This window comes from Zooshikella harenae (genome assembly GCF_018837975.1).
GTDB classification, from domain to species: Bacteria; Pseudomonadota; Gammaproteobacteria; order Pseudomonadales; family Zooshikellaceae; genus Zooshikella; species Zooshikella harenae.
The window spans coordinates 1-57,671 of the sequence record NZ_JAGSOY010000028.1; the positions used below are offsets into that span (position 1 = coordinate 1).

Genomic DNA, 57,671 nt, shown 5'->3' on the forward strand with positions numbered 1-57,671 from the left:
TTTCTTGATGAAATATTCGGGCTAGAGGTATAAAAACCTTCGTTATGGATATATCTACACCTTGTTGTCAAAATCCTAATGGTTATTTTTTGTTACTGAATTCTCAATTTAATTTTTCTCTTAGTGACTCCCTACTTTTATTAGGGATAATGTTGCCTGTAATTTGAAATGTTAGATTTCAAATAGGTGAAAGTATGAATCAGTACAATAATTCTAGTATCTGGTATATTCACGATTACAAAATTGCCTTCTTCTTTCCTTGTAAGTAATCCCTCCTGACCTTACATATATTGTTTTTAATTCCTTCATTAACTAATTTTCCTCTTTATTTCTGAGAGGCAGATTGGCTGATAATTTTATATTCAACAAAGTTATTAAAAACAATATTTATATAAATTTAATCGCAATTAAATCCAGAAATAGTTTTGGATAGGATTTTTTTGACTTTTAAAAATTAGTTTGGTGGTAACGATTACTAATCCGAATGCTATATACCCAAAACGAAGGATTTTTAGGGGCGGCCGTCAAATGATGAAGCCCCCGGAGCTTATATTAATAAGTGACTGGGGTGAAGAGTGCTGACAACAAACCCTAAAAATGATTCGTGAAGGGTATAGAAAAGATAATTTAGTTACTGCTTAACTCTTTTATACTAGGAATAACTTCGTGGATAATTTTAAACACCTCCCTGAGCCCTTTCGTATTCGTGTTATTGAACCCGTAAAACGTACTACTAAAGAATATCGTGAACAGGCTATTTTACAGGCTGGTATGAATCCCTTTCTGTTAGATAGCAAAGATGTTTTCATCGATTTACTGACTGACAGTGGTACGGGTGCAATAACTCAGGAAATGCAGGCCGCTATGTTTTTAGGTGATGAAGCCTATAGTGGTAGTCGCAGTTACTATGCGCTCGCTGATGCAGTAAAAAATATTTTTGGTTACGAGTACACAATTCCTACACATCAGGGCCGTGGTGCAGAGCAAATTTATATCCCTGTATTAATTAAGAAACGAGAAAAAGAAAAAGGTTTAGATCGCTCTAAAATGGTGGCGATATCAAACTATTTTTTCGATACTACTCAGGGTCATACCCAGTTAAATTCTTGTGTTGCCAGAAACGTTTTTATTAAAGAGGCATTTGATACTTCAGTCAATGCTGATTTTAAAGGTAATTTTGATCTGGAAAAACTCGAACATGCAATTATTGAAGCAGGTCCTGAGAATGTGCCATACATTGTTAGCACCATCACTTGCAACTCTGCTGGAGGACAACCTGTTTCGATTGCTAATCTCAAAGCGGTATATGAAATAGCACAACGTTACGATATTCCCGTTGTTATGGACTCAGCCCGTTTTGCTGAAAACGCTTATTTTATCCAACAACGCGAACCCGGTTATCAAGACTGGACTATTGAAGCAATCACTTTTGAAAGCTACAAATACGCTGATGCGTTAGCCATGTCCGCTAAAAAAGATGCCATGGTACAAATGGGTGGTTTGCTTTGCTTTAAAGATAATTCTCTGCTGGATGTGTATAACGAGTGCCGTACTTTATGTGTTGTTCAAGAAGGCTTTCCGACTTACGGCGGGTTGGAAGGCGGCGCAATGGAACGTTTAGCGGTTGGTTTGTATGATGGTATGCGTCAAGAATGGCTTGCCTATCGAATCAGGCAAGTACAGTATCTTGTTAATGGCTTAGAAGCCATTGGGGTTATTTGTCAACAAGCAGGAGGCCATGCGGCCTTTGTCGATGCAGGTAAACTTTTACCTCATATCCCATCTGACCAGTTTCCAGCCCACGCATTAGCATGTGAGCTATATAAAGTGGCAGGCATTCGAGCCGTTGAAATTGGCTCATTATTACTTGGTCGCGATCCAGTGACAGGTAAGCAGCACCCATGCCCAGCTGAGTTACTTCGTTTAACCATTCCCCGCGCAACTTACACGCAAACGCATATGGATTTTATTATTGAGGCCTTTGAAAAGGTAAAAGAAAACGCAACAAAGGTTAAAGGTTTGGATTTTACCTATGAGCCAGAAGTACTACGTCATTTCACTGCGCGCCTGAAAGAAGTTGAGGATTAATTTCAATGATAAATACAGCCTATTTAGGCTGCATATTTTAAAGCCTCTCATACCTTAGAAAAATATCGACAAAAAATTAAATACTTAATTATAAAGATAAAGAGAATAAAATAATGAACACTAAGCCCTCCCTACTCGGCGGGTCCTGCATCATCGCTAGTGTCTGTGTAGGCGCTGGCATGTTAGGACTACCAAGTGCTGGCGCTGGTGCATGGACAATGTGGTCTTTGCTCGCCATCACTTTAACGATGATTGTCATGACTATCTCTGGCTGGATGTTACTTGAGGCATTCAAACATTTTGATTTAAAAGTCTCATTCAATACCGTAACAAAAAACATGCTGGGTGATAAAGTCAACATGTTAAATAATATAGCCGTATACTTTGTGGGCGGTATTTTGCTTTATGCCTACATCACCTCATCGGGCCTGATTTTGCAAGAAACACTCAATATTAATAGCAAAGTCGCCTCGATATTATTTGTTGCCATATTTTCGAGTTTTGTATGGCACTCTACACGCGCGGTCGACCGTATTTCAGTCGTTCTTATCGCTTTTATGGTACTCAGCTTTGTATTTGGTGTGTCTGGACTTACCTTAAGTGTAGATATGTCTGTTTTGTTTGACACAATTAATCAAGAAGCTGAATATGCGCCTTATGCGCTCGCCATGTTTCCCGTTGCACTCACTTCATTTGGATACCACCATTCCGTCGCTTCCATGCGTGCCTATTATGGTGAGGAGCGACGAGCAAAGTATGCCATCTTTGGAGGAACTACAATTGCCCTTGGACTTTATTTTCTTTGGATAATCTGTATTTTTGGTAATTTACCACGAAGTGATTTCAGTCCTATTATTGAACAAGGTGGAAATGTTGATGCTTTAGTTAGCGCATTAGGTTCTGTGATCGAATCAGAAAAGGTAGCTAAAGCAATTAACGCATTTTCCATGGCCGCTATTCTTTCATCATTTATAGGTGTGGGCTTAGGTGTATTCGACTTTTTAGCTGATTTATTTAAATTTGAAGATTGCAAACGCGGCAGGACAAAAACATGGTTTGTAACATTTATACCCCCTTTGGTTTTGTCACTGTTATTTCCTTTTGGTTTCGTAACAGCGATTGGTTATGCGGGAGGTATTGCAACCATTTGGACATGCATTATACCTGCACTGTTGGCGAGAAAATCACGCACCATGAAATCAGGTAATGAAGGACTTGTCGTCCCAGGTGGCTCTTTCATTCTCATATTAGTTTTTTTATTTGGTGTATTTATCGCAACATTCCACTTTTTAGCCATGTCAGGGATGTTACCCATTTTTACAGGGTAACCCTTCAATTAATTCGCGAATAATATAAATGAGGAACATTAAATGACAGCAATTAAAACATCTCAAGCTCCAGAAGCGATTGGCCCTTATGTACAAGGTGTCAGTTTTGCTAATATGGTTATTACTTCAGGACAACTTCCATTAGATCCAATGACAAAAAAAATGCCAGATGATGTGGCCGAGCAAACAACCCAATCGTTAAATAATGCATTAGCAATTATTAAAGAAGCTGGTTTGAATGCAGGTAATATCATAAAAACAACCGTCTTTGTGAAAGACTTAAATGAGTTTTCATTGATTAATGCAGCCTATGAAGCCTTCTTTCATGAGCATAATGCACCATTTCCTGCTCGATCATGTATAGAAGTAGCACGGTTACCAATGGATGCAAAAATCGAAATTGAGGTGATAGCCGTTCGTTAAATTTTACACTTTTTCTTATCAATTCTTCTTACTTAACAATTTAAGCAATGATTCGATCGTTATTAAAGACTGAATAACTCAGGCGAAATGTTGACCGCAAGGATGCGGCAACCAAGCATCCAAAGAAGAATTCACGGCGTGCTCGATAGGCTTATTTTTTTATTTTATATCCATGGTATTTTATATACATACTTCCTCTCCTCTACTGCCTGTATAACTATTACGTATATTCTACTTACTTTTTGTTTAACACTCATACTCTAACTACAGCGCATACATCAATATATCAAATAACGCTTATAATCTTGATAATCTAAACACAAACTTTACATTAGAGGAACCCTTTAGACTTTAGTATAATACCCATCTAATCAGCTATTGTATTATAATAAAAAACATGATTCTCATTAAACCCTGAAAACGCTATAGTACGATAATTATAAGCTGTCTTTAGAGTATTTATTTGTATAAATTGTATCCATTACATTTATAAATGGAGTTCTTATATTACTCGTTTATCGTTTTAGGCTATAAAAATACTAAATATTACGAAAAAACTAACATGTTAACAGAACTCTCTGTTGCTCTTGCTAACCTGATAAGTGTAGGTTAGTCCTATTAATAACCCTTAACATGGGGTATTAAGCCACAACAACTGTATAGTTATTAAGTTAAGACTATTCCTTTATATGAACAAGATACTTGAACAAGCAGAAAAACTTAAACACTTTAAGTCAATAGCGGCACTAACAGTGCATTGCAATGAAATTATGGATAGCCTTGATATTGACTACTATATCTTTCGCTATTATCCCCCACTACAGATAACAGAAGAGAACATGCTTTCTTTTGGTAACTATCCAGAACAGTGGGTTGATTATTACGATATTAATGAATTGGTTAAAATTGACCCAATCCATCTTCATTGTAAAAGTCATAGCACTCCTATATTTTGGCAAGAAGCTAAGAAGATTAAGCAATTCAATTCAAGTGAACACCGTCAAGTTATGACGTTAGCGGAAAATGCTGGCCTTAAAGATGGTATAACCATACCCGTTCATGGTCTGCGCAGGGGAGTTGCTTTTTTAAGCGCCGCTTTTCGTAGAACAATATCCATAGAGAAGGAACTTCGAAATATTGCAAATATTCAGTGGATTACCCCCTTTATCTATGAAGCTGTTAACCGAATAGAATTAAGTAATTCTCAAACTAAAACGATACTTTCAAAACGAGAAAAAGAATGTTTAGCATGGGCTAGTAGTGGTAAAACATCATGGGAAATATCACAAATATTAGGGGTTTCGGAAAGAACAGTTAACTTTCATTTGACGAATGCAACGCAGAAAACCAATTCATCAAACAGAATACAAGCCATTGCACGCTCAATCATACACGGAATCATAGAACCAATGTACTAACTGCAGCTTATTTTATACACAAAGTGTTGATCAATCATTTAACATCTGTATTAAACGCTTCTTAAGTACTTTATTTGCTCATTGCTGACCGTTTGTTACTCAGACCTTCATCACCTATATCAATACCTGACAACCTTACTCTATCACTGAGTTAACTCTCTATGATTCATTTTTGTCTAACAAGATAAGAATCATAAGCGATTAGAACTTAGCTTTATGTTAACAACATTTTCGCCAAAACCTGTCATTTTAGCTAGTTATATATCTCCTCATCTCTCCCTATAATTTAAACCACAAAATCACCATCCTAATAAAGAAACACGGTATAACAATAATGAGCACTTTACTTGAAAATAATAAATTATCTTCACTTTTTGATTACTTCGGAACCACTATTTTTAGTCATAATAACGAAGATATAAACCAACTCCCTTATCAATTACTCATAAAGTCATTGGCAACATCAGGCATTGTCTTACTTCGAAATTTTGATGTCAATGTTCATACTTTTAGCACTTTTATAGAAAATAATTCTGATTACGTTACTTTCGACCCAGCTCGAAAACCTACGACCAAAAGTACAGCAGAGATACAAGCAGGTGATGTTGAAATGGGTTTGCACATGGAAAATGGAAACCTCCCATTCTCACCAGAACTTCAGTGGTTTTATTGTGGAAAGGCCGCAAAAGAAGGTTCAGAAACTACATTTTGTGACGGTTTGACCGTATGGCAAAAACTATCACCCATGACTCAGAAGAAATTCTTAAATAAGAAAGTTAAATACTCCCGTGATATTCCTTGGGACAATGTCAAGCGTTATTTATCACTTGAGTTACAACAGCCTGTAGATAGAATTACCGATGAGCATCTTGAATATGTCAATGCGATTATTACTGGCCAAACTTACACACGAATAAATGATGAATCAATTCATTCGGAATATGTTGTTTCAGCAGTAATCGACAATGTATTTAATACAGGTCCTTGTTTTTGTAATTCATTAATGAGTCCTAGTGTGAATTATCGACCTCCTAAAATGACTTGGGAAGATGATACTGAAATCTCTGAGTTTGTATGGACTGAGATTAAAGATATCTGTGAAGAGTATACGCGTGATCATAAGTGGCAAGATAATGATGTCATTATCGTTGATAACACACGGGTTATGCATGGTCGTAGAAAAGTACTAGATCCTTTGCGCAAAATGTTTGGTGCACAAAGCTACCTGGTTGGAGGTAACTATGTTAAGTAAACGTATTCTACAGTATTTAAAAGAAACATCTGATCGTGTTTTTGCCAAAGAAATTAATGGTACTGAATATACCCTCGATCAATTACGGAATGATATCAACTTAGTTAAAAAGAATTTGGCTGCTCATAATTTATCATTAAGTGGAAAAATTGTGGGTATCGCAATGCGCTCAAGCTATGAGTGGGTAGTAACACATTTTGCGACCATGGAGCTTGGTACTATTTTGCTGCCAGTTCCTCTTGAATTTGCTGATGAGCAAATTGCCAGTTTAATGACCAAGGCCACAGCCGTTTTTGTGGCCGATGAACAGCAACATAAACGAATTAACACTATATTACCTGATAAACTGTGTATTAACGCAAAAGGTGAACCATTAAATAATAATGGATTAGGTAATACGGTTGAGATACCCGAGGGATTGCTCTCGATTATTCATACATCAGGCACAACCTCTAAACCCAAAGGGGTCATGATTCGAGATGAAGCTTTAAATATTCTTGTTAATAGCTTATTCAAACGTGTGCCTGCTCAGCCATTGCATTACCTTTCAATTGTGCCAATGAGTCTTTTAATTGAACAAGTGCTTGGTATTTACTTACCATTACTTTCTGGAGGCACCATTACCTTTATGCCAAAAGCCATGACTGAGTATGGCGCCGGTATAGGAGAACCGATTGATTACCTCCATTTAATAAAACAGGCTACACCAAACTTTATATATTTACCGCCTAAGTTACTTGAGGAAACGAATAGGGTTTTAGAAAGTACAGATAAAACAACATTGTTTGGATCAGCTATCGACTTTGACAATCTACATATTATCACTGGAGGTGCCAAGATAAGCCCAGAAATTATTCAGTCTCTTGATAAGCATAATATTAAAGTTTTTGAAGCCTATGGATTAAGCGAAAACAGTTCAGTCATATCAATCAATGGCCCTAACGAACGAAAAATTGGTTCAGTCGGAAAGCTATTAGATGGCATCGTACCAAAGTTTGTTGATGGTGAACTGCTTGTAAAAACACCTACACTCTGTGCAGGCTACTACAACGCTGATGACACTGCTTGCGATTTATCTGACGGTTATCTCCATACGGGTGATATTGCAGAAATACGAGATGGTTATCTCTATATTACTGGTCGTAAAAAGCATGTAATTATCTTGTCAAACTCACGGAATTTGTCACCTGAATGGGTTGAATCCATATACAAACAAAGCTTACTCATTGACGATATGATTGTTATTGGAGAAGCCCAAGCCTATCCAACAGCTATTATTTTATCAAAAGCAGATAAAGAAACTGTTCATATTGAGTTGCATAAGTATCATGATCAAATAGCTAAATTTGCACAAATCAATCACTTTGAGCTTATAAATGACTTTGATGAATTTAGAGGCCAGTATTATACCGTCTCAGGTAAGCCAAAACGCAGCGAAATTGATCAATCTTTCTCAACCAGTTTATACAGGAATTAGTCATGGGCTTTGATTTACTGATCGTAAAAAAAGAAACTGCTTTTTACGCTAATATTCAGGATATTGTCTCACAAAAATATCAACAAGCTTTTGATGCTAACGTTAACCCTAGTCCTGATGAGTTTATTGTTCTCAAATCAAAAAGTGAACAGCTTGCAGGTGGTATTTTTGGCTTCACTCAATCAAATAATGCTCTGTTCTCAGAGCATTATCTTGACAATCAACTTCAGTTTATTTGTGGTGCTAAACGTTCACAAATAGCCGAAATCGGATCATTCGCTTCTCACCAAGTCAGTAAAGCGGGTAAAACAGTGATGAGTTTAATGCCTTTACTGATGCATAAACGTAATATTAAATATGTGCTAATGACTGCTACCAATCGCGTACGAGGTATTTTAGACGAACTGGAAATTGCTTATGAAATTATCACCCAAGCTAAGCATTGCCGAGTAGCAGATCCAAATGTTAATTGGGGCAGTTACTACGAAAATGATCCCCAAGTATGTCTCATTGATATTAAACAAAGTATTTTAAACACGCTTAGTAATCACTACGCCAAAGAACTTAATATTAATTTTAATGTTGCAGCTTAGTAAAAATTATTTATAGCGATTCAATAAGATACATCAGCAGCTGATATCAATTTTTTGAAAAAAATTACTATAAACAAGGTCCCCCTCATGTCTAGCCAATATAAACTGGTATATATAGTGTGAGGTGTTTTTTAACTAATCCATATAAGGAAAAGATATGGACAAAAGGTATGAAAATTTTATCATTTTCTTAGCCCCTTTTATTAATAGTGTTGCAGGTATTGCAATTGATCTTTATGCACCCAGTTTACCGTCAATCGGGCGAGAGTTCTCGGTAAACAGTACCGTCATGCAGAACACCATCACTATTACATTATTAGGCTATGCAATCGGTCAACTGTTTTTTGGCTTTATGTCAGATTATTACGGGCGCCGTAAAGCAATTAACTTTGGCTTAGTGCTTTTTATTATTGGTAGTCTTATTTCAATGTTCTCTTCAGATATTACAACCCTTCTTATCGGAAGAGCTATCCAAGGTTTTGCAATTGGTGCTTGCCAAGTCGTTGCTCGGGCAATTCTTGTAGATAATATTAAAGGAGAACGATTTTATATTGCCATATTATATTTAAGCCTGGCATTTGGTTTAGGCCCTGTCATTGCCCCTTATATCGGTGGATATGTTGAAGAACTGGCTGGCTGGCGTTATAACTTCTTACTTTACAGTGCTTATAGTTTCACAATTTTGTTATTTGTCTATTTTGGCTTAAAAGAATCTTTAGACCCAGCACATAAAAAGCATCCGTTCGAATCAATGAAAGGTATCAAGCTAATGTTAGCGGATATTCGTTTCTCGTCAGGAATAATCGTACTGGGTACAAGTTTCTCTTCATTCTTAATCTGGAATGTGATTGGGCCGTTTATCGTTCAAGAACATCTATCATTAAGTTCCAGTTTCTTTGGACAAACAGCGCTAGGGGTTGGATTATGTTACCTGGTGGGTACTTTAGCAAACCGGGTTTTAGTAAAAAGTTTTAAACCCTTTAAACTTATGGGTCTAGGTCTTTTATTATATGGCTCTGGCCTGATTGTTATTATTTTTAACTTGAATGGTATTGATCTTTATACTGTATTAATGGGTACAATGCTGATCGCTTTTGGACAAGGCTTCCTATTCTCCAACGCTATGGCAAAATGCATGTCATTATTTATTGATCGCGCGGGAACATCGGCTAGTTTGCAGGGTTGTTTAATGCTGTTAATAGGTTCAACAGTCACGGCTTTAACAAGCCAGATTACTATTACCAGCAATCTGAATGTTGCAGAAATATTTATTTTGCTATTTTTGATTCAACTTGCCAGCGTCATCATTCTTATCAAATCCAGTTCAACGCGCTATGCAGTGCAAGCACAGGAGTCATAAATCTCTTCCTATAAAAAGTTATACTCTTGACGAAGAATTTTAGCGTTTACTGTCAAGCAATAAAGCCCCAGAAATCTTATATAGATAAGTTCATTTGGGGCTTTATTATGCCTCCATATCACACAGGTATGAATGTCTAAACGCATTTATCCCTATATACCAAAACCATCTAAATCCTTAATAAATCCAAAACACTGTTATATCTGTCAGTTTCGCAGCCATCACTTTCAAAATAACATACATATTAAATGATTTAGGAGGTCTGGAAACATGAGTGCAACAGCTATTTGTATGGTAAACAAACGAAGTCAATATCCTTCAAGTACATTATATTCAATGCATGATTTGCGTTATAGAATATTTTACCAACGCCTTGACTGGGAAGTTCCTACAAATGCAGCTCAAGAAAAAGATGAATATGATGATTTAGAACCTGCTTATATCATTGCCAAGTCCCCCACTGATCTGGTTGTCGGTTGTATGCGGCTTTTACCCACAATGGGTAGTTATATGCTAAAAGATACCTTCCCAGAACTATTAGGTGACTCACCAGCTCCCCAATGTAATTCTATTATTGAGATTAGTCGCTTTGCTGTGGATAAAGACTATAACTTCTTGAATAAGAATGGCATTAATTATGTGTCGTTAATGTTATTTAAAAACTTATATTTGTCTTCTACATCTCATGGCTATACATCAGCTGTAGCCGTTACTACACCAGCTATTGAAAAGTACTTAAAAAAAATAGGCATTGAGGTTAAACGCATAGGTACACAAAAAGCTATGCTTATTGGTAATAGTAAAGCAATTGCTATCCAGTTCAATTTGGACCTTAATTTTTACCTGACTATCAGATCTGCACTTAATCAATAATTATGAATACTTCTGACACACTTTATATGTCAAAAGCGTTAAATATCGCTGAACAACAAAAACTGATGAATCATAAACCACCTTATATCGGTTGTGTGATCGTCAGCCCCGATGAAAATATCATTGGTTCTGCCTGTTATGACCATACGTTACACTGGTCCATTTTAATGGATGAAATTTCATCATTAGCAGATGCTTGCCATCAGGCAACCCTCTATATTACACACTTTCCAGATAAAGGTTGCCACACTAATTTTGAAGAGTGTATCAGTGCTATACAAGACTATCAGATTAAACACGTTATTTTTGGAAGCTGCTTTAATGAAAATATTGAGCAAACATCTTTTATTAAAGCAATGAAAGTACAGGGTATACAGGTTTCGGTGGGCGTTCTCAAAGATGAATGTTTTGAAATAAATAAATTCTTTTTTAATGCTTATACAAAACGCTTACCTTGGTTATGTGGACAATATATCATTGACTTCAGCCAGCAAGATTACCCAGTATATCAAAATAGTATATCATCGCTTAAATTATTTGATATCTGCAAACAGTATGACGCCTGGATAATAGCTCCTGATTTTATTCCCTACTTAGTTAATAACTATGACTTTACCCGTATGCTGGCTCATACCTTTGGATCCATTATTGTTATAGACAACGATCTTAAAAAAAGTAAGCAATATTTAGAAATACTACCCTCCCATAAAACGACTGTTTATCATTCACCCCAAGATTCAGCTTTAGAAAAAACAGGTGATCAACCTAAATTTCTACCCATTCCTATTAAAAGTACTACGCAAGCAGGTTACTCTATTGACTGGAAGTATATTCTCAGGAGTTTAGTAAATTCTGATATTTACTCAGCTGTTATTAATATTGATAGTGCTCTTTTACATGAGTTATATACATGCAATGTATTAAATGAAGTGGATATTAGCTTTCATCCAAGTTTCAATGCTAACGACAAAATCGATTACAGCTCTGTTGACTACAACCCTATTCTTGGAGGACTTAATATTCAGTATACTTTATAAACTATGGCGCACTTTCTCATTGCAGTGCCAAACATACAAAAGCTAGCGTTTACTTATTACCGCTAAAATTTATTCGTTGTTTGGCTAATATATTACTGATCATTCACTTCCACCCAAGAAACGCTTGCATATCCAGCTATTCTCGATATGTATTCACAGCGAAGAGTATATAGTCAAATATTATTTACATCCTACCAAAAATATACTCTATATTTTTTAGAAGCCATTTCAAAATAACTATGTTTGCTGGCTTAGCACCATAAAGTGCTTTTTAAAAGCATCTGTTACATTGAAAATATCTTTTTAACTTATTTTTAACTTCTTAGTTATGATTTACACATTGTGAAGCCACCTCACTGTTTTTCGAAATTACTTTTTTCTCGAAACGAAATATACATAAATTCGCAATAAAAAAGTTAGTCGAGGTTGATTCCAGCTCACAACGCTAGCAACAAACTCAACTCATGTAAAACATGCGTCGCAGGTCTGTTAGGGAAGCGCAAAGGATAGTGCGCCTAAAAATAATTCGCGAAGGGTACACCAAATACAGGTTACTCTTTACTCCAACAAGGAAAGTAAAATGAAATATTCACATTCATACCCAAGCTATCATACGATTATCCTTTACCTCCTTTGGCTACCCATTACATCCTATGCTTATCAAAAAATTCCTTTATCTACTCATCAAGTGCTTTATAGCATTCCATTAACTGAGCTAAAAAAGAAAGAAAAAGAGTTAACGAATACTCCCCTTATGAATAAAGTGAAGGAGTCAATTGCAACGCTTGATAACGATTCTGTTAATGCAATAAAACCAGGCCGAGTACAAAACCCTGATAATGTTAAACGAGTAGAATCGCTAGTTTCTCACGATAATTGGAATTATCTCTTTAGTAAAAGAAACAGCGCTTATACTTATAAACATTTTTTACAAGCTATAGGGAAGTTCCCAGCGTTTTGTGGTGAAACCCACAATGCCTCAAATGCTGATAAAGTGTGCAAAAAGTCACTCACAACGATGTTCGCACACTTTACTCAAGAGACTGGAGCCCATGCACCTAATTGGGATCTTCCAGAATGGCGACAAGGTTTATATTACGTTAGAGAAGTTGGTTGGACTGAGGATATGCGAGGAGGTTATAACGCTGAGTGCAATCCTGACACTTGGCAAGGAAAAACATGGCCTTGTGGTAAATTTTCCGATGGTTACTTTAAAAGCTACTTTGGACGTGGCGCTAAGCAACTTAGTTATAATTACAACTATGGCCCCTTTTCTGATGCCATGTTTGGCAGTATCAGACCTCTTTTGGATCACCCTGAAAAAGTAGCAGATACTTGGCTAAACATCGCCAGTGCAGTGTTTTTCTTTATGTACCCCCAACCCCCTAAACCCAGCATGTACCATGTTATCAATGGCACTTGGCAGCCCAATCAACATGACCAAGATAACGGCCTAGTACCTGGTTTTGGCGTCACCACACATATTATTAATGGAGGAATTGAGTGTGGCGGCTCAAAAGAACACAAACAGTCACTGAATCGAATTTATTACTATCAAGCATTTACCAAGTACCTCGATCTTGCCGTTCCCGATAATGAAGTACTAGGTTGTGCGAATATGAAACGTTTTGATCAATATGGCAGTGGAGCACTTAACATCTACTGGGAACAGGACTGGCGATGGGACCCCTCAACCCCAACAGGAAAAAGCTATGCTTGTAAGCTTGTGAGTTACCAAACACCATTTACTGCTTTAAAAACAGGTGATTATATAAAATGTGTCCAACACCACTTCGATGACTTGGTGATTGATTCTGAAGGATAGATAAATCTATATAAAAAACCCCAGTCACTTATCAGTAACTGGGGTTCTGCTCAGTAAATACATTTGTCTCGAACAACTGTTATTCCGAAGCAAATGTTATTGACTAACTCAACTTAGACAAAGGTTATATAAGGTAAAATCGACTGACCTAGAATCCAAACAAAGTGAAAAATAGGTAACCCAGCTAAGCTTAACAGTATTAATCCAAAGAATAACATCGTGCCATAACGCTCATTAAGCACTTGATAGGCTATTCCTGCTTTTTTTGGCAGTAAGTAGGGAAGTATATAGTGGCCATCTAGAGGGCCTATAGGCAGCAAGTTAAATACCATGATGATTAAATTTAAAATCGCTAACCCTGTAAAAAAGACTCCAGGTCCTTCCCCTGCGAATATTTCAAGGCCATTATTAACGCCAAACATATAAAGATTGATAGCAATAACCGCTATCAACAAATTCATCATTGGCCCTGCCGCAGCAACCACTAAACTTGCATTTGGTGACGTAAAATTTCGTGGATTAGTTGGTACAGGTTTAGCGTAACCAAAGCCCACGCATAGTGCCATAAGAAAACCCATTACATCAATATGCGCTAATGGACTAAGAGAAACACGCCCTAATTGCTCTGCTGTGCGATCACCATAATATTTTGCCGCATAAGCGTGGCCAAATTCATGAAAAGTGAAAGCAATGATGAGTGAAATTGCAAATAAGATAAATGTGGCGATCTGACCATGAAAAAGCAACTGCAACATGTACTTCAATTCCTTAAGTCATACCTATGGACGTACTAACACATGATGTTAAGCCGTTAAGGTACGTAACAACACAGGCTGCTATTGTACTAAGCACAGGGCAAAAATCAATTCTTGACACGCGTTGCGCAGATAATAGTGCTTTTTAACCTGTCAGATTATGTCGACAGATTACTCAGGAATTACGTACTCAAAACTTTGAGACATTTTACAAGATTTTCATACTCTGAATGATCAGGTACAGATAAAAAGTGTGGCCTTTTAAGGCTATAGCTTGAAATAGACTAGGCAAATAATTCTAACTGATTCTTAATTTTATACTTTATCTTATGTATTTTCTATTTGTATCAAATCATATGATTTTTTTCACATATTTTATCTCACTGCCATGTAATTATTAACAACGTACTAACAGATATCTGTTGGATATATATTTTTGATTATGAAAAATATTATTTGCTCATTTAACTTCCTTGGTAAAAGGACTATCAATCAATAGGTACCCATTACAAATTAATTGGCACATATTACTGGACAGCTCCCTCTGCGAAAGCTCAAAGTAAACTCAGTTCTAAAAAATTGTACCAATATCCACATATATACCCATAGCAAAGGGTAGAAAATAATTTGTGTAAGGGAATAAAGTACAGGTGATGTACAATGAAGATTTATCGCTTAAATAACCCAGCTAGACCATACACGTCTTACGAGCAACGTCAAATAATAAAATCCAAGAAATCATTCGGGAAACAGATCATACCTCAAGCATTACTCACATTAAGTATTATCAGCGCAAGTACTATAATGTGTACCCTGAATGCCCAAGCAGATTCAAACCAAGCCAAGCAGCTTGAATATTTTCCTATTCAGCAGTTGATCTATTCACCTGATGAAATGGATCAGTTCGACTTAGCAAGCTATCTAGCACAACATGCCCCTCATCTTAGTCAATATGCCGAGGTTATCTCTCACTGGAGTGGATTTACCAGTATAAGTCCAAAAGTCTTACTTGCTTTAATGGAGCAACAGTCTGGCATCATTTCCAACCCATCGCCTTCAGCCGCGGACTTACAATCCCCCTTTGGTAAACTTTCAGTGAAGATAGGCTTTGAGTTACAAGTTGAAATTATTGCGAAGCGACTCGCCAAGCTGCATTATCACCCAAAAGATTCATCCACAAATTTAAGTACTCAAACAGCAGAACCTTTACAGCTCAACCAAGCCCAAACAGTCAATCAACTATTCACAACAGATGTTGCTAATGGAGAATTGACTGCTACAAATAACACATCAAATTTAAAGCGCTTTATTTCAACCTACAATCAATTATTTCCAAATGAGCTTAGTAACAATCAGTTATCATTGACTGCTCAAAGTTATGAGCAAACGCCTCCCGACACTATGTTTCAGCTGCCTTTCCCTGTTGGTGAATACTGGCACATAGGTGGTGCTCATACGAACACAGGTAGTGGCGATCGCCCTCTGTCATCGCTGGATTTTAGCAATGGTGGTTACTGGGGTAGTGATACGTCGAATCGATGGGTCTCAGCAGCAGCATCAGGGGTAGCTAAAGTCCACTCGTCTTGCTCACTTGAAATAACCCATAATAATGGTTGGTCAACTCATTATTATCATTTAGCAAATATTCAAGTGCAGACAGGTGATAAGGTCTCACTTAATCAGCCTATTGCTAATTATGCCAGCAATAAGTCGCAAGCGCTTTGTAATGGTGGACAGTCTACTGGCCCTCACGAACACTTTAGTTTGAAACTACAAGGCCGTTACGTGCACCTCAATGATGTTTCCCTCTCTGGTTATAAAATCCATACTGGACGTAGCAGTTATGACAATAATTGTAGTTTCTTTTGGCTGACAAAAGAGGGTGATAAACACTGCTCAGGTCGTATTTATAACCCTGGGGTTGATAGCAACAATGATCCTGATGGAGAAACACCTTTACCTCCAAACTCACCTCAACCCCCGACCTCTCCACAACCACCAAATAGTCCTGACTGGCCTCAGTTACCATTACCGCCAAACAACACAGGGCCAGACCTACGCGGACTACCAGGCATGATTTGTAATATTGTGTCAACTTCAATTTGTGCAGGAACGGGACAGGCCACTACAGCCCCACAAAACAACTTATTCCCGGCATCAGAACAGGAACTCACTAACCCAAATATAGATTTTTGCCAGCTTGCAAAAGCTATTTGTGGAATTATTGATAGCCAGTTTCCTTGATATCCTCAAAGATATAGTGACCACTGTTAAAAAAACTGCCGCAAATGCGGCAGTTTTTTTCATCTGGCAAACCTAGAAGTCAATTCATTTTAATCCAACATAAAATGTTTTACTGATGCCGCTGTAGGGTTTTATTTTGCCAGTAATAGGCTGTCGCAAAGCACCTACATGCCGAATACGGTAAAGCCCATCTGCTGTATCATCAGATATTTGCCAGTGAATGATGACATTAGATGATCCCCAAATAGGATCAACTCGGCGCCATTGCAAGCTTGTGCTCCAATCATTATCTGTGGCAACTGTCTTCCACTGACCTTGATAAAATTGTTCAACATACAGATAGCTTTTGCCTATTCTTAGATCATTACGTAAATGTCCAGACCAAAATGTGACAACAACTTCATCACCTGTCTTATAGTCATTTAACGCATCACGCTCAACCATACCTATTTGTTTATTTAATGGTGCTTGATCGTAGATAACAGGTAGATCAAAACTAATCTGGTGCTTGCTTAAATCACGAGGTATAGGCTCCTGTTTATAAACATCCTGTAATTTATTTATATCATGTAAACTTTGTGCTAATTCACTCACAGCCTGTCGATAAGCCGCCAATGTCCAAGGACCAAAATGAGTCGATCCTCCTTCATAATGTTGTGCGTTATATTCTTCAAAGGTTGTGATATAACCTGAGTACGCATTACTATACCCTGCCATCACAGCTACCCTGGCGTCAGGATAATACTTTGTTAATGTTTGCAAAATCCGCCGACCGGCCATCACTGTAAATTCCCCTGGTAAAGCCACCACAACAAACTGTCCTAATTGAATTAAGCTCACGGGAAGTACTTCAGGACTCCATGGAAATGGCTTCGCATTACCTTGTGCTAACAAAATAGGTTTAGGTGTATGACAGGTCTTTTGCTGCTCTGTTGGCTGAGTTAATAGCCCAGTTATCACCTGCCAAAAAGGATTTTCTTGTAATTGACCTTCATGAAAAAAATCCAATCCACGGCCATCCTCGGTACCAGCAGCAAATGCATAGCCTAATGCGGCAGTGCAGGTCTTCTCCATTTTTCCTGTGGTAAACTCTCTTCGTACACTCTGCTGACTCATATCAACATATAAGTGACGATATTGTAGGTTACCATTAATTTTTTGACCTGATTGTAATACAAGATCACGCGCTTTATTAAATTGTAACTCACCAATGAGTTTTGTACTTTCCTCTGCCGAGCTTCCAGGCCCTGTGCCATCTAAGTTAATATTTGGCGTCATATCGCCCGCATTTGATTGTGCAAAAGCCGAAACAATATTTATGCCCCATACGTCTTTGGCATACTTTTCAAATAAATAGGCCGCATATCCTTTATTATCAGAATTTATAAGCTTATTTTCTTTTGGCATAGAGACACCATGTGTTGGAAACCAACTCAATACACCAACCAGCTGTCCTTTTTGTTTAAAACTCAGCACAACCATTCTTGTATCTTCTGCAGAGTAGTTCCCTGCATCTTTATTCTGTAAGTAAGCCTGCAAAGAACGATTACGGTTAGCGCCTTCCAAATGCCCCTGATTTATGAATATTTCACCAGGCTGAAGGTTTTGATGTGCTTGAAAAATAGCATTGACAATACCCTTAACAATTACGTCAAAATTTTGTTTAATAAACCCTTTTGTCGTAATGTTATACAATGCGTAATGTGAAAAACCTCCTGGACCAGAATGAGTATGAGTAGCACTAATAACAACATTACGGTGATTATAATAGCCTGGTAATACTTTATTTAAACGAGCAATCACTGCTTGTTTAACGGCCTGAAAAGCCATTCCAGTATCGATAACAACATAAACCACCCTATCTTTCGTAACTTGATTTTTTATAATGAATACGCGAGCCCATAGTCGACTTTTAATTCCTTCTGCTACTTGATTTAAGTCAGCATATCCCATAAATAATACTTCAGCCGCTGGCCCAGTAATATCAGCCTTACCTACACCTATATCAAATCTTGCGTAAAGTGATACAGAAAACATATAAAGAAAAATCAATAACCCAATATTTATAATTTTTATTTTCATTTTACTTTGTCTATCCTTGGCATACTTGTTATTATTTTATCAGTGGCGCTATATATTCCCCACGCATAGGGTATACATATGACCATTCTTATAAACTACACCTCATTTGTTAACATACTTCTTTTCAGTCATCACAAAATTATTTACTGACACGTATCAAGTTGTATCGATATATAATGATTGCGACAATAGTTTTGTTACACCTAACGATCAAATATAGACAATGAAGCAAGTAATAAAAAACATAAACTATTTGTAACAAAATTCCATTTCCTGCACAAAACAACTAGACCTCATCATTTTAGGTTTTACATAGTTCACTATACAAAGCAAAACCCCCTAGTTTTACAGACTGACACCATAAGTATAAAAAGTCATTTTCAAGCATAAAAGTCAAAAAACAAACTTGTATTCTCGTTAATTACATTTTTTTACTTTGTTACAATTAACTTGAAGATAAAGTCTATGCTAATCAATTAGTGTACTTCTTTATTCTCAATAAAGTTCTATCTAAATTAATACTCAACCTAAATGCTGCAAATTAGCGCACCATGCACCAACAAATTGCTCTTTTTTTAATAGGCGTTATCTCACAAAAAAATATCCTCTTGTTTTTTAAAGATTTTTCACTAAGCTTATATGGCAAGACTTATGCATTTAATAATTTTGTATTGCCATGCAAAGCAAAAATATAATATATTTTTAGTGTGGGATAAAAAAGTAAACAAAAAGCCAGTAGTGGACTTGTAGTAAAGATATACACATTTTGTACTCACTATGTAGGACATAGAGGATGTATCTGGTGTATACTAAAGTACTGACATTATAAAAATACTGACATGAGTTTTTTATTTATATCAGCAACTTACAGCAGTAACAAATAAGCATTTTCAGGTGAAGCAGGATGTGCAAATTGCATGTTTATCACCTCTTATTCAGTCACTAAAACAACCCACACTACAACTTTAATAACAATTATTTTTATTAAGAATCCTTAAACAGGGAGTGTATCCATGCCATCGTCGAGACTGTTAAGTCTTTTTTCTGCAGCTACCATAGCTTTAAGCCTGACTAACACTTATGCTGCAACTAACTCTTCAATTACTCAAAAAACTGACCGTATAATCATCAAATTTAAAAAGAACCCATCTTCCTCTGTCAGCAGTAATAATACTAGTAGTGCTCATGCACAAATGCTAAGAATGGGCTTTAAACCACTTCATAAAACTGTTTCTGGTGCACAAGTTTATAACTTAGGAGAACTTATTGATGTATCCAAAGTAAACGAGTTTGCGGAGCAACTCTCTCATACGACAAGTGATGTTGAATATGCAGAACCAGACTACATAATGACGGCATTAAATACTCCAGATGATCCCATGTACAATCAACAGTGGGCTTATTTTGACACTAAAGGCGGTATAAATGCTGAAACAGCATGGGATATGACAACGGGTAAAATGCCTTCTGGTGAGTCAGTTGTTGTAGCAGTTATCGATACAGGTGTTCGTCCACATGGAGACTTAAAAGAAAATCTACTACAAGGCTATGATTTTATTTCTGATGCATGGGCTGCAAACGATGATAATGGCCGTGACAGCAATGCATATGATACTGGCGATGCCATTAAAGCAGGAGAATGCGGAACTGATGGTAACGGTAATCCGTACCCATCTTATGATCAAAGCAGCTCATGGCATGGAACTCACGTTGCGGGAACAATAGCCGCTGTTGGCAATAACTCATTAGGCGTTTCTGGTGTTGCCTGGAGTGCAAAAGTACTTCCGGTTCGGGTGTTAGGTAAGTGTGGAGGCTATACCTCCGATATTACAGATGGCATGATGTGGGCAGCAGGTATTGATGTTGATGACGTCCCTCGTAACACACATCCAGCACAGGTTATTAATTTAAGTCTTGGCGGTTATTCTAGCTGTAGCCGGACATATCAGAGCGCAATAAGTGCTATACGTGCCAGAGGAACCTCTATTGTTGTTGCTGCAGGTAACAGTGATGACAATGCTGAAGACTACACTCCTGCAAGCTGTAATGGTGTTATTACTGTAGCAGCCACCAACAAAAAAGGATTCCGTGCCAATTACTCTAATTACGGTTCTGTCGTTGATGTTGCTGCACCAGGTGGTGAAACCTCATGGATCTCAAAAACTGGCGGCATATTATCGACACTAAACTCTGGTGACTCTGAGCCAGGTGAAGACAGCTATGATTATTATCAAGGCACCAGCATGGCTGCGCCTCACGTAGCAGGTACTGCTGCATTGTTATACGCTGCTAATCCTGATTTATCGCCCAGTACTGTTGAGCGAATTCTAAAATCAACAACACGTGAATTTCCAGGGTGCTATACACGTGGCTGCAATAACCTTTGCACAGAAGACACTTGTGGTACAGGTATTATTGATGCAGGTGAAGCTGTAAAGAAAGCAAAATATTATTAATGTATAAATTGGAGGCTTTATCATAAGCCTCCAACATTAACAATGTTTCCATGCTTCAGATAAATCAGCACCATAAATAGAATAGTTTTTATACCTACAACTCATAGTGTCATATCTCACTAAGAGTCTCCCCCCTCCTGCAGGGTATAACAATAAAATAGCATTACTCATACATCGTTAAAGTTTGACATATATGTATTTCTGACAAACATTTAATACATAATGCAACACATTGTATTATGCGTACCTTTTTCAGTAAAAGTATCGTTAACGAAACATAATGAAAATAGCGATTCTACGTACTGTGCAGTAACAGCCAATCAAACAAAGCACGTATTAATAATAAAAATGGACGCTCACACCAACTAGTCCAAAATCATTTATTTGAATAAGAGTAAGGAAAATACTGCTAGTTCGTGTGGGAAAAAATACACCTGGCTGTTCATCAATGGTTAGAATACTTACAAATATACCAAGGAAATTCAGCCAATTAATCAGCATGGAGTGCCGATGACATGATAAAAAAAAATATTTTTCCACAGCTTGGAATTCTTTCGGTTGTCGTACTATCAAGTACTGTAAGTTCAACCATGGCTAATACTAAGTTGGTTTCACAAACTAAAAAAGCCAACCAATCGATGATTGCTACCTCTATAGCTGCATCAACAAACCGTATTATCATAAAATTTAAAAACACCAAAAATAAAAACAGTACATCAAAAGCAACTATTAGTAATGCTCAAGTAGAATCTGCACTATTAATGCTAAGTGGGTTTCAGGCAAAACCTTTACGACATACATCAAGTGGTGCTCAAGTCTATAGCCTGGGGGAAACACTTGATATCAATACGGTTGAATCACTTGCCAACCAAATTAGTAACGATAGTCGCATTGAATATGCAGAACCAGACTACATACTGACTAAACAAGAAACACCTAATGATGCACGTTATAGCGAACAATGGAATTACTATGACACTCAAGGAGGGATTAACCTTCCTGAAGCCTGGGACATAACCAAAGGCAACACAAAAACCACCGTCGCCATTATAGACACAGGACTTGTTAAACACCCTGATATTGATACTAAGCGAATTTTACCTGGCTATGACTTTATTTCAGATGCATGGACCGCTAATGATGGTGATGGCCGAGATGATAGTCCACTGGATACAGGTGATGCGATCAATGCAGGTGAGTGTGGGCGTGATAGCCAAGGCAATCCCGTTCCAGCAAAAGACCAACCAAGCTCATGGCATGGTACTCATGTTGCGGGCATCATCGCAGCCTCAGGAAACAATCAACAAGGTATTGTTGGCATAGCATGGAAATCCAGTATTTTACCTGTAAGAGTGTTAGGTAAATGTGGAGGTTACACTTCTGATATTGCTGATGGTATCCGCTGGGCTGCAGGTTTAAATGTGTTAGATGTACCTAACAACCGACACCCAGCTCATGTCATTAATATGAGCTTAGGTGGCAAACATGCTTGCAGCAGAACTTATCAAAACGCCATTAATGATGCTATCTCTCAAGGCACATCTATTATTGTTGCTGCAGGAAATAGTGCAGACGATGCAAGTCAATACACTCCAGCAAACTGTAAAGGTGTTATTTCCATTGCCGCGACAAACCGAAAAGGTGATATGTCATATTATTCAAACTATGGACAGTCAGTTGATGTTGCGGCCCCAGGAGGAGAAACACGTATAGTTATTAATGGCCATGTACAACAACAAATGTATAATGGCATTTTATCTACGATTGAAGGTGGTTATGCCTTCTATCAGGGTACCAGTATGGCTGCCCCCCATGTCGCAGGTTTGGCTGCATTAATGTACTCAGTTAATCCCAAATTAACCCCAGCAGATACCAAGCAAATTTTGAAAGAAACAGCAAAACCATTCTCAGCTAATGCGCCACTTTGTAAAAAGTATGACTGTGGGGCAGGAATAATAGATGCTGGCGCTGCCGTCAAAAAAACCAAGTCTATTATGGATGAGGATTCAACAACGCCCTCCATACCTGAAACAGATGATAGCTGCTCATGGCTAGACTGGTCGTGTTGGCCAAATTGATAGATAAGAAAAGTATATGACTTTGATGATAGCGAAGGTACAAGACACTTGCCGCTATCATCAATTAGAAAGTTTGTTATATACCCATCGCAAAGGGTAGAGTTTAAAACTGTTCTTCTTCAAGTGAAAATAAATCTTCACTCCCAGCCATAATACATTGTTCAAGCCCATAAATACGTGGCAGTAGACGATTAAAATAATAACGTGCCGTCTTCAACTTAGCATCATAAAAAGCGTTATCCATGTCAGGCTTCTGAGCTATAACAGCCACCACTTTTAGCCACATATACGCAAAGGCTACATAGCCAAACAGGTGTAAATATTCAACGGAAGCAGCACCAATCTCATTTGGGTTATTTTTCGCCTTATCAATCACCCAAGCCGTTACTTTTTCTAGTGTAACAATTGCATTCTGTAATGGTTGCAAGAACTCATGTGTAACGTCAGTCTGTTGTTGTTCAATGAAATTTCGAATTTCAGCCATAAACTCATCAACATACTGGCCACCATTAGCAACGACTTTCCGCCCAACGAGATCAAGTGCTTGTATTCCATTTGTACCTTCATATATTTGTGCAATTCGTACATCTCTAACAAGCTGCTCTTGCCCCCACTCAGAGATATAACCATGACCACCAAGCACTTGCTGACCCAAGACACAGGCATCTAATCCCATATCTGTAAAAAATGCTTTAGCCACAGGCGTCATTAATGCAACAAAGTCTTTCGCTTTTTTCTGCTCAGCTTTATCTTGGCTATATTTTGCAGTGTCCAACTGTAAGGCAACATAAGTCGAAAATATCCGCGCACCTTCAGTTAAAGCTTTCATATTAAGTAACATTCGTCGTACATCGGGATGAACTAATAAGGGGTCAGCATATTTATCAGCATATTTTACGCCTTCAGAGGACCGCCCTTGTAATCGATCTTTAGCATAATTTGCAGCAATTTGGTAGGATGCTTCCGCACAACCTATACCCTGAATACCTATAGATAATCGCTCATAGTTCATCATGGTGAACATGTACATTAAGCCTTTGTTTGCCTCTCCCACCAAAAATCCCCGAGAGCCATCAAAGTTAAGTACACAAGTAGCAGAAGCCTTAATCCCCATTTTATGTTCAACAGAACCACAGTTAACCTGGTTAAACTCACCTAAAGAACCATCATCATTGACCCAAATTTTGGGAACAATAAACATTGATATGCCTCTCGAACCTCCAGGTGCATCAGGTAGTTTGGCTAAAACTAAATGGATGATATTTTCAGTGAGGTCATGCTCGCCACCTGTAATAAATATTTTGGTTCCTGTTATCGAGTACGTTCCATCTGTATTAGGCTCTGCTTTAGTTCGAATAATACCTAAGTCAGAACCAGCATGTGCTTCAGTTAAGCACATAGAGCCTGCCCACTCACCAGAATACATCTTGGGTAAAAATTGTTGTTTTAGGTTATTGTCTGCATGTGAGTCTATTGCTAGACAGGCGCCTACGGTTAAAACTAAATATAAAGCGAGCGAATTATTTGCGCCATAGAGCATTTCCTCAAAGTGAATGGACAACATCTTTGGCATTCCCATCCCGCCAAACTCGGGATTACCAGTAATGCCTAACCACCCTCCTTCCGCAATGGTTTGATACGCATCTTTAAAACCTTTTGGTGTTTCAACCTTACCATCTTGCCAAGCTACACCTTGGTTATCCCCAGACTGGTTAAGTGGTGCCAGTAATCCACCTGCTATCTTATTACCTTCTTCCAAAATGGCTTCAGCAATATCACTATCAACCTGTTCTTTTAACGCAGGCCAAGACTGCCACTTCTCCTGACATTTAAATACATCATTTAGTAAAAAACGAATATCATTTAAGGGTGCATTATATTCAGCCATGATGGCACCTCAGCAAATTTTAAAATTGAATTTATTTATATACCCACAAGGTGTGGTTTCAATGATTCACAAGGGTATGAATCACTATACATTTTATGTAGTGCTTTATTGATGCTTAGCATCAAATAATAACCAGTGTTGGAATTAGCACCGTTTTAGAGATGCCCTATAGTTTTTATCATTTACCCCACTCCTTCTTTATATCCAACACTATCAATTTTTATCCAGCACCATCAATCATCCTTTAAAATACTTATATCTTACTTTACAGTTATCATACCTTATAAACATTTTTATTGTATCTGTCACAATATGACTAATAAGTATTATTAATAATTCTTTCTGATAAGCTATCTTCGTACCTCTTCAATATCCGTAAAATATTGAATGATATTGATCAATATACTTTTAACAATTTTCTAATACAGTATCGTTTACTAAAAAGAGTTAATACTCAACAAAAAACATACCGTTAAGTTATTTCATGGAGGAATAAAACATGAGTATGGTTCCTTGGAATCCTTTCAGTGAACTTGAAACCCTTCTAGATCGATATCAACGTCTGTCAGGTAAATCAACTCAAAGTCCTAGCGGTCGAGAAGCAATGAAAGTAAACGACTGGTCACCCGCTGTAGACATAAGTGAAACTGCTGAAGAGTACCTTATTAAAGCAGAGCTACCTGAAATCAGAAAAGAAGACGTCAAAGTCACTGTTGAAGAAGGGGTCTTAACGATTCAAGGTGAGAGAAAATACGAATCAGAGGACAAAAACCGTAAACACCACCGTGTAGAACGTTTTTATGGCAGCTTTGCTCGTAGCTTTCACCTTCCAGAAGATACTGACACGAGCGCTATACGTGCTGAGTTTGCTGATGGCATGCTCAACTTACATTTACCCAAAATGGAAAAACCCACTTCTCGTTCAGTTGAAATCGATATTAGCTAATGCCTGACAGTATCGGGAGCTTGTTAAACCAAGGGTTCCCGATGTCAACACGTCTTCAAAATCTCCATTAAGAACCTACCTCTTGCTTTATCGTTATCAGCTTAACGATTAGTTTCGTTAACCATTATTCCCCGTCATTCTTTGTAAAATCAAGATTTATGAATTATTTTTAACTGTTAATTTACAGAAAAAATAGCCCAAAAATTAAATCTCATGTATTTATGGTTTATTATTGTTATTCACAGCTTTAATTCTCTACTTGAAAGTCAAACTGAGCAACATGACTTTGTTTGTCATCATCTCTATAAAAGCCAAGTTATCAAAAAGCAGCTCGTTTCAGTTATTTGGGTCATTGCCTCTGTCTTTATTATTAACTGTCCGCTATTGCCTATAATCATCATCATTGCTCTAAGTGCAACATTCTTAGGTTTTATGATTTTAGATGAAACAGAATAAAGGGTCCTAAAAAAAGCCCGCTTAAAGCGGGCAAGATAAAGGAGCTGTATGAAAATTACCAAACCAAAATTTATAATACACTTCGCTTTGGGTATATCTATACGATTTTAACCAAAAGCATACACATCAAAATGTTACTCTACACCAAACTCATCTTCAGCTATTTCCATTAAGTTATCAGCACCAGATAATATGGCGGCTTTGTGTGTTTGAGTACGAGGCAAAATCCGTTTAAAGTAAAAACGTGCTGTTTTAACTTTGGCGGTGTAATAACTTTCTTCTGTGGTTCCTGCGTTTAACTTTTCCAAAGCCACTCTTGCCATATCTGCCCAGAAATAAGCTAAACAGGCATAACCTGAATACATTAAGTAATCAACTGCTGCTGCACCTACTTCATCCCGGTTTTGCATCGCAGCCATACCTACTTTCAGAGTGATATCGCCCCACTCTTTATTGAGTTCAGCCAAAGGCTCAATAAATTCCTGCAAATCTTCTACATCTACATTTGCCTGACAGAATTTATGGACCACTTTAGTAAAACACTTCAGTGCTTCACCTTGTGTCATAAGCACTTTACGTCCAAGCAGATCGAGAGCTTGAATCCCTGTTGTTCCTTCATATAACAAGGCAATTCGACAATCACGAACATTTTGTTCCATGCCCCATTCACGGATATATCCATGACCACCATAAACTTGAAGACCTAAGTTAGCCGCTTCAAAACCAACTTCTGTCATAAACGCTTTCGCGATAGGAGTAATAAAGGACAACAGTTGCTCAGCTTCATTTCGTGCTTCTGCATCGGGTGAAAGTTTAGCAACATCAACTAGTTTCGCGGCATAATAAGCAAGTGCTCGATTACCTTCCGCAAACGATTTAATCGTCATAATCATACGACGAATGTCTGGGTGAACTATGATGGGATCAGCAGGTTTATCAGGTGCTTTAGGACCAGATAAAGAACGCATTTGTAAACGATCTTTGGCATAAGCTAAAGCTCCCTGAAAAGCGACTTCGGTATGCGCCAAACCTTGTAGACCTGTACCTAAACGGGCTGTATTCATAAAGGTAAACATACAGTTTAAGCCTTTATTCGCAGGTCCAATCAAATATCCAGTGGCTTCATCAAAATTCATAACACATGTTGAGTTTCCATGGATACCCATTTTGTGCTCAATTGAACCACATTGCACAGCATTACGTTCTCCAGGCTCCCCTTGCCCATTAGGTAACCACTTAGGCACAATAAATAATGAAATACCTTTGGTACCAGCAGGTGCATCAGGCAAACGCGCAAGAACGATATGAACAATATTATCGGCTAAATCATGCTCACCTGCTGAAATAAATATTTTGGTACCAGAAATACGATAGGATCCGTCTGAATTAGGATCCGCTTTACAACGAAGCAAGCCAAGGTCTGAGCCACAATGGGGCTCTGTTAGACACATTGTCCCTGTCCACTCACCTGATATTAGTTTGGTCATATAAACTTGCTTTTGCTCTTCTGTTCCATGCGCAGAAAGCGTGTTCATCGCACCATGACTTAAGCCAGGATACATGCCCCATGACCAATTAGCCTCACCGACCATTTCACTCAGGACCAGGCCAAGGGACTCAGGTAAACCTTGACCACCATACTCTGGCTCATGAGCTAACGAAGGCCAACCACCTTCTACATATTGCTTATAGGCTTCTTTGAAGCCTGAAGGAGTGGTTACGCCCTTCGTAGACCACTTACAGCCTTCTTCATCTCCAGTAAGATTCAAGGGGGCTAGCACTTGTTCACAAAACTTTGCCCCTTCCTCCAAAATAGCATTGACCATATCTGGTGTTGCATCTTCACAACCTGGCATCGTTGCGTAATGCTCTGGATAATTCAACACTTCATCTCTAACGAAACGAATATCGCGCAAAGGTGCTTTAAATTCTGGCATAGTGCTAACCCCTCACTCTGGTTTACTTCTTGTTTTTATTTGTTTTTTACAAATTGATGTGCTGCTTTGTCTGTCCTGATTATTGCAACAAACTATATGCTCAGGCGGTTTTGACTGGTTGAAAATCGTGCATTCAAATTAATAAAACAGTTGTTTGAAACATACGTTGGCTGATTTCAGTTGTCAAGTTTAGGCAGCTCATATTTCCTAGTACACTCATAAACAGTTTAGCTACATTTTCAAACTGTCGTTCGAATGAAATGTCATAGCGCCAAAAAACTTTAGAAATAACTTATATAAAATGGCTAAGCTTTTTTCAGATGAGAATTAGATAGGGGATAACATGCGCTTTATAAAAAAAGATGAGACTTAAACATAAATAGTTAACCTTGATCAGGTAGATAAATCGATTCCCTTATCCACTTGACTCTTAATTAAACCAAGCTCAATAAACTGCTCATAGACTGATAAATTTCGCCGATTTCTTTCCGCAAGCTGAGCCCTACTTGCGTCATCATCATTCTCTTCTTTTTTGTCTTGTTCCTTTTCCTTATTTTCTTCTTTTACTAAAGTGCTTCTCTGCCCTTGGTTTATCTCAAACTGTTCTTCCTGCACTGAAGCAAGCTCTTGTCTCGCCTGAAGTTCCAGCTGTGAGGCTTTGGCGGCTACAACTCTATCCTGTGCTGAAGGTTCGGCAGGGGCCAAAGCTGCTCGGCGAATTTGCTGAGCTTTCGCAATAGTTGCTTCAGGGCTGCCTGGCACGGGGGAAATATCAATCGACACTTCACCAGAAACAGCATAAGGTACTCCATTAGGTCCTCTAATAAACTGAAATTGTGCTGCGCCCGCAAACTGGCCTCCTACAGCCTGATGCGCTTGTTCATGAGCTTTTACTTCTTGGTCACGCTGGGCTAACTGTTGGATTTCTTGCTGTTCTTGCGGATCTTGCTGAGGTGTATCCTGGGAGTTAGGCTGACCTTGCTGTTCATCTTGATTTATTTGAAAGTTTCTAGCCTGAAGGGCTTGATCTCGATCCAATGACTGCTGTTCAGCCACATTGGGTTGATTTTGAGTCGCAGTTCGGGGAGCAGTAGAATTAAGTTCTTCTACAGGTAAGAAAACAGAAGTTTGTACTCTTTCCTTTTCGATACTCTCTGCTGTCTTCACGGGTGCAATGACAGGTGGAGTTATGTTGTTTATCGAAAAGCTATTGTTTACCTGCATGCTTAAACTCCCTGACAAGTCAGTAATGAGTTAAAGCTCAGGCCGTTATATCAAGCAGCGTTCCTAGCATCTCATCCGCTACATTAACCACTTTTGCTGAAGCTTCGAACAAATGCTGACCTTCTTTAAGCTCAACAATGGATGTTGCTAGGTCACCACTACCTTCACTAACAGCCGTTCCTGAAGCAATATCCTGTGCAGCTTCAGCCACTGTCGACCTTCCTCGATTCATCCCTGATAGGCCAGTATGAAGTAGTGAATTATTAACCTCCATCGTACTACCCTTTTATAAGTTCACGAAATACCGACTCATAAACCACTCTATCATTTGGATATAGCTACAACCCTATTAAAACATGACGCACTTCACATTCAAAAAACTGATTCTACATAAAAAGCGATCAGTCATTACTAATTGGATTAATCGACTCTCGCTTTTTTGTCACCTTGAAACGGGCTTAAACAATCCCATTCAATGATAAGTATCGAGCAGCAAGCGCTGATGGGGGAGCAGATATCTCTGCTGTAGGATGGGATGACTCCATTGATGTGAATTCATCCAAATAAGGAACAACACCCAGACAAGGTGTATTGAGTAACACTTTTAAGGTATCTACATTTTCTTGAAAGCGAGACATCTCAGGGTCAATGGTATTTGCAACCCAGCCAGCCAGTCTCAAGCCATCTGACCTAATGACTTCTGCTGTCAGCAATGCATGATTCAAGCAGCCAAGTTTCATCCCGACAACAAGTATGACTGGAATATTCAAAAGCTTAACCACATCGGCCAGTGTTTCCTGGTCATTCAATGGAACACGCCACCCCCCAGCACCTTCAACAAGCGTAAGATCAACGGAAGGGGTTATGAGACGTTGGCACAAGCTGGCAATATCATTTGCGGTTAGGGGGTTTTCTTCTTCTAATGCTGCGATATGGGGTGCAATTGGTGACTGAAGCGCAATGGGGTTTACCTCAGGGTAACGACGAGGTTCAGTCATACACTGCTTTAATAAAATTGCATCTTCATTTTGCCAACCTTCTGCCGTCAACTGGCAGCCTGCAGCAATAGGTTTGATCGCTGCAGTGGCAAGGCCATCAACACGAGCGCGTTCAAGTAAAGCGCAGCTAATGAATGTTTTACCTACTTCAGTGTCTGTACCCGTAATAAAAAAAGCTGACATAACACCCCAGTACTTCTACTACTTTTTCTTAAGAACACCATATATAACCTGGTAAGTCGCAGGTAAATTTTCTTCTTCATCACGATACCGCTCGTAGGCTTGCCGCAAACGCCTTAAACGTCTGAATGTCGTCAAACCACTTGAAGGGGCTTCTAGAACTGTATTCGCCCCCAGGCTTTTTAACTCTCGCGTTAGCTGAGATAACTCTTGATAATGCATAGTACATGGTTGGCGTTCAAGTAATAGTTGTTCTAATCCACTCTGGCGAATGGCTTTTTCATGGGCGAGAACACCAGGGTAATGATTGACGTGATTATAACTATCAACTTGTGACCAAGCTTCTCTTAATTCACTCAGGGTGCCCGCCCCCAAGGTGGTGAATACAAAATAGCCTCCAGGCCTTAGCACCCTGCTTATCTCTTTAAATACTACAGCAGGACTACTACACCACTGAATCGCCAAACTGGAAAAAACCAAGTCTAATGACTGACTACGGATAGGAAGCTGCTCAGCATCACCACTTATCCAGGTTGCACCTAACTTTTGATAACGTTGACGTGCAAACTTCAACATCCCCATAGCAATATCACACGCCAACACTTGGCTCGTCTCATAAGCACGGGCAAGCTTTGTTGTAAAATAGCCCGTGCCACACCCCAAATCGAGCATTACTCTTGGCTCCATATGTGTGGGGAGAAACGACATTAATCGATTCCCAACCAGCCGTTGCAACTTAGCAACGCTATCATACTGTTGAGCCGCACGACTGAATGAACGAGCTACTTTTTCTTTATCAACAAGAATCACTCAAATACCACTAAGCTAAGGTTAGGATTGCTGGGAATTTAGAAAGGTATGAATCAGGGATGCAACATACTCAGGTTTATCCCAAAATATAAGGTGACAGCCATCTAATGTTTCAACCTGGTGATGAGGAAACCTATCCTGTACATGGCTGCTTACTCGGCATGGCACCAACGAATCACGCTTAGCAAAGATGTGCAGCGCTGAACAGGATACTTGTTGCAGAAAACTTCTGGCATCAGAGTCACCCAAAAGTCGTAAAGAACGTATATAAACCTCATGTTTGTCTGGTCTACCTTTCGCTTGAGCGGATAAGCCACGTAGCAATGCGCGGAGTTGATCGCTACCCAGACAATTAAGACGCAGGAACCGTTGAAAAGTTGCGGAAAAGTCTTCTTCAATCCCCTCTAAAAACATCCCAAAAACCTCAGGATCCATTCCCGGCCAATCAGCTCTTGCCACAAAGCATGGGTTACTCGCCAACGTTATCAGCTGTGAAACTCGCTGTGGATATTTGGCTGCCAAACCACTCGCCAGAGCACCTCCGAAAGACCAACCTATCAATGTACAAGGCTGGTCAGGCAGTAGTAATGCGAGATAACTTTGTAATGTTTGCCAATCCCAAGAGTCATTAAAATCATTATCCAAGCCTGACAAGCTATAGCAGTTAACGGAATAGCCTAAGAGGGTTAAGACTTCAGCTAATGGGTTTAACACACGTTGAGGCATCCCCCAACCCCCCAGTAGCACAATAGGAGAAGTATTCACTATACTCATAAAGGTTCCTGCAAGCCTTTTATGTTTGCTAAAGCATCAACAAGCTGTTCAACCTGATCCATTGTATGTTGTGCAGAAAAGGTTATTCGTAGCCTGGCCGTACCTTTAGGTACAGTAGGTGGACGAATCGCTGTTACCCAAAATCCACGCTTCTGCAACTCATGACTTACCTGTACAGATTGATCAGCATCACCCACCAATACAAGCTGTATGGGAGTACATGACGGCAACAACTGCCACCCCTGCTGGCTTACTTCATGGCGGAAAAAGGTGATCAACTGCTGTAAATGTGTTCGCCGCCAACTTTCTTCTTGTAACAGTTTCAAACTGGTTAATGACGCTGCCGCTAACGCTGGAGGTAAAGCAGTGGTATAAATATAGGTTCGTGCAAATTGAACCAATGCTTCAATCAACGTTTTAGAACCTGCAACAAAAGCACCATAAGTTCCAAAGGCTTTACCAAGTGTTCCTACTAATATGGGCACTTGTTCTGGACTCAAGCCAAAGTGCTGAATAATTCCTTTACCATGCTCACCTAAGACACCAAAACCATGAGCATCATCAACCATCAACCAGGCATTATGACTTTCTACCAGGTTCACCAATGCAGGTAATGGGGCTATATCACCATCCATGCTAAATACGCCATCTGTTACCACCAGCCTTTGCTGCTGAGGAGAACAGCTTTGTAAACATTTTGCCAACTGTATGACGTCTGCATGAGCGTAACGCTGAAAACGGGCCTGACTTATTAGCCCACCATCAATCAACGATGCATGATTCAGCTTATCCTGCAAAATATAATCGCCTTTTGTTGATAAAGCATTAATCACGCCAAGATTAGCCATATACCCAGACGAAAACAGTAATACCCTTTCATATCCAGTAAACTCAGCAAGCGCTTCTTCTAATTGATCATGAAGCTTATGATGACCACACACCAAGTGTGATGCGCCACTACCCACACCATGGCTTTTTGCGGCTTGTTGAAATGCACTAATAACGGCAGGGTGGTTTGCCAAACCAAGATAATCATTACTACAAAAATTAACCATTACCTGATTTTGGTTAATCACTGTAGGTTGCTGTGGTCCAGCGATTTGTTGACGTTGGCGTAATAAATGCTGACGCTCACGCTCTGCGAGACGTTGCTGTAATACTTCATCTAACCTCATGCTCATGAAGTTACAGTCGCATCGTAAAACAGCGCTTGGTCCTGTTGCTGCTCAATCGCTTGCTGGAGTTGCTGTGCCTGATCAGCATCAGACTGACCAATATGTTGCTCCGGCGTTATTCCGAGAGATTTAAAAAGCTGTAAGTCCTTGTTTTTTTCTGGATTAGGCGTTGTCAGCAAACACTCCCCATAAAAAATAGAGTTAGCGCCTGCAAAAAAAGCTAACGCTTGCATCTCTTTGCTCATATTTTCCCGCCCAGCAGAAAGGCGTACGTAAGACCTGGGCATCATAATGCGCGCCAGCGCAATTATCCTAATAAACTCAATAGGATCGACATCATCGACATCATCCAGAGGGGTGCCATCCACTTTGACGAGCATATTAATTGGCACACTTTCAGGCTGCTGGGGCATGTTTGCCAGCTGAATTAATAGCCCTAAACGATCCTGTTGCCCTTCACCCATACCAATAATGCCGCCAGAGCATACTTTTATCCCAGCATCTCGTACGCTAGCTAAGGTATTGAGCCGATCCTGATAGGTTCGAGTGGTAATGATCTTTCCATAAAACTCAGGTGAGGTATCCAGGTTATGGTTGTAATAATCCAAGCCCGCTTCAGCTAACGAGCTAGCTTGCTCGTTATCAAGCATGCCAAGGGTCATACAGGTTTCTAACCCAAGTGCTTTTACACCTTTAACCATTTCTAGAACATATGGCATGTCTTTTTTACTAGGATGTTTCCATGCTGCTCCCATACAAAAGCGAGTCGCTCCTGTAGCTTTGGCATCTTTAGCCTTAGCTAACACTGCCTCAACTTCCATAAGCTTCTGCTTTTCCAGCCCCGTATTATAGTGTCCGCTTTGTGGACAATATTTACAGTCTTCTGGACAAGCCCCTGTTTTAATAGAAAGCAGCGTACTGGTTTGAACCTGGTTTGGGTTGAAATATTTACGGTGAAACGTTTGCGCAGTAAAGAGCAAGTCATTGAAAGGTTGCTCGAAAAGCGCTCTTACCTCGTCATAAGCCCAGTCATGGCGAATATCTTTTCTTTCAGTCACAGTCATAATCAGGTCTTCACGGCTTTAAAGGTGGATGGCTCAGGTCATGACAATGAGTGAATCAGTACTCATTGCTGCTCATTGTGGTCCATTACTTTTCCAGTGAATGGTAAATTGGTATCACCCCCTGTCAACCAAATAAGCGCATGAAGGTTTACATTAGATCAATTATTAACCACCTAATACCGATTCCCTGTTTATTATGTGGTGTAACGACTTCATTTGAATGTCGTATATGTAGTCCTTGTCAGAAAAACCTGCCAAGCTTCAAAGTCGCCTGCCAAACCTGTGGTTTACCCGTTTACTCAGCAAATACTTATCGCTGCGGGCACTGCATAGCAAAGCCAACGACCATAAACCGAACAGTCTGTGGTTTTAGTTATCAGTTTCCTGTGGATAAACTTATCCTTCAGTTTAAATATCATCAGCAATTGGGTATTGGCGAAACACTTAGTCAGTTGCTTGCGGAAAAAATCCAACAACAGTATCTGGATGACGCTCTTCCTGAGCAAATTATTCCTGTTCCAATGCATCCTAAGCGTCTGGCTAGCCGAGGATTTAATCAAGCAGCTCTCATTAGCAAGCAGTTAAGTAAACAGCTTAGTATCCCTATTAATACCCAAAGTTGTCAGCGTGTCGTTGAGACTAAGCCTCAAGAAGGTCTTAATGCCAACCAACGGTGTAAAAATTTACAGCACGCATTTACAAGAACTAACACAGTCTCACCACATATCGCGATAGTTGACGATGTCATTACGACTGGAGCCACCATTAACGCTTTAGTTGAAACCTTAAGCTCAGCCGACGTTACTCGGATTGATGTTTGGAGCCTAGCAAGAACACCTGCCAACTGATAAGCTCGCTGCACGTGAGCCTGAACTCAATGCATTCTGCTTGATACTTGACCTTTTCTCACAGCAGTATTAACACACTCATACTGATCTAGATTCTATAAAAAAGGATGCTGCTATGTGCTGCTGGAAAAATGCACATCTCTCAAGTTTAAAAATAACTGAGCAACAGCTGTGTTATTTTTCTCAGGGACTTATTGATTTACGTTTTTCAACTTTAACATTATTGTTTTTTCTGCTTTTCATAAGTTACCCAGCGTTGTCACTTGCATCACTTCCCTCTCAAAAAGTGATTACCATTGCTGTTGCCAGTAATTTTAAGCCAACGCTTAACCGCCTCAGTGAACAATATCAGCAACAAAATAAAAACCAAAAAGTTGTACTCAGTAGTGCTGCGACGGGTGTCTTATTTACCCAAATCCGTCAAGGAGCACCCTATGATGCATTTTTTTCAGCCGATAGCCTTCGCCCTAAGCTATTAGAGCACGCAGGTCTTTCTCTACCTAACTCGCGTATCACCTATGCTCATGGTCAACTTGTTTTATGGGCAAGAGAATACGGTGGTTCAATTCATTCAAAGACAGTAAAACTGCTTCTACAAAAAACCACACAACTGAGTATTGCCAACCCTAAAACAGCACCTTACGGTTTAGCCGCTCAACAAGTTTTACAAAAGCTCAGTTTATGGCCGTACCCAAGGCTAGTGATGGGGCACAACATTGCACAAACCCTGCAATTTATTCAAACAGGCAATGCAGCAGCTGGCTTTGTTGCCAAAGCCCAACTTCCTTTTATTAAGCAAGGACAAACATGGGAAATACCACAAGCTTGGTATCAGCCCATAGAACAGCAAGCAATCATACTTAAACGCAGCCAGGAAACAGAAGCTACCCAACAGTTTTTTAATTTCATACGCAGTAAAAAGGCCCAAACAATTATCAAACAAGCAGGTTATGATTTACCCAAATAAATAAAGCTAAGCCTCAAATACCAATAGCCCCAGTCGCTTAAGTCAGGAAACCATCATTAATGAACTTATACGACATAGCTTTTTACTCATAATGCTCTATAAAACTGATCTATTTATTTATGTTTAGTGCTACTGATATCGCCGCTATCACCATTACTCTCAAGCTAGCATGTATTACTACATTACTGTTAATGCTGCTCGCACCACCGATTGCCTGGTGGCTAAGTCATACTCAAAGTAAAGTCAGATCCTTTGTAGAAGCGCTTGTCGCAATGCCACTAATTTTACCTCCCACTGTATTAGGGTTTTATTTACTACTACTTTTTTCACCGAACAGTCCTGTTGGAAGCGCATGGTTACAACTCACAGGTTCAACACTCGCTTTTAATTTTAGTGGCTTGGTCATTGGCTCAATTTTTTATTCTCTACCTTTTGCAGTTCAACCCTTACAAAGTGGTTTTCATCAAGTCGATCATGGTTTAATTCAAGCAGCGACCACACTAGGTGCTTCACCTTGGAATGTATTTACCCGTGTTATTTTTCCACTCACCAAGCGAAGTTTTATCATTGCCGCGACTTTATGTTTTGCCCATACCATTGGCGAGTTTGGTGTTGTACTCATGCTGGGGGGGAATATACCAGGCAAAACGCAGGTAATTTCAATTGCACTTTTTGATCATGTTGAGTCACTTAACTATATCCAGGCACACTCGCTAGCGGCTGTTTTAGTGCTTTTCTCTCTGACGGTACTTTGGCTTGTTTATGGGTTGCAAGGTAAAAAACGCCAAAAAAAGTTTAGTTCAGTTAGTTAACCAATCATTTTTTATGTAAATAACACATCATGCTGCAGTTAGATATTAAGCTAGAACACCAGCAAAATTTCACACTGGATCTGTCCTACAGCTTTCAGTCAGGTGGTATCACAGGTATTTTCGGTCCCTCAGGTAGCGGCAAATCAACTTTACTAAACTGTATTGCAGGGCTCGAACCGGCACTGAATGGCTCAGTGATCTGTAACAACTGTTACTGGCATGATCAACAGCTAGTATTAACCAAAAATCACCTGCGAGGTTTAGGTTATGTCTTCCAACAACCCCGCTTATTTCCCCATTTAGACTGTTTGGCAAATCTGACCTTTAGTCAGCATTGGCGATCAAACGTCAGCACGGGTTCTCCAGATATTGATGAAGTGATTCATGAACTGGGCCTATCCCCCCTGCTAAGTCTTTCCCCTCATCAACTATCAGGAGGTCAAAGACAAAAAGTGGCGCTTGGTCGTGCACTATTAAGTACTGAGTCAGTGTTATTAATGGATGAGCCACTTTCTGCTGTAGACCAACAAAGTAAACAACAAATTACCGCTTGGCTTTATCAACTAAGTCAACGTTGGCCCATCCCCTGGCTTTACGTCAGTCATGAAATCAACGAGCTGTATCGTATTGCCCGTGAGCTTATTGTAATGTCATCTGGTCAGATCCAACTTGCTGGCGACCTGCTTTCATTAAGCCAACAAGCACACCAATTTTTATCTTCCCCTGCGGATGCTGGTGCACTACTGGTTGGTACAGTCGTCAATCATGATGACCATTATGGATTAACCCAGTTGGATATTGGCTCCCAATCACTGCTGGTTGAGCGGCTACCTTTTAACTGTGGCTGCCCTGTTCGACTACAGGTACCTGCTCGTGATGTAAGCTTAAGTCTGACTCGCCCTGAAGGTAGCAGCATACTTAATATTTTACATGGCACTATTACTGAACTCGCCCCACTGACGGGTCATAGCGTGCTTGTTCAAGTTGCTTGTGGAGAACAACACATACTTTCTCGCATTACACAGAAGTCTAAAGACCAGCTGCAGCTAACCTGTGGGATGCCTGTTTACTTACAAGTCAAAAGCATTGCTCTACTGAACCAAACAGTTTAGTCTGCAAACTTTGATAGTATTGGTAACAGTGAAATTTTAGGGGGTAGCTTATGCATAATGAAACTCAGGACATCGCTACCAGCAGCCACCCTTATAATACCCTTACCCCCGACTGCGTGCTTGATGCGGTTGAATCACTAGGCTTCTTATGTGATGGTCGAATCTTCCCCCTAAATAGTTATGAAAACCGTGTGTATCAAGTTGGCATTGATGAACAAACGCCGGTTATTGTGAAGTTCTATCGTCCAGAGCGCTGGTCAACTGCTCAAATAATAGAAGAACATCAGTTTTTGTTTGAGCTTAAAGAACTGGAAATACCTGTCGTCTGCCCATGGCAAAATACTCAGGGACAAAGCCTCCACACTTTTAATCACTTTTCCTTTGCTGTATTTCCCCGACAAGGAGGACATGCTCCTGAACTGGATAATATGGACAATTTAGTGATTCTGGGTCGAATGTTAGGCCGCATTCATCAGGTTGGACGTATTAAACCCTTTGCGCACCGCCCCAACATCGATATAGCGAGTTTTGGGCAGGCAAGTTACCAATATCTTTTAAACTCTGACCTTCTGCCGTATGAACTGAAAATAGCTTACGAAACCTTGGGACGAGATTTACTTGAGACACTTGAAAAGCAATGGCCAAAACAAGGCATTGAGATACAACGCATTCACGGCGACTGTCACCCAGGGAATATTCTTTGGCGCGATGACTTACCCCACTTTGTTGATTTTGATGATTGTCGAGCAGGTCCATGCATACAAGACTTATGGATGTTACTTTCAGGTGATCGCCACCAACAAATAAAACAGATCGATGAGATTCTATCTGGCTATGAAGAGTTTTCCAGTTTTAACCTAGCTGAACTTAGAATGATAGAGCCATTAAGAACCCTACGAATCATGCATTATAGTGCATGGCTTGCCCGCCGCTGGACTGATCCGGCTTTTCCCAAGGCATTTCCATGGTTTAATACAGCTCGCTACTGGTCTGAGCATATTTTAGAGCTACGTGAGCAATTAGCGGCTTTACAAGAACCACCTCTAGTACTTTATAGCTAAACAATAGATAAGATTAACAACATAAGACTCGTTGTTTTAGATTACTTCATAGTGAAGGTTATACCTACCTACTATCAGTAGTCACTTAGGTTAAGCGTAGCAATAACCAGTACAGACAAAATCATTGATTTAATGAGTTATAGTGATATTAAATCAACTAAATAGCTGCATAAACGTCCCACTAAATATGAAATAGGACTATTAAGACGTAAATAAGGTGCGATCAAAATAACAAAAATGTATTAGTCGCCTATTGTTCACCAATAACTTGTTTACAATACTACTCTTTTATTTTGACCGATTTCGTAAACACAAAAAGAGCCTTATTAGTTATGAGCGTCCACCTTAAGCGATGTACTTTTGTGTCATGTAGAGTTTGGCTTTTTTTGCTACTCAGCCTCTGTGTTTTGAACTCTTTAGCAGAAGCTGCAGCATCTGATATTAAGCTACCATCTAAAGATCTCATTAAGAAATCTATAGACTCAATTGATCAAAAAAAACTAAGCACAGAAGAGCAAGATGAGCTCCGAGACGTTCTAAAAGACACATTACAAAAGCTTGAGCAAATTGAGCAGGAAAAACAACGCTTACATACTCTGCGCCAGGAGTATGCAGATATTCCTCGACAAATTAGATCTTTAGAGCAGGATGTTCGCAAGCTCTCTATTCCTAAAAAAGCTGATCTGCGAAACAACTTTGCCAAGCATGACCTTGACCGTTTAGAAGACATGCTCAGTGACAAGCAAGCTGATCTATCTGATGTACGAAGCCAGCTGGATAGAAACAGTGACCTAATTACGATTACTCAAAAATTACCAGAGACGGCCCAAGCAGAAATGGCCGCCAACCAAAAGAAAACTGAATCATTAAATGATGAACTCCGCAAACTACAAAGCAGTGAAAAACCACCAAAGTTTGCAGAAGAAACAGAGTATTTTATTTTCTCGCAAATAGAGCACCTTCGCAGAGAAAACTCAGTACTGCGCCTGAAAAAGCGTCATAGTACTGAGTACTTAGGCCTTCTCAATGCCAAGTCAGAGCTATTGGGTAAACAAGCAAAAATCTTACAAAAAGAAATTAAAGTGCTTGATGACTTAGTCATCAGCAAACGCCGCGAAGAAACTCAAAAAGTGCTTGATTCTGCATCAGAAGTTACCAAGTCGTCAGAAAATACGCACCCTATTCTAAAAGAACAAGCAAAAGTTAACATACACTTAAGTAAGTCATTGCTTCGAGTGACCGATAACTTAACAGAGTTAAACCGCAAAAACTCAGCGATAGCTCAGCAATTACAGTTTATTAAGCAAATCGGCCAATCCATAGACCAACAAACGGCTATCCTAAGAGACTCTCCTGTGCTGGGGAAGTTTCTCCGCCAACAAAAGCAAGCTCTACCAAAAATCCAGTTACACAATGATCTTCCTGAACTCATTGCCAATTTACGCTTTGATCAGTTCCAAAACACTGAAGAGAAAAAAAAGCTCAGTAAAGCATATATAGAGCAGCTTCATACTTCAGCTGTAGAAGACGCAGAAAAGAAGTTATCGGAAGTAAATAAAACTCTTAAAGAGCTAAAAGCGCAACAAGAGCAGGAAGCAAAAAAACAACAAGAAAACCAAGAAGAGCAGCCAGATAAACCCACTGAAGAACAGCCTAAAAATACTGAAAATACAAAGGATGAGTCTGTAAAAAAAGAATCTACTGAGCCTGCTCCACCTTCAGAACTCAGCCAGAAAATTACTTCTTTAGAGAAACAGCAAAAAGCGCTTAAAGCAGACTTAAAGGTTATTAAAACCTTAAAACCCGAGCTGGAAAAATTAATTCAGTTACGCGAAAAGTTGTTGGATAACCTGATTTCAGAGCAAAACAAATTACTCAGTATTGCGATTACATTACAAATCAACCAACAAGAGCTAAAGAAAAACCGAGATGAACTTGCAGCCTCTCTGGAAAAGCAGCTGTTTTGGATTGCTAGTAATAAGCCCATTGATGCTAAATGGTTTAAAACCATACCGAAGCTAGTAAAGATAGAGTTTCGAGATATTCAGGGTAACCCCTGGGAGGCTTTTAGAGTAAACCTTATTGAACGTTGGCCACTGGCTGTTTTATTTACGTTATTGTTGGTTTTCACTGTTCTTCGATATCGTCCACTTAAAGACTATCAACTGTGGTTATCCGATAAGGTCGGTAAAGTACAGCGGGATGACTTGACGGTAAGCCCCAAAGGCATTGCGATTTCTGCTTTTCATGCCTTACCTATTCCATTACTGCTCATGTTTATTAGTATTTTCCTGAAGCAAGTGGAAAATCGAGAACTCATTGTACATGTGCTTAGCGAAGGACTTTATTCTTTGGCAATAGCTACCTTTGCCCTGGCAATGATGCACTATATGACCAAGTCAAATGGCATCTGTCTCACACATTTTAAATGGTCTGAAGAGTTAACATCTCATATCAATAAAAATATTCGATTGATCGCCTTAGCGTTAATTCCTTTAGCATTTATTACTCGTGTTTCGTCAGCGCTATTGGTTGAGCTCGACCGTGAAATTATTGGGCAAATCCCCTTTATGATCGCAGCACTATTTTTAAGTTTAGGGTTATTTCGTTTGCTACAACCACCGTTATATCTTTTTAAGTCAAAGGTGATTCACTATTTAATCGCTTACAGCATAATCCTGACTCCCCTGGTATTTGTAGTGCTAACAATACTCGGTTATTTCTATACGGCGCTCACATTACAACATCACTTTATCAATAGCTTCTATCTGGTTTCTGTCTGGGTATTAATTCATGCGTTAATAGTCCGAAATCTACATGTTGCTGCACGACGTTTAGCTTTCCAAAGGGCCTTAGAAAAACGCGCAGCCAGTCGAGATCCTGAGCAAGCCCAAGAAACTTTCGAAGAACCTGTGATTGATATGGAGTCAATCAATAACCAGTCTATTCGATTAATTAATGCCACAATGCTAGCTCTGCTTGTAATCGCTTTCTATGCTATTTGGTCTAACCTCTTACCCGTTTTTGAGTATCTGGACACAATCACCCTTTGGGAGTACCAATCTGAAATCGATGGCAAGCAGTCCCTCGTCCCTCTTAACCTGAGTGATGCCCTGTTATCCATTATTATCTTTGGGGTTTCATTAATTCTCAGCCAAAACCTTCCAGGTTTGTTGGAAATATCCTTGCTGTCAAAAATGAAGCTACGGCAAGGTACGTCATATGCCGTAACTACCATTGTTCGTTACTTTATAACAGGTGTGGGAACCGTCATGGCCCTCAGCACACTTGGCTTAGAATGGAGTAAGTTACAGTGGTTAGTGGCCGCACTCAGTGTGGGCTTAGGTTTTGGATTACAAGAAATCTTTGCCAACTTCGTGTCGGGTTTAATTATTCTGTTTGAACGCCCAGTACGTATTGGTGACACCGTTACTATTGGTGATCAACATGGCAGTGTTTCCCGTATTCGCATTCGTGCTACAACGATCACAGACTGGGACAATAAAGAAATCATTATCCCTAATAAAGTTTTTGTCACTGATAGGCTGATCAACTGGAGCTTAAGTAGCCCCATTACACGTATCATCATCAACGTTGGTGTTGCCTATGGTTCAGACTTGGAAAAAACCAAAGAGCTCTTGCTTAAAGCGGCTCATGAACATCCCAAAGTTCTCCATGACCCTGAACCACAAGTGCTATTCACCTCATTTGGTGATAGCACACTTGATCATGAACTAAGGGTACATGTTCAGGAGCTTCGCGATCGACTACCTACCTCTGATCAACTACTGAGAGCAATTGATCGAATGTTTAAAGAACATAATATCGAAATTGCTTTCCCTCAGCGAGATCTACATATCCGCAGCTTACCTGATAACAGTGAGTCCCCCATTGTTCAACCTAAACAAAAATCCTCAGACGATGACTCTGATGAAAGTCAAACGGCATAACATTTAAAGCCACCAATATCCCCAGGAGATGAGAACTTTTCCTGGGGATAACCCTACCTTTTACTGGGTTCTAAGTGGTTAAAAAGCAGGTACACTGAAGTACAACTCTTTGCCTTTTCAAACTCCATAAACCCAATGATACCCATAATAGTAAAGAGGTATACTTTAAGCGAAGAGTATATGGGTCAAGCAGGACTAAGCCATGTATTCAACGCAAGACCTTCATTTTGATAACTCATTTGTAAACTATCTTCCAGAAGAAACCTTCTTTCAACGAATCACACCTACTCCTCTGGAGTCCAATCACCTAGTTAGCTTCAACCCCTCAGCAGCCACCTTAATTGACTTATCTTCTGATGAGCAACATTGTTCAGAGTTTATTAGCGCATTCAGTGGAACATCTCCCTTAGCACGTATGGATCCTATTGCAATGGTCTACTCAGGACACCAGTTTGGTAGTTACAACCCTCAGTTAGGTGATGGGCGGGGATTATTACTAGGGGAAGTACTGAATAAAAAGCAGGAACGATGGGATATACATTTAAAAGGAGCAGGTCTTACCCCCTTTTCCCGTGATGGTGATGGTCGCGCTGTATTACGCTCAACAATACGGGAATATTTATGTAGTGAGGCACTTCATCATTTAGGTATTCCCAGCACCCGAGGCTTATGTATTTTCGGAAGTAATGAACCCGTTTATCGAGAAAAAATAGAGTCTGGAGCTTCTCTTATACGGCTTGCACAAAGTCATATACGCTTTGGTACTTTTGAATATTTTTATTACACTCAACAGCACGATGCGCTTAAAACATTAGCCGATTATACCATTCAGCGACATTTTCATGACGCATTAGAGCAACCAAATCCCTATATATATTTTTTCCAACAAGTCATTCAGAAAACAGCAGAATTAATTGCAAAATGGCAGGCCGCTGGCTTTGCTCATGGCGTTATGAATACCGATAATATGTCGATTATTGGTGAAACTTTTGATTTTGGTCCCTTTGGCTTTTTGGATAACTTTGATGCTGCATATATTTGCAATCACTCAGATTATCAAGGACGTTATGCATTTAACCAGCAACCAAGCATTGCTTATTGGAACTGTAGTTGTCTAGGACAAGCGCTATTACCCTTAGCGCCAGCAGAAGATATTAAAACCGTTCTTAATCAATTTCCTGAATATTTTTTCCAATGTTATGACAATCTAATTAGAAAAAAACTAGGTCTTTTTGAAGAAAAAAATACAGATAAAATTTTAATTACAGAATTATTTCAACTATTACAAGATCAACAACCTGATTATACACTTTTCTTTCGCTATCTTAGTGATTACAAACCAAATAAGAAACACAAAAAGCTTAGCGGTCTTTTTAACGACACAGCACAATTTGATGCATGGATAGCTCATTACACTACTCGTTTATTAACTGAAAAAGTTAATGAGCAACAACGTATAAATATCATGAAGTCAGTTAACCCCAAGTACATTTTACGTAATTATTTAGCTCAAATTGCGATAGAAAAAGCAGAGCAAAAAGATTTTAGTGAAATAGACAAGCTTCTCAAGATTTTGTCCACGCCTTATGATGAACAACCTGAAAACGAGGAATATGCAAAACAGGCTCCAGCCTGGAGCAAAACAATTCAGGTAAGTTGTTCGTCTTGAGTATTTAGCTAGCCCACCAAAGGAAGCACTAAAGGTTATATACATAAATGAATTGTATACATTGGGGATACTAAGATATTAGTTTGGTCTTACTCAACAGGGCAGGATTTTAGATACAAGTACTACAATTTGTACCATATAGACATATGAGCCTAGTCAAATGATGAAAGTTTCAGCACAAAAACATACTCAACAACTGTGGTATTTGAGTATAACACGCATACTAATCGAAAAATTTAGTATCTTGTATGACTCTCTACAGAAGATATAAGCAATTTAAATCGCATTATATAATAAAAGTAGGGGAGCTTTTACGAGCCCCCACTTACTAGAGAGGGGCCACGAATTAACTTAAAGATCCATCAATAAACGCTTTAACATCCTGCGGCATACGGCTAATTGCAGGTAACTGAAACTCGTTATTTTCCAGAATAGCTACTTTAGTGCAACCTGTACGGCAGTCAAGGATACGGAATTTAGCATTTTCTGGGTATTGGTCAGCTTCAGATTCTTCAATGGCGAAGACTTTCCAATTACCGTTTGAAGAAGTATAAACAGCCTCTGCAACTACTGCTTTTTCAACACTAGTGCTTACTTCATTACTAGCAGCTTCAGAAGAAGATTCTTGACTTTCAGTATCCTGCTTCGCTTTATCAAGTTCTTGAGTCAAACTTTGTACTTTTTCTTTATACTCAGTAACTTTTTTCTTAAGCAGCTGATTACCTTTGGTCAGCTCTTCATTCTTCTTTTTAAAATCAAGATTTTTACGTTTTAACTGGTCAGTATTCGCTTGCTTGATTTTCTTTTGTAGCTGACAGACTTGATTATTAAGCTGTTTACTTTCCGCTTTAGCAGATTGAAGCTGTTTTTTTAATAATTCTACTTGTTTTTCAAATGATATTAGTTTGTCCTCATAGGAGGAGCGAATGTCTTCCTCCACAGCCATTAGTTGTTCTAAACGTTCAATTTGCTCGAAATTAACAGTGTCTGTCATGATCTATGCCTAACTACTCCAATAGCAAATACTCTTTAAACATTAACATATACAGGAAAAGCTCCAAGTCGTTCTACCTGTATTATTTTTATTGCTTAACCATATGTACTGCAAACAGCAGACTTAACGCCCTAAAAACTCAATAAACTATAGCATTAAATAACATGCTCACCTGAATCAAAGGATTTATATTAGCGATTATATAACCTGCTATGGTCAGCTACTCGTAAAGCTCTAAATAATGATATTTGCATGATTAATAACGCAATGGGAGGTATTACACTCAGTGGAATCTAGTTTAACAGCGCTCACTAGACTCAGGCGTCAAAGCTCATGCTTATTACAGCCTTATGATTCAATAAAGTTGCTGATAATCCTTTTGGCTTGCTTCAGATTAGTCTATGTAGGGTCACCTCAAGTTTACACTGTTCAAACCGTACGCGCGGATTGTAATGACGTATACAGGTATCGTCAAATCAAATAGGCAAACCTTTGCAAGCTTTTTAGCTAGCAGCAACTGCACTATACAATACACCCATTAATCCGGCGGGAAGGCTGGCGCAGGAATCTCCTTAAAGCTTCAATCCAGATGGTAAGCATTACACTATTATGTTTTGATGTGAAAATAGTAGCTTTATAAATGACAGGCTACTATACACTCAATTTCATTATTTGCCAATACCAATTATAAAAATTAATACATATCTCACGCTTATTAGGCGTATTGCATTACATTACGATAAGAAATCCTGAACAATGTCTACATGCTCATCAATCAAGCGCTCCACATTCATTTCTTCTGCTTTAAAGAACGAGTTTGCTCTACGAAAGCGTATCAAAACATGTAAACAGTGCCAGGAAGCAGCAAAAAAACTAAAGGATTAGCTTAACAAGTGCATTATGTGCTAGGAATACCATTGCTTCGCCTTTGTATAAGTAAAATCACTCATTAATGTAGTAGTTCCTTACCACATCTCATATTGATAGTGTTTTATCTAGTAGTTTTACTTGCTCAACCCGGTAAATTGAGCCTGACTTCCAGTAAAACGCATATAAGTCATTACCCACAACAAGTTCTATAATATTTCCCTCAGAATCTCGTTTAATCGTTACTTTTTGCGTTTCCAGTCCTCGCTTAGCATCAAAATAAAAGAACGGTAATGCATTCTTCCCCTTTGAATAAACATCAGTAAGAAACAAAACATGCTGAAGTGGATGACGATTTCCTTTTCGCCATGTAGTAACCGCTGACTGCAAAGACTTATTACTGTCAAAGCTCCAATACAACCCCATCATGGCAAAAAACTCATTAGGGTTATCTACAAAGTATCCTCTCTCAGTGGGTGAAGCTAGATAATGCTGAGCGTCCAGTCCTGCTGCAGTTAGTAAGACTTGTTTTCTTTTCTTCAGTTGAAAGTTGCTTTGTATACTATATTGGTCAATCACTCGGCTAACACTCTTGGCTAGAGCCAAGTAGAAAGGATCTAAATCTGCCATACCAGGGAGTATAGAGTCACTGTTTTGATGATCTATTACCACGCCTTGTCCAGCAGTAGTCAATTCAAATTGTATCCCTTTCTCCCCTTCCAGTACTGCTGCCAAGGCAATATACCTCAGATTATGTAACCCAATTGGCAAGTTTTCCAGATAACTGGTTATCCATCGTTTTTGCTGGTTACTCAGCTCGTGCCGTTCTAACAGGACAACGCCATGCTGTAACCATAATCGTCGATATTCCCCCAATAAACCTGCAGCATCTGCCAACTCCATACGTAGCTCAACATTCAGAGCAAATAAATCCAATGCATTAATCAGTAGCTGAGCTTGCATAACCCAGTAGAAAGATTGTTCAACATGTGCATCACGCATATTTTTCAGCCAATGCAAATAAAACTCATAAAGCACTTTCTTCTGCTGCTTTGAAGCACTTTTAGAGTACAAGTTGAGAAATCTTGCCTGGTTTAATAAAGATAACTGTTTTTCTGATGATAGCTGGGTATAAGCCTCTGCTGTGTTACATAAACTGATCAAATTCTGCTGAATCGCTACTGCTAGGGCAGGATTCACTTTTTTTTGTACATTGGGCAGTGACCACACAAAGCCCAAATAGTCAAAGTAAGTACGCAACTTCTCTGTAAATGGTTGATTTAAAAAGTAATTAGCAAAGAAATCCTGAAAATCTGATCTGTCATAACGAGGGCTACGAAAGATTTTAAAAGCTTTACTCGCTGCAGATTGGCTCCACTTTTGAGAGAGTACAGATAAGCTCTGACTTAAACTTAACTGATCTTGGTTATCTAAGACAGCCCAGCTACATGATGGAGCAATGCAGCAAACAATCATAAAAATCGTCGCTCGAATGAACTGATTGTTTCCGCACATAGTAATACCATCTAGTCAAAAAATACTGTCATAGCATAAAAAAAACTCTCTTATATGCCGTGATACTTTTCTGGTTTCGTCAAAATCAGTTCATCAAATTGCAACTCTATGAAATACAACGACTAGCAGTATATTATTTATTCTCAAGAAAAATGTGGATGGAAACGCACAAGGAGAGGATTGATTGGAAAAGTGCAGGTTTTACATTCGAAATACTAAGCTTCACTAGCAATAAAGCATAGGCACAATACACAACACGCTTAAGTACTTTACACTACAATTGCAGATTAAGTCTCAATAATTAACTAACCTATTCAGCACATAATGACCAAGCTTAACTACACTGGCACTCGTTAAAAAACTTAGAATTGAGATGATAGCTTTCCTAAGATTTCTCCTGCCCCTACCCAACAACTAAGTAAAGGGCACCTCTAAAGCAGTTATGCAGCTAGTAGAGCATTAGCTGCATATACTCCAAGCTTTATCACCACCGCTGGTTGCTATTAATAGCCTATCAGGCTTCAACCAATCCACTACTGGATGAATAAAACTCATTACTCTTGATAAAGGTGAGGGAATAACCGACGTTCAATCAACTCCATGAAAATATGAATAACTTTGATATGTAACTCTTGTACTCGGTCAGCAAAGCGTCCACCAGGCGTACAAATATCAAAATCAGCCAAATTCCCTAATGTAGAGTCAGGACGCCCCGTTAACGCAATGATTTTAACTTGCTTCTGTTTAGCAACTTCAGCCGCAGCAACAATATTTTTACTCGTACCACTGGTGCTAATGGCTAATAAAATATCGCCAGGACGCATATGGCTTTGTACATATCGAGCAAAGATGTGCTCATAACCAAAGTCATTTGATACACAACTTATGTGGCTTGGATCACTTATTGCCGAAGCTGCTAACCCAGGTCTATCTAAGCGGTAGCGGCCAGATAACTCTTCAGCAAAGTGCATTGCATCACACATGGAGCCGCCATTACCACAGCTATAGATATGGCCACCTTGGTTAAGTGCCTCAGCAATGGCATCCCCCGCCTTAGCAATTGTATTTTGCATCTCTGTATTATTCAGCAATTGCGTTAATGCTGACTCAGCCTCTTGCAATGCAGCTAAAACGTGTTGTTGCATAATGAATTGCCCTCGTAATGACAGCACAATAGTTAACTTCAGTTTGGCATGTAAATCATTCGGTATATTTTACCAAAGACTATATTAGCTCGAATAGACAAGAGCTTATCTTGTCGAACATAGGAGTACAATGCCTTACACACTATGTTAAAAATAATTAACCTGTGTTTATATACCCTTAATGAAGGATATGCCCTAACGAATTTAAATTGTTTTAACTAATCATGTTAGTGAAATAAATTCCTTAATTATCAGTCAGTCCCGAAAATACATCTAGATACAGTGCATTAGCAGTATCCATTGCTGTGCGGTATAAAAATAAGTAGTAAAGGTGTTTTGAAAGACAGCTCTCAAGCCTTTTTATTGCGTATAGGCTGAGTTTTAGGAAGGAATATACAAAAGAAAGCCAGGTTCACTATTTGTAAACCTGACACACTCTAAGCTTAGTATAGTTATCTGTGACTTTTTATTATCTTGTGCAAGACTGATATAGTCCAATAACGTTTTCATTTAATATAGCAGCGCTAAATGCCTGCTGTTTGGATATTCTACACAGTTTAATGTAAATTGAAAACTAAAAATAAAAGCCCGGTAGTTAACCGGGCCAAAAATCAGTCCATCAGAAATTATTTTTGTTTAAGCAGTAGTTATGCGCCTCAAATAATATCGCTTTATAAAAATAAATCAATCAAAAAAAAGCAAATAAAGTGATTTTTATCAAGATTCAACCAACTAATACATTGATAAAACAAAGGAATTTAATTTACTAACTTAAGCCATAACATTCACTAACTTAATGCAATTAATTCTTTAAGTGGCTAATAAAATTATTAAACCCGGTTGATACAAATTATTAATATTAAATGTACAAATGTTAATCTTTGCTAAAGATATCAAAATAAATTAGTGCTCTTAAGCTATGCAGTTAGTGAATGATTTTCACCAGCACTTACCCCTTACCAGACATATTAGGGCTATCGATATTTCTAAACCATTAAAACAACTTTACCTATAGATTGTCCGGAACGCAGATAATCAAGTGCCTCTATCGCTTGCGAAAAGGAATAGGATCGTCCAACAAAAGGTTTGGGCAAATGCAGCTGCTGGATTGCTTTACAACCCTCGTTCAACAACTTCTGTTGGTCCCACAACCAAATCAGGTTAAAAGCATGAATGGAGATATTGTTTGACATCATCGCTAAAGGGTCATAGCGAGGCCGCACCAAAAATTGCCACACTATTCGCAACCAGTTTAACTTATGTCCTACAGGTGTAAAATTTGTGGCACCAAATACTACGAGTTTACCCTGTGGATTTAAAAACCTGTATGCAGTTTGCTGAACCTTGCCACCAACCGCATCTAAGACTACATCTATTCCTTTTTCAGGGAGTGACTGTAACTGTTTTGCATAAGCGCCATGATGCCTGTTGAGTGTGCTAAACCCCTGACTTTCCAAAAACTGCTTTTTGGTCGCAGATCCCACAACACCATAAGCTTTTCCCCCTAAAGCTTGAACCAAATGCATAGCCCTTAAACCTACGCCTCCCGCAGCACTATGGATAAGCACTGTCTGTGCTGATTGCAAATTCGCCAGTTTACAAAGTCCATACCAAGCAGTTAGTGTCTGAACTGGCCATGCAGCTCCTTCACCCCAATGCCACTTATCTGGCAAAGGCCAAATATAGTTTGCTGCACAATCAATCAATGAGCTATAGCCACCAAATCGTGTTACTGCGATTACCGCTTGTCCTATGTGATAGTTGTTTACTGCTTTGCCTTTTGCTACAACGATTCCACTTACCTCTAATCCTGGCGTAAATTGACCTTTAGGTGTAGCGGAGTACAAACCAAAAACTGAAAAGATATCCGCATAATTCAAACCAACGGCTTTTACCTTTATACGCACATGATCATCAACAAGCGGATTCATCTTTTGTTGCACTAACTCCATGCGATTTAATGAACCCGTTTTTTTAACTTGCCATACCTGGCACTCCATCGTTTTACTCCTTGAATTTCACCAAAATGGTTACCTATAAATATATTTAATTAATGATTTTTATAGGAGTTCAACCATTCTCATTAAATATAATGTATCACTTAATAAAGCATCACTAAAAACCAACAATAATTCAGCTAAAATTAGTGACAATAACAACTCAAACAGCATAACTTTATCAACAAAGCCATCATATTTAATTAACATGGTTAGTAACAAACACTCTAATAAAAATCATTTATATAGAAGGCACATATAAATTAGAAAAATATTATTAAAAAGTATGAGTTATTTTCACAATAATGATGCTTCGTCTACACTGGTAATGAGCAAAGGAATTAATTACTTAACTTTACTCACAAGGAAAGGTATATCAGCTTACATAACAAGATAGTGATGGTTGTTATATTATGATACCAGTACAGGGAATGTGACCCGACAGCCTAAAAGTGCACTTCACCAGCAAAGGAGAGGGTTCAGCAATGTTTCAGCTTAAATTCATCTCATTAGTGCTGTTCATCATTGGTTTCATATCATTACAAAACTACTATCAGATAAACTCGGTCTTCACTACAGGTGAACATGTCTATGGCCAAGTCAATAAGTTATATTCTGATCACTTTAACCAACCTTGTTACTACAACTGTAACAACCAAACAAAACAACTACACACTCGTTACTGGGTCCAATATCAGTACCATGTTAATGGCAGACGTTATATTAGAGATACCCAGTTAGCCTATCTCCCTTACCAACAAGTCGTTGAAGGTGACTACATCGATGTTATCTTTGATAAATATCATCCCGCCAACAGCTACCTGAATAACGAACTTCTTGTCTCCTCTTTACCTCATCAAAAGTCATTAGGGTTCTTTCTCATCTCCCCATTGATTATCATACTCTTGTTTGAAATTTTTCAGGGTTGGCTCAAAATACATCGCTATCACCACAGGCCACATATAACTGCGTAACTTCCTTAACTGCCAAACGGAACTGATCGTTATGCCCTCCCAATATCAGGGGGTACAGAGTGAGAAGTCTTACACAAACCATTAACACAATTTATTTGATAAATAAACTATCCTCTATATGTGTAGTCACAGGTATCTGACTTGCTGTGATCGCAATTGAGGTAATAGATACAATGAGTATTGTCAAACATACTGTAGCGTTATTGATTTGTCTTACTTGGTCAATGAGTGTCCTTGCTCAAACTCCACTTACCTTTAAGTTTGGCGATGAAACAGTGCAAATTACGCAAGCTGATGTAAAAGAAGCTTCATTAAGAATGGGTTTAAAAAAACAACTCTTTTTAAACCTAACACTAAAAAAACAAGCTAACCAAAACATGACAAAGACAGCATCTGAGCAATCAGGAAATAAGCTAACAATACTTTTTGGTAAACGAACGCTGGCCAAAGATATTCTTATTCCTGAGTCCATAGATGACTTTAATGATATGCAAATAGCATTACCTAATAACAAGAATTTAGCCTACAAAATACTTGAAGCAGTTTCCCAAATTACACCGCCACCATTGCCAGAAACAACAAAAGAAAAACCCAAACAATAGTCCAAAAACAAATAAAAATACCGGTGAATTGTTTTGTTCAGAACAACTAAATACCTCCTCAGTATAAACCCTATTGGAGATCATTTTAGCAAGCAATATCCACAAGGATGGATAAACTAAAGTGGTGCTTACTATATAAGTATCCTTAACTAAATCTTCACTGAGGGACTTGGGAGAACATAATAGTTATACGACACCCTCAAAACTCAATGGTAAAGCGTATATAATACCTTCATCATTGACTTACGTAGGGCTCTATAGTGCTTAGCTACCGTCACGCATTTCATGCAGGAAACTTTGCCGATGTTTTAAAACACTCGGTGTTATGTCTTTGTTTGGAACACTTAATCAAAAAAGAAAAACCCTATTTCTACCTAGATACTCACTCAGGTGCTGGAAGTTACTCTCTAACACAAGCTAAAGCTCAACAAAATCAAGAGTTCCTTAATGGTATCAGCCAACTTTGGCAGCTCACAACCAGCCCTCCTGAACTACAACCTTACCTTAATGCCATCCGCGCAACTAACCCCAAAAAAGCGTTAAGCATATACCCAGGTTCTCCGCTATTAGTACAACATTACTTACGTGATCATGACTATATGCGGCTATATGAACTTCATCCTAAAGATCACGACAAGCTCAAAGCCTTATTTAAGAAAGTACAACAGATCCGTATTGAGCAAAGTGATGGTTTTGCTGCATTAAAAAGTGCGCTACCACCACATATAAAAAGAGGTATTGTATTAATTGATCCATCTTATGAAATAAAAACAGAATATAAAACAGCCATTATGCAGCTCATTGAAGGCTATAACCGATTCAGCACTGGTATTTTTTTATTATGGTATCCTGTTGTACAACGTAATCGAATCAATAAAATGGAGCAGCAGCTAAGGGATAGTAAAATCCGTAATATTCTGCAGGTTGAACACTGCATTGCTCCTGACTCTTCAGAACATGGTATGACCGGAAGTGGACTCTTGATTATTAATCCACCTTGGCAACTTCATTCACAGCTGACAAAACTGCTCCCTTTTCTACAAGAAAAGCTAAGCCCTCAATATAACCGAACTGTATGCCGTCACTTAGTTCCTGAATAATGCTAAAGTAACTTAGGCCATCTGCATGGCGTCATCAACATATTCATCTAATACTTCATCATAAAACGCTGGGGGTAACTTTCGCATAGTTAATTGCTGTTGCAACAAACCGAGCCGGCTGTTTTTTTCCCCTAAATGATGAGGCCCGAAAAAGTAAGCCGCTTGTGTTATTTGCGACACTAACGAAAGTAGAAAATTAGGGTACTCCTGTAACCAGTCTTCAAATAGTCCATTAATAGGAATCAGAGTTATAAGAAACTCTGCTTTACATTGATGGACATTATGTAAACTACAAATATATTGATTAGCCCATTTGTCCAGCATTTCTCTTGAAGTGTTTATTGCTTGATCAGGTAACCATTGACGCCAAATAAAAGGGTCTGTAATCATTTTTTTCAGCATCTGAATCTCATTTTGTCCCTGGCAAACAATACACATATCTGGTAGCTGTTGCTCTTCTATAAAATGAGCCATAACAAACTGTAAAACGAGCTTCTGTTGTAAAGCAAAATACCGTCCCTCATCAAAATGGTCATCCAAATGAATCCACATACTGTTTCCAAAGGGTTTAGCTTTTTCAGGCGTATTAATACTCTGCAACTGAAACCATGGAGGTAGACTTTCCTGCCAAAAGCCTCTTAACTCTTCTAAAAAATACTCTACACGCTGTAAAGGCATACTCAAACATAACTCATCGTTATTCCCAGTATGCATAACATCTTTAGTCTCTTTAGAATAACGATTAGCAACACTATAAGCACTTACGTTTAGTGGTGACCAACATGAATAATCACTTCCTATCGTATTCAAACCTATCAAATGATGTAACTCAGCTGGTATGCTATGCATTTGTGTAGGCTCAAGAGGGTTACCAACCAATACTATACTTCTAGAACACCATATTGCTGATGCCGCAACTGAAGGAGAAAATGACTCACCATGACTGACTAATAACCAGTCTATTTCCCCACGCTTCAAATAGGGTACTAAACTATCAACATTGTCCTGCGGCGTAACCATAACAGAATTTACAATACCTAATAACTGCCATGCTATGGTAAAAATTTCAGTTTGAATCTCTCCAGCAAAACCTCTTTTTATTGCTTGTATAAGTGAAATATTATTCGCAACTAACTCCTGCTCAACAAGTTCATTAACCCAAGCAACATGCACTTGTAATGCAGTCAAATAAAGTTCAGTCTGGTTAGCATTGTGCTGTTGGAGTAGCTTGTCTTGTAAAGTAATTGGCTGAGGTAGTTCTTCCGCATTACATTCCCACTCATCATGCCCCATCAGCATGCTAAACAGTGCTAGGTAATCCTCTTTAAGCTGCTTTTTATACTGTTCACGAGCTTCCAGTTTTATGCTAACTTTAGACATTTCAGGCGCGAGTGCTTCATAACGCAACTGAACAAGGCGTTTCTGCTTTTCTAACGCCACTATTTGTTGTTCGCTATGATCCAACTGCTGTCGTAACTCATCCTGCTGATGACGATAATCCTTCCAAGCTTTTGGGTTATAAATTCTAGATAAGTAACTGGGAGCTTGTTGCTCATTACTCTCCAGTTGTTTCTTCAGCCAGTGCTTGTAAGTAATATTTTCTTCTAACGCTTGATCTAATTGTTGTAGGGTTTTTAGAACAGATTGATACTGTGCTTGCTTTTCGTTTAAGAAGCCATTCTCTGCTTGTGGGGGTATAGATTCGTTTTCTATTTTTTCATACAACTTAAATAGCTTCTTTATATTGTGGCTAAATGCCTGACATTCAGTATTTTTTTGTAAAAAATTAATTTTAGCGACTTTAAAGCAATCCACCGACTCAATGTTATATCCAAGTTCTGCTGCACCAGTTAAAAGTTCAGACGCTGAAATACCCGCTACACCAAAGAATTCTTCTAATTCACCTAATGTATTTGTTCTGGTTATTTTTCCTGGTACTAATTGTTTTAACCAGTGTAACTTAGTATCTAGTGAGTTATGCTCATTTGAAGTTGCAAGTACATCATTACTAAGAATACGCTTATCAAAACCAGCTATTGAAAATGTTTGACCATTAAACATAACTTGCCTTGAATGGGTAATCGTATTTCGAGTATGAGCAAACTCGCTCAGCACCTTTGCTTTTCGAACCACTATATCAGCAATCATGTCCTGCCATAAAACAGAGTGATCAGTATTTACCACTGAGCTAATACAATATAAATTATCTTTCGATTTACCAGTCAGGATTCTTTCTAATATCGGCTGTAAGGCTGGATCATCAAAATATGTACTTTTTCTAAGCCCCCTTGCACAACATGGTACAATCTCACCCAACATATCGAGATGCTGTTTACTTCCAGATTTCTCTTCAAAAAGGGCTGAGTTTAAAGGGCTTGTTCTGGTCTGGCCAAAATAATCCAAGAGTGGCTGATGATTATAACGCTTTCTAAGCTGGTTAAATATTTCAGTCAAATTAGCGAGTTGAGGGTTGTAAGCAACTGAAAACCGCTTATTAGATGAAGAGAAAGAATACTCACTTCTCAGCTTTGGTAACTGTACCTGAGGGATTAGGTAAGCCACATGCTTACCCGTAGGGGCTACTCCAGCCCACTGTTGCAAAAGCCTCACCAGACTTAATAACCGTGTATTATCTAAGGCAGTTGTCCCTAGCGGATCATACCATGTTGATAATTCATCCAGAGCGTATTGATTAGCTTTTTCAAAAGCCTCCCAATGAAACTCATTGACTAAAATAGAACGTAATTGACCACAAGCCCAAGGCTGTGTACTTACCTGAAGTGTTGGGGACATTAATTGTCCATCCCCTGTTAATTGACAGCTAGCATAATAGTTTATGCCATCAAACATACCTCGTTCACGGCGAATAAGTCGGTCCAAAGCTGTATCAGAACAGGAAAATACTTCAGATACCTTATTAAATAGATAGTTTTTTTCATAAGGCAATAAAATCAGAGTATAGCCACACTGTGATTGCTTATGGACATTTTCTTTTATTAACCAGGGGAGCTTATAGTTTGAACTTAGCAGCATATCAAATGTAATAGCTTGAATTGACTCATTCTGTAGGAATGCTTGATCAAGCTCTAACCCAGAAAAAAGAGCCAGTTTGCGCCAGTAGTTAATAATAGATAAAACGTGATCACGACTATTTTCACTGCCGCAATCTGTATAACAACCAACATCAGCACCTTGTAACCAGGGGACTATTTGTGCCATTTAACGCAACCTACACCATCACTACTTAATAATACTTGCTCTTAAAGTTCACCTTTTACATTGAGAATATGTTCTAACATATCCTGTTAATATGATTT

At 38.9% G+C, this 57,671-nt stretch carries 43 protein-coding genes; 27 read left to right on the plus strand and 16 right to left on the minus strand.

What is annotated here, in order from left to right; translation table 11 throughout:
* Window positions 1–194 precede the first annotated feature (194 nt).
* The 12 genes from tnaC (at window position 195) to KCG35_RS12910 (ending at window position 13,674) form a co-directional block, all read left to right on the plus strand.
* Window positions 195–269, plus strand: coding sequence for a tryptophanase leader peptide (gene tnaC, locus KCG35_RS27085; protein ID WP_373687352.1), 75 nt, complete (start codon window positions 195–197; stop codon window positions 267–269).
* A gap of 397 nt (window positions 270–666) precedes the next feature.
* The gene (tnaA, locus tag KCG35_RS12860) at window positions 667–2,088 is read left to right on the plus strand and encodes a tryptophanase (protein WP_215820109.1); all 1,422 of its coding nucleotides are present in this window, start codon (window positions 667–669) and stop codon (window positions 2,086–2,088) included.
* A gap of 113 nt (window positions 2,089–2,201) precedes the next feature.
* Complete coding sequence (locus KCG35_RS12865) at window positions 2,202–3,416, plus strand: aromatic amino acid transporter (RefSeq protein WP_215820110.1); 1,215 nt, start codon at window positions 2,202–2,204, stop codon at window positions 3,414–3,416.
* A 42-nt stretch (window positions 3,417–3,458) separates the two neighbouring features.
* On the plus strand, window positions 3,459–3,839 hold the full coding sequence (locus tag KCG35_RS12870) for a Rid family detoxifying hydrolase (RefSeq protein WP_215820111.1): 381 nt from the start codon (window positions 3,459–3,461) through the stop codon (window positions 3,837–3,839).
* Between the two features lie 689 nt (window positions 3,840–4,528).
* A complete protein-coding gene (locus KCG35_RS12875) occupies window positions 4,529–5,257 on the plus strand; it encodes a LuxR family transcriptional regulator (protein WP_215820112.1) in 729 nt (242 codons plus the stop codon).
* Between the two features lie 334 nt (window positions 5,258–5,591).
* Entirely contained in the window at window positions 5,592–6,509 is a 918-nt protein-coding gene (locus KCG35_RS12880; RefSeq protein ID WP_215820113.1) for a TauD/TfdA family dioxygenase, read from the plus strand.
* Entirely contained in the window at window positions 6,499–7,986 is a 1,488-nt protein-coding gene (locus KCG35_RS12885; RefSeq protein WP_215820114.1) for an AMP-binding protein, read from the plus strand. Before KCG35_RS12880 ends, KCG35_RS12885 begins: the two co-directional genes overlap by 11 nt.
* Window positions 7,987–7,988: 2 nt before the next feature.
* On the plus strand, window positions 7,989–8,579 hold the full coding sequence (locus KCG35_RS12890; protein ID WP_215820115.1) for a thermostable hemolysin: 591 nt from the start codon (window positions 7,989–7,991) through the stop codon (window positions 8,577–8,579).
* 157 nt (window positions 8,580–8,736) lie between these two features.
* Window positions 8,737–9,939 (plus strand): multidrug effflux MFS transporter, encoded by a 1,203-nt coding sequence (locus tag KCG35_RS12895; RefSeq protein ID WP_215820116.1) that lies wholly within the window; start codon window positions 8,737–8,739, stop codon window positions 9,937–9,939.
* 270 nt (window positions 9,940–10,209) lie between these two features.
* A complete protein-coding gene (locus KCG35_RS12900) occupies window positions 10,210–10,812 on the plus strand; it encodes an acyl-homoserine-lactone synthase (RefSeq protein WP_215820117.1) in 603 nt (200 codons plus the stop codon).
* A gap of 2 nt (window positions 10,813–10,814) precedes the next feature.
* Window positions 10,815–11,849, plus strand: a complete 1,035-nt coding sequence (locus tag KCG35_RS12905; RefSeq protein WP_215820118.1) for a dihydrofolate reductase family protein — start codon at window positions 10,815–10,817, stop codon at window positions 11,847–11,849.
* 580 nt (window positions 11,850–12,429) lie between these two features.
* Window positions 12,430–13,674 carry a chitinase gene (locus KCG35_RS12910; RefSeq protein WP_215820119.1) on the plus strand — a complete coding sequence of 415 codons (1,245 nt, stop codon included), beginning with the start codon at window positions 12,430–12,432 and terminating at the stop codon, window positions 13,672–13,674.
* A 113-nt stretch (window positions 13,675–13,787) separates the two neighbouring features.
* Here KCG35_RS12910 and KCG35_RS12915 read toward each other — a convergent pair whose 3' ends face one another.
* Window positions 13,788–14,429: a site-2 protease family protein gene (locus KCG35_RS12915; RefSeq protein ID WP_215820120.1), complete on the minus strand. Its 642-nt coding sequence runs from the start codon at window positions 14,427–14,429 to the stop codon at window positions 13,788–13,790.
* A 660-nt stretch (window positions 14,430–15,089) separates the two neighbouring features.
* Here KCG35_RS12915 and KCG35_RS12920 point away from each other — a divergent pair.
* Complete coding sequence (locus tag KCG35_RS12920) at window positions 15,090–16,673, plus strand: M23 family metallopeptidase (RefSeq protein ID WP_215820121.1); 1,584 nt, start codon at window positions 15,090–15,092, stop codon at window positions 16,671–16,673.
* Between the two features lie 84 nt (window positions 16,674–16,757).
* Here the strand turns inward: KCG35_RS12920 and KCG35_RS12925 are convergent, their stop codons facing one another.
* Window positions 16,758–18,755 (minus strand): neutral/alkaline ceramidase, encoded by a 1,998-nt coding sequence (locus KCG35_RS12925; protein ID WP_215820122.1) that lies wholly within the window; start codon window positions 18,753–18,755, stop codon window positions 16,758–16,760.
* 1,013 nt (window positions 18,756–19,768) lie between these two features.
* Between KCG35_RS12925 and KCG35_RS12930 the strand changes: the two genes are divergently transcribed.
* Together KCG35_RS12930 and KCG35_RS12935 are read left to right on the plus strand one after the other, a co-directional pair.
* A complete protein-coding gene (locus KCG35_RS12930; protein WP_215820123.1) occupies window positions 19,769–21,211 on the plus strand; it encodes a S8 family peptidase in 1,443 nt (480 codons plus the stop codon).
* Window positions 21,212–21,726: 515 nt separating this feature from the next.
* Window positions 21,727–23,289: a S8 family peptidase gene (locus KCG35_RS12935; protein ID WP_215820124.1), complete on the plus strand. Its 1,563-nt coding sequence runs from the start codon at window positions 21,727–21,729 to the stop codon at window positions 23,287–23,289.
* Between the two features lie 103 nt (window positions 23,290–23,392).
* Here the strand turns inward: KCG35_RS12935 and KCG35_RS12940 are convergent, their stop codons facing one another.
* A complete protein-coding gene (locus KCG35_RS12940; protein WP_215820125.1) occupies window positions 23,393–25,177 on the minus strand; it encodes an acyl-CoA dehydrogenase C-terminal domain-containing protein in 1,785 nt (594 codons plus the stop codon).
* A gap of 499 nt (window positions 25,178–25,676) precedes the next feature.
* On the opposite strand from KCG35_RS12940, the gene KCG35_RS12945 reads away from it, so the two are divergent.
* Entirely contained in the window at window positions 25,677–26,123 is a 447-nt protein-coding gene (locus KCG35_RS12945; protein WP_215820126.1) for an Hsp20/alpha crystallin family protein, read from the plus strand.
* A 213-nt stretch (window positions 26,124–26,336) separates the two neighbouring features.
* Window positions 26,337–26,579: a hypothetical protein gene (locus KCG35_RS12950; RefSeq protein WP_215820127.1), complete on the plus strand. Its 243-nt coding sequence runs from the start codon at window positions 26,337–26,339 to the stop codon at window positions 26,577–26,579.
* Between the two features lie 134 nt (window positions 26,580–26,713).
* Here the strand turns inward: KCG35_RS12950 and KCG35_RS12955 are convergent, their stop codons facing one another.
* The 8 genes from KCG35_RS12955 to bioB form a co-directional block, all read right to left on the minus strand.
* Entirely contained in the window at window positions 26,714–28,516 is a 1,803-nt protein-coding gene (locus KCG35_RS12955; RefSeq protein ID WP_215820128.1) for an acyl-CoA dehydrogenase C-terminal domain-containing protein, read from the minus strand.
* Window positions 28,517–28,909: 393 nt separating this feature from the next.
* Window positions 28,910–29,740 carry a putative metalloprotease CJM1_0395 family protein gene (locus KCG35_RS12960; protein ID WP_215820129.1) on the minus strand — a complete coding sequence of 277 codons (831 nt, stop codon included), beginning with the start codon at window positions 29,738–29,740 and terminating at the stop codon, window positions 28,910–28,912.
* 37 nt (window positions 29,741–29,777) lie between these two features.
* Complete coding sequence (locus tag KCG35_RS12965) at window positions 29,778–30,014, minus strand: flagellar basal body rod C-terminal domain-containing protein (RefSeq protein WP_215820130.1); 237 nt, start codon at window positions 30,012–30,014, stop codon at window positions 29,778–29,780.
* Window positions 30,015–30,198: 184 nt separating this feature from the next.
* Complete coding sequence (bioD, locus tag KCG35_RS12970) at window positions 30,199–30,921, minus strand: dethiobiotin synthase (protein ID WP_215820131.1); 723 nt, start codon at window positions 30,919–30,921, stop codon at window positions 30,199–30,201.
* An 18-nt stretch (window positions 30,922–30,939) separates the two neighbouring features.
* A complete protein-coding gene (gene bioC / locus KCG35_RS12975) occupies window positions 30,940–31,728 on the minus strand; it encodes a malonyl-ACP O-methyltransferase BioC (protein WP_215820132.1) in 789 nt (262 codons plus the stop codon).
* Between the two features lie 21 nt (window positions 31,729–31,749).
* Window positions 31,750–32,502 carry an alpha/beta fold hydrolase gene (locus KCG35_RS12980; RefSeq protein ID WP_215820133.1) on the minus strand — a complete coding sequence of 251 codons (753 nt, stop codon included), beginning with the start codon at window positions 32,500–32,502 and terminating at the stop codon, window positions 31,750–31,752.
* Window positions 32,499–33,683: an 8-amino-7-oxononanoate synthase gene (bioF, locus tag KCG35_RS12985; protein ID WP_309227379.1), complete on the minus strand. Its 1,185-nt coding sequence runs from the start codon at window positions 33,681–33,683 to the stop codon at window positions 32,499–32,501. The genes KCG35_RS12980 and bioF overlap by 4 nt, the downstream gene beginning before the upstream one ends.
* Window positions 33,680–34,741 (minus strand): biotin synthase BioB, encoded by a 1,062-nt coding sequence (bioB, locus tag KCG35_RS12990; protein ID WP_215820134.1) that lies wholly within the window; start codon window positions 34,739–34,741, stop codon window positions 33,680–33,682. The genes bioF and bioB overlap by 4 nt, the downstream gene beginning before the upstream one ends.
* 140 nt (window positions 34,742–34,881) lie before the next feature.
* Between bioB and KCG35_RS12995 the strand changes: the two genes are divergently transcribed.
* The 7 genes from KCG35_RS12995 to KCG35_RS13025 all read left to right on the plus strand — a co-directional run bounded on the left by KCG35_RS12995 (window position 34,882) and on the right by KCG35_RS13025 (window position 45,160).
* A complete protein-coding gene (locus tag KCG35_RS12995; RefSeq protein ID WP_215820135.1) occupies window positions 34,882–35,589 on the plus strand; it encodes a ComF family protein in 708 nt (235 codons plus the stop codon).
* Between the two features lie 115 nt (window positions 35,590–35,704).
* The gene (modA, locus tag KCG35_RS13000) at window positions 35,705–36,556 is read left to right on the plus strand and encodes a molybdate ABC transporter substrate-binding protein (RefSeq protein WP_215820136.1); all 852 of its coding nucleotides are present in this window, start codon (window positions 35,705–35,707) and stop codon (window positions 36,554–36,556) included.
* A gap of 119 nt (window positions 36,557–36,675) precedes the next feature.
* A complete protein-coding gene (gene modB / locus KCG35_RS13005; RefSeq protein WP_215820137.1) occupies window positions 36,676–37,368 on the plus strand; it encodes a molybdate ABC transporter permease subunit in 693 nt (230 codons plus the stop codon).
* A 29-nt stretch (window positions 37,369–37,397) separates the two neighbouring features.
* Window positions 37,398–38,480 (plus strand): molybdenum ABC transporter ATP-binding protein, encoded by a 1,083-nt coding sequence (gene modC, locus KCG35_RS13010; RefSeq protein WP_215820138.1) that lies wholly within the window; start codon window positions 37,398–37,400, stop codon window positions 38,478–38,480.
* Window positions 38,481–38,530: 50 nt separating this feature from the next.
* Window positions 38,531–39,541: a serine/threonine protein kinase gene (locus KCG35_RS13015; protein ID WP_215820139.1), complete on the plus strand. Its 1,011-nt coding sequence runs from the start codon at window positions 38,531–38,533 to the stop codon at window positions 39,539–39,541.
* A 407-nt stretch (window positions 39,542–39,948) separates the two neighbouring features.
* Window positions 39,949–43,491 (plus strand): mechanosensitive ion channel domain-containing protein, encoded by a 3,543-nt coding sequence (locus KCG35_RS13020; protein WP_215820140.1) that lies wholly within the window; start codon window positions 39,949–39,951, stop codon window positions 43,489–43,491.
* Window positions 43,492–43,693: 202 nt separating this feature from the next.
* A complete protein-coding gene (locus tag KCG35_RS13025; protein WP_215820141.1) occupies window positions 43,694–45,160 on the plus strand; it encodes a protein adenylyltransferase SelO in 1,467 nt (488 codons plus the stop codon).
* A 346-nt stretch (window positions 45,161–45,506) separates the two neighbouring features.
* Here the strand turns inward: KCG35_RS13025 and KCG35_RS13030 are convergent, their stop codons facing one another.
* The 4 genes from KCG35_RS13030 to KCG35_RS13045 form a co-directional block, all read right to left on the minus strand.
* A complete protein-coding gene (locus tag KCG35_RS13030; RefSeq protein ID WP_215820142.1) occupies window positions 45,507–46,154 on the minus strand; it encodes a hypothetical protein in 648 nt (215 codons plus the stop codon).
* A gap of 975 nt (window positions 46,155–47,129) precedes the next feature.
* Complete coding sequence (locus KCG35_RS13035) at window positions 47,130–48,536, minus strand: hypothetical protein (protein ID WP_215820143.1); 1,407 nt, start codon at window positions 48,534–48,536, stop codon at window positions 47,130–47,132.
* A gap of 554 nt (window positions 48,537–49,090) precedes the next feature.
* Window positions 49,091–49,681: an SIS domain-containing protein gene (locus tag KCG35_RS13040; RefSeq protein WP_215820144.1), complete on the minus strand. Its 591-nt coding sequence runs from the start codon at window positions 49,679–49,681 to the stop codon at window positions 49,091–49,093.
* A gap of 986 nt (window positions 49,682–50,667) precedes the next feature.
* Complete coding sequence (locus KCG35_RS13045; protein WP_215820145.1) at window positions 50,668–51,681, minus strand: zinc-binding dehydrogenase; 1,014 nt, start codon at window positions 51,679–51,681, stop codon at window positions 50,668–50,670.
* Between the two features lie 482 nt (window positions 51,682–52,163).
* On the opposite strand from KCG35_RS13045, the gene KCG35_RS13050 reads away from it, so the two are divergent.
* The 3 genes from KCG35_RS13050 (at window position 52,164) to KCG35_RS13060 (ending at window position 54,354) form a co-directional block, all read left to right on the plus strand.
* Complete coding sequence (locus KCG35_RS13050; RefSeq protein ID WP_215820146.1) at window positions 52,164–52,652, plus strand: hypothetical protein; 489 nt, start codon at window positions 52,164–52,166, stop codon at window positions 52,650–52,652.
* Window positions 52,653–52,825: 173 nt separating this feature from the next.
* Complete coding sequence (locus KCG35_RS13055; RefSeq protein WP_215820147.1) at window positions 52,826–53,254, plus strand: hypothetical protein; 429 nt, start codon at window positions 52,826–52,828, stop codon at window positions 53,252–53,254.
* A gap of 260 nt (window positions 53,255–53,514) precedes the next feature.
* Window positions 53,515–54,354 (plus strand): 23S rRNA (adenine(2030)-N(6))-methyltransferase RlmJ, encoded by an 840-nt coding sequence (locus KCG35_RS13060; protein WP_215820148.1) that lies wholly within the window; start codon window positions 53,515–53,517, stop codon window positions 54,352–54,354.
* A gap of 12 nt (window positions 54,355–54,366) precedes the next feature.
* Here the strand turns inward: KCG35_RS13060 and KCG35_RS13065 are convergent, their stop codons facing one another.
* On the minus strand, window positions 54,367–57,573 hold the full coding sequence (locus KCG35_RS13065; protein ID WP_215820149.1) for a coiled-coil domain-containing protein: 3,207 nt from the start codon (window positions 57,571–57,573) through the stop codon (window positions 54,367–54,369).
* Between the last annotated feature and the right edge of the window lie 98 nt (window positions 57,574–57,671).

Coding starts and splice junctions, on each gene's coding strand:
- KCG35_RS13055 (WP_215820147.1), top strand. CDS start 52,826: ATGAGTATTGTCAAACATACTGTAGCGTTATTGATTTGTCTTACTTGG.
- KCG35_RS12980 (WP_215820133.1), bottom strand. CDS start 32,502: ATGAGTATAGTGAATACTTCTCCTATTGTGCTACTGGGGGGTTGGGGG.
- KCG35_RS12905 (WP_215820118.1), top strand. CDS start 10,815: ATGAATACTTCTGACACACTTTATATGTCAAAAGCGTTAAATATCGCT.
- KCG35_RS13015 (WP_215820139.1), top strand. CDS start 38,531: ATGCATAATGAAACTCAGGACATCGCTACCAGCAGCCACCCTTATAAT.
- KCG35_RS13030 (WP_215820142.1), bottom strand. CDS start 46,154: ATGACAGACACTGTTAATTTCGAGCAAATTGAACGTTTAGAACAACTA.
- KCG35_RS12945 (WP_215820126.1), top strand. CDS start 25,677: ATGAGTATGGTTCCTTGGAATCCTTTCAGTGAACTTGAAACCCTTCTA.
- KCG35_RS12895 (WP_215820116.1), top strand. CDS start 8,737: ATGGACAAAAGGTATGAAAATTTTATCATTTTCTTAGCCCCTTTTATT.
- KCG35_RS13050 (WP_215820146.1), top strand. CDS start 52,164: ATGTTTCAGCTTAAATTCATCTCATTAGTGCTGTTCATCATTGGTTTC.
- KCG35_RS12965 (WP_215820130.1), bottom strand. CDS start 30,014: ATGGAGGTTAATAATTCACTACTTCATACTGGCCTATCAGGGATGAAT.
- modC (WP_215820138.1), top strand. CDS start 37,398: ATGCTGCAGTTAGATATTAAGCTAGAACACCAGCAAAATTTCACACTG.
- bioB (WP_215820134.1), bottom strand. CDS start 34,741: ATGACTGTGACTGAAAGAAAAGATATTCGCCATGACTGGGCTTATGAC.
- KCG35_RS12925 (WP_215820122.1), bottom strand. CDS start 18,755: ATGAAAATAAAAATTATAAATATTGGGTTATTGATTTTTCTTTATATG.
- KCG35_RS12930 (WP_215820123.1), top strand. CDS start 19,769: ATGCCATCGTCGAGACTGTTAAGTCTTTTTTCTGCAGCTACCATAGCT.
- KCG35_RS12995 (WP_215820135.1), top strand. CDS start 34,882: ATGAAGGTTTACATTAGATCAATTATTAACCACCTAATACCGATTCCC.
- KCG35_RS12900 (WP_215820117.1), top strand. CDS start 10,210: ATGAGTGCAACAGCTATTTGTATGGTAAACAAACGAAGTCAATATCCT.
- KCG35_RS12915 (WP_215820120.1), bottom strand. CDS start 14,429: ATGTTGCAGTTGCTTTTTCATGGTCAGATCGCCACATTTATCTTATTT.
- KCG35_RS12935 (WP_215820124.1), top strand. CDS start 21,727: ATGATAAAAAAAAATATTTTTCCACAGCTTGGAATTCTTTCGGTTGTC.
- bioD (WP_215820131.1), bottom strand. CDS start 30,921: ATGTCAGCTTTTTTTATTACGGGTACAGACACTGAAGTAGGTAAAACA.
- KCG35_RS12950 (WP_215820127.1), top strand. CDS start 26,337: ATGTATTTATGGTTTATTATTGTTATTCACAGCTTTAATTCTCTACTT.
- KCG35_RS12910 (WP_215820119.1), top strand. CDS start 12,430: ATGAAATATTCACATTCATACCCAAGCTATCATACGATTATCCTTTAC.
- KCG35_RS13040 (WP_215820144.1), bottom strand. CDS start 49,681: ATGCAACAACACGTTTTAGCTGCATTGCAAGAGGCTGAGTCAGCATTA.
- KCG35_RS12885 (WP_215820114.1), top strand. CDS start 6,499: ATGTTAAGTAAACGTATTCTACAGTATTTAAAAGAAACATCTGATCGT.
- KCG35_RS12870 (WP_215820111.1), top strand. CDS start 3,459: ATGACAGCAATTAAAACATCTCAAGCTCCAGAAGCGATTGGCCCTTAT.
- modB (WP_215820137.1), top strand. CDS start 36,676: ATGTTTAGTGCTACTGATATCGCCGCTATCACCATTACTCTCAAGCTA.
- KCG35_RS13065 (WP_215820149.1), bottom strand. CDS start 57,573: ATGGCACAAATAGTCCCCTGGTTACAAGGTGCTGATGTTGGTTGTTAT.
- KCG35_RS12890 (WP_215820115.1), top strand. CDS start 7,989: ATGGGCTTTGATTTACTGATCGTAAAAAAAGAAACTGCTTTTTACGCT.
- KCG35_RS13025 (WP_215820141.1), top strand. CDS start 43,694: ATGTATTCAACGCAAGACCTTCATTTTGATAACTCATTTGTAAACTAT.
- KCG35_RS12940 (WP_215820125.1), bottom strand. CDS start 25,177: ATGGCTGAATATAATGCACCCTTAAATGATATTCGTTTTTTACTAAAT.
- KCG35_RS12880 (WP_215820113.1), top strand. CDS start 5,592: ATGAGCACTTTACTTGAAAATAATAAATTATCTTCACTTTTTGATTAC.
- KCG35_RS12865 (WP_215820110.1), top strand. CDS start 2,202: ATGAACACTAAGCCCTCCCTACTCGGCGGGTCCTGCATCATCGCTAGT.
- modA (WP_215820136.1), top strand. CDS start 35,705: ATGTGCTGCTGGAAAAATGCACATCTCTCAAGTTTAAAAATAACTGAG.
- KCG35_RS12920 (WP_215820121.1), top strand. CDS start 15,090: ATGAAGATTTATCGCTTAAATAACCCAGCTAGACCATACACGTCTTAC.
- KCG35_RS13045 (WP_215820145.1), bottom strand. CDS start 51,681: ATGGAGTGCCAGGTATGGCAAGTTAAAAAAACGGGTTCATTAAATCGC.
- KCG35_RS12960 (WP_215820129.1), bottom strand. CDS start 29,740: ATGCAGGTAAACAATAGCTTTTCGATAAACAACATAACTCCACCTGTC.
- KCG35_RS12955 (WP_215820128.1), bottom strand. CDS start 28,516: ATGCCAGAATTTAAAGCACCTTTGCGCGATATTCGTTTCGTTAGAGAT.
- bioF (WP_309227379.1), bottom strand. CDS start 33,683: ATGAGCATGAGGTTAGATGAAGTATTACAGCAACGTCTCGCAGAGCGT.
- KCG35_RS13035 (WP_215820143.1), bottom strand. CDS start 48,536: ATGTGCGGAAACAATCAGTTCATTCGAGCGACGATTTTTATGATTGTT.
- KCG35_RS12875 (WP_215820112.1), top strand. CDS start 4,529: ATGAACAAGATACTTGAACAAGCAGAAAAACTTAAACACTTTAAGTCA.